We start from the raw sequence: 54,279 nt of genomic DNA, 5'->3' as shown, positions 1-54,279 counted from the left end.
GTCGGCCGCGGCCGCCCAGGCGGCCGGTGACGCCTCCCGAGCCGCCAAGGCCGCCGCGGCCGACTCGCTGGCCGCCGGTGCGAACGCCAACGCCGCTGCGGACGCCGCGGACGAGGCCAACGCCGCCGCCGACGCGGCCGGGGTCCACTCCAACGAGGCAGCACAGGCGGCGGCGGAGACCCGCCGGCACGCCGCCGAGGCCAACCGCGCGGCCAACGCGGCACAGTCTTTGGCCCAGGAGTCCGCGGACGCCGCCTACGCCGCGCGGGATGCGGCCAACGCCGCCGCCGATCACGCCAACAAGGCAGCCGACGCAGCCGAGGACGCGGCCAAGCACGCCGGGCAGGCGGCGGACGCGGCCAAGCAGGCCGACCGGCAGGCGGATGCCGCCAAGAAGTCCGCCGACACCGCCGCCCTGGCGGTGACGACCGGCAAGAAGGTCTTCGACATCGCCCGCAAAACCGAGGCCGAAGACCTCACCAGCCGTACCAACGCCGCCATCGAACGCGCCCGCAGCCGCAAGGACCAGGCCGACACTCTCACCTCCCAGACGGCCGCCGGGGTGCTGGAGGCACGCGGCCTGGACGACACCGCACAGGCCCTGGCCGCCGAAGCCGCCAAGCCCGACGCGGACACCACGGCACTGGCCGCCAAGGGACGCCGACTCGCCCTGCAGGCACTCAAGGACCTCGGCCCGATAACCCAGCAGGCGGCCACCCAGGCCCTGTCCGGCACCGACGCCGACGTCATCACCTACCTACGCACAGGCTGGCAGACCGCCAAGGCCCAGGAGACGCGCGAGAAGGTCTTCGAACTCACCACCGACAGCCCCTACCAGACGGTGCGCACCGCCGCCGCGGACGCGCTCAAGGGCAGCGACCAGCAGGTCGCCGACTTCTACACCAGCGGCCAGTACGCGGCGGCCAACGACGACCTGCGGGTGAAGGTCTCCCAGATCAACAACGCCGGCGGACCCGGCGTCAAGGAAGCCTCCAAGGCCGCCCTGGCCACCAACGACCCCAAGACACTGGCCGCCTTCATCGCCACCGGCCAGTACTCCGCCCGCAGCGACGACGAACGCGTCACCGCCTCCAAACTCGTCAACGACGGCGGCCCGGAGGTCAGGGCAGCCGCCAAGATCGCCCTGGCCGGCCCCGCCGACCAGCTCGAAGCCTTCCTCAACGTCGGCCAGTACATGGCCGACCGCAAGGACAAGCTCGCCGCCACCCACAACGCCCAGATGCAGCGCCTGATCGCCGAAGCCTCCGGCATCGCGGCCACGGCGCGCAAGAACAGCTGGCTCGCCGCCAAGGCTGCCGCCGACGCCCACCGGTCGTCCACAGACGCCCAGAAGGCAGCCAACCAGGCGGCCAACTCCGCCCACGAGGCCCAGGGCTACGCCCACGACGCTGACGTGGCCGCCACCAGCGCCGAGGACTCCGCCGCCCAGGCCCGCAAGTCCGTGGCCACCGCACGTGCCGCCGCCGACGCCGCCGACCGTGACGCCTCCGACGCCACCGAATCGGCCGCCCAGGCCGAGTTCAACGCCGACTACGCGCGGACCTCCGCGGCACAGGCCGATCAGTCGGCCGCCGACGCCCACGACTCCGCGACCGCGGCCGGCAAGAGCGCCAAGGAAGCCCAGGAACAGGCTTCACAGGCATGGCAGATCACAATGGACAAGCGCCGGGCCGAGGAAGCCGAAGCCCGACGCCAGGCCGAAGCGGCACGCAAGGCACAGGCCGAGGCCAAGAAGAAGACCAAGCACTGCCATTACATCCCCCGCCTCGGCTACTACCCGGACTGCGTCAAGGACGGCGGTGTCATGGATCCGCCGATCAACGTGGATCCGCAAGAGGCCGCCATGATCTACGGCGGACTGTGGACGCTCTCCGGTGGCAAGGACATCCAGGACTGCATCGAGAATCCCGCCCTCGGCAAATGCGCCTTCGCCGCCATGGTCGTCATCCCCGGCGTCGGCGAACTCAAGGCAGCCAAGAAGGTCGAAGAAGGCGTCGAAGGCGTCGCCGAGGCCTCCCGCGCCACAAAGGCAGCAGAGAGCTCAAAATACGAGGACATCACTAGACCCGGCGCTCGCATGCTGAACAAATCGACGGACGTCGGTCCCGTGGAATTCGGAAAGAACCTTGAGGCCAATGGGTGGACTCGCATAGACAAGGGCCCGAACATCATGTACGAGAAGGACGGGGCAAGGTATTTCCTTCGTGGGAAGGCCAACACGCACGAGGGGTGGACGGCGGACTACTACAATCCAGGGTCCAAGAAGGCCGACATCAAGATCAGGTTGGGTGAGGACTGATGGCAGAGGCGGATTCGATTGTGATCGATCGCGACGGCTACCTGGATGTTCGCTCCCGTGGCGCAGTCACCTTCGACCTTGACGCCAGGTTGCCCGACCAGGTCTTCAAGGAGGATGCGGGGGACTCGCTGTTCTGTGAGTTCGATGCGGTCCTCACTCCGGAGTTCTGGCCGGCGCTCTGCGCGATGGCCCGGTGGCATGGTGACAGGCGCGTCGAACTGCTGGTTCTTGAGCCGGATTGCGATGCGTTCTACCTTCCGGAGTATCGGATGTACCCGGCAGTGTCGTTGTCCGTCGAGGCTGACGTGGACGACTATTGGGCCGCGATCGGTTATGAGCCGGACGGCGACATCATGGGGTCGATCGCGATCTCGGCGAACGTCATCGCTGTGACCGGACCTTCCGGAAGATGGGGGTGCTGGGGTGAAAGGGACCCCGAGGTTGCAGTTTTCCGGGGTTTCCCGAACGCAGCTGCACGGAATGATTGGTGCGCGCAGTTCGGGCCCTTCCTGGAGGTGTCGGGCGCGTTGGAGAGTTATCTTCCGCTGACCTTCGCGGGTCGGACCGTCCCGGACGAGTACGCCGCAGCCCTGACCGCCAACTATGGACCTACAGGCGGTCAAGGCTCCTTGCCGGGTTCGACGATCTGACCCAGATGCCGAGAACCACACCGTAGAATTTCTCCGCACATTTGAAGCCCCGTCAGGTACGTCCTGGCGGGGATTCTGCATGGGTTGACGGCAGTAGTTGACGGCAACGTCAGCGGACGAGGGTGGTGGAAGGCGCTGGTTCGTCGCCACCGGCGCCGACTGCCTCAACGCTCGCCGAGATGTCGAGCGCCGCCGCACCGAGGGTGTCCATGGCCTGACGCTGGAGTCGGAGTCGTACGTGGGCGCAAACGCCGGCGGCGACGCCGAGGTGGTCGAGGTCGCCGCGCCAGATGGCGAAGGCGACAACGTTGGCGCGGTCGCGTGCACCAAGGGTGCGGTAGTTGTTGAGTGCCACCGAAGATGAGCATGGGCTTGCCACTCACGATGAGCATGGAGAGATGGGCGTTTCGGGCACTCATGGTGGGTTTGATCTTCATCGTGTCACTGAGCTCTTTCAGTGTGGCCACTGATCGGGTGACCGGCCGGCGTCCCGCAACGGACGAGGCTCCGATGCCGTTGAGAGAGGTGTTCGACGTCTCAACTCATCAGCGCAGGAGCCTCGTTGGTTCCCTATCCTGCCGCACTCGACCTGCCTCACGCCCCGGTCGAGTGGGTAACCATGCTCATCGTCACCCGTGAGGGTGACCGCCGCTGCAAGCTCCCGCCCCACCAGCGTGCTCTCGTCGCCCTGATCTACCTCCGCCGACACGACCCGCTCACGCAGATCGCCGCGGGCTTCGGCATATCCGTCGGCACCGCCCACGCCTACATCACCGCCATCGTCGGCCACCTCGCCCGCCGGGCGCCCGGCCTACTGCGGGTCCTGCGGGAGGCCGATCCCGATCACGTCCTGCTCGACGGAACGCTTGCCGAGTGCGACCGGGTCGGCGACAGCCGGGCCGACTTCTCCCAGAAGCACCGCCGCCACGGCGTGAACGTGCAGGTCATCGTCGATCCCGCGGGCAACCTGCTGTGGATCTCGCCCGCCCTGCCCGGCCGAACCCACGACCTGACCGCAGCCCGCACCCACCGCATCATCCGGATCTGCGAACGCCAAGGCGTGCCCGTCCTCGCCGACCGCGCCTACATCGGCGCCGGCTCCTGGGTGACCGCCCCAATCAGACGCCTTCCGCACCAGGACCTCACCGCGACCCAGCGAACGATCAACCGGGCCTTGTCGGCGGCACGAACACCCGTCGAACGAGGCGTCGCGCGACTGAAGTCCTGGCACATCTTCCGCAGAGCTCGCTGCAGTCCCAACCGGATGACCGCCATCGCCGCCGCCGTCCTCACCCTGGAGAGGCAACGCTGAAAGAGCTCACTGGGATGCTCACCGCGCCGAGCACGGTGGCGGGCAACGGCGCGTAGCGTGCCGTTCTGTTCAAGCCGGAGAAACCCGAATTCCTCGGCCCGGTTGGGGATGTGGCCACGAGAGCCCTCGACCTGTATACCTACGAATCGAACAAGGAGCACGTTGCCGAAACGAACCTCGAAGGCCACGGAACAGAACACTAACGGGCCTGGGGGAAATTGAGCTTCGGGCGTGCTGGGCTGGTGGGTGATCAGCGGGTGGTGTCGCGGACGAGGAGAGTTCGGTGCTCGTCCGGCGATGGGTGGCCCGCTGCATGGATCGGGTCGGAGACGAGTGAGGCGATCGCGAGATGGGTCTCGGCGTGGGTGTCGCGGCATCCGTGTGGCCGTCTCCATGTCCGCCAAGGCCGTAAACCGGTGGACAGCTCTCCGGCTCTGGGTGAGCATCACCGCGATGAACAACGAACCTCTCTCCGCCCCCAAACGCGTCCGTTTCGTCGAGCTCAGCGCAAAGGCACTGCGGGCGCTTGCCGACGGTGACCTCGCTGGCGGCAGCGCCGAGGCCGGGGTCGCCCTTGACGAACACTTCGTCGGTGAGCGAGCCCGCTGGATCTTCGGCTACCGCGCCGACCAACTCGCCAAGCACCCCTCTGCCGCGCCCTGGATCACGCGTGCCGCGGTGTCCGAACCGGACGGTGTCGTCGTTGGCGACGCCGGTTTCCACGGGCCGCCGGATGAGGCCGGCATGGTCGAGGTTGGCTATACCGTCGTGCCCGGGTACCGCCGCCAGGGCTATGCCCGCGCCATGCTGAGGGCGTTGCTCGTCAGGGCCGCGGCCGACCCCGACGTCAGGACCGTGCGCGCCAGGATCGGATCCGACAACACCGCCTCCCTGGCGTGCATCGAGGGCTTCGGCTTCACGCGCATCGGCGAGCAGGGGGACGGGCGCGACGGACTCACGATCATCTTCGAGGTCCCGGCAGACGCCATTCAGGCCGGGTAGCTTTACGGTCTCGGCGGACATGGTGATCGTCCCGGTCGGGCCGTGACATGAGAAGGGCCGCACGGGTTGGGTGAGTTGTGAAGCTGACCTGGGCCCGTACGGCCTGTTCCCATCCTGCCCTGTCCGGCGTCTCACGCGCACATTCCGGCGAGTTGTTCGCCGAACTGGCCACGGCATGGGAGGCTGGGCGGCAGTCCGCGCTCCGCGAGGCCCGGGGCGGGGAGCGTCGGAGGGCGGCGGGTGCCGGCAGAAAGCCCAAGCTGGTCTTCCTCGATCGGCTGCTGGTCACCCTGGTCCATCTGCGCCATCAGTTGCCGCATGTGGTGCTCGCCGAGGTCTTCGAGGTGGATCGCTCCACCGTCTCCGCGGCCATCCGCCAGGTCCGCCCGCTGCCGGCAGCCCGTGGTTGCGCTGTGCCCGACCGGTCCGGCCTGCGGCTGAAGACGCTGGAGGACGTCTTCGCCTATGCCGAGGCGGGGGGCGTTGAGCTGCGGCTCGACGGGGCCGAGACCCAGGTCCGCCGCCCGCAGGCCGACCGTCCTGGGCGCCGGGCGTTCGTCTCCGGCAAACGCAAGCAGAACACCATCAAGACCACCACGTTCAGCGACGGTCAAGGCCGCTTGCTGCTGTCCGGCTTGGTCCGCCCGGCCGGATGCACGACCAGACCGCCGTGCGGACCGAGGGCATTGCCGAGCAGTTCCGCACCCGTCCCGGTGTGAAGGCGAAGGTCGATTCCGGCTACCTCGGGCTGGCCAAAGAGTTCCCCGGCCAGGCCAGCGCCCCACCGATGAAGCCCAAGGACGAGGCGTGCGACGGTGACAAGCATGCCTGGCGCGAGACACGGCGACGGCAGTCCTCGGCAAGGATCTGTGTGGAGCACACCAACGCCGAACTCCGCCAATGGGCACCCCTGCGCCGTTTCACCGGACGCCGCGATACCTACGCCGAGACCCATCTCGCGATCGCCTCACTCGTCTCCGACCGATCCGCGCAGCGGGCCACCCGCCGCCGGACGAGCACCGAACTCGTCCTCGTCCGCGACACCGTCCGCTGATCACCCACCAGCCGAACCGCCAGGCCAGCACGCCCGAAGCTCAGTTTCCCCCCAGACCGTAAGCTCTACGCAGCCGGACAGCATGACGTGGAGAACACGGTCAGGACGTGGGGCCAGAGCCGCGGCAACGACATCAACAGCGAGTGGACGAAGCAATATGTCCACGTCGGCCAGCAGGACTACAACTACGGCCGTGACCGGGCGCTCGACGTTCTCCGAGCTGACCGGTGACGCTGAAGGATGACACTGCCCGAACGGAAAGAGCGCGATGAAGATCTTTGCAAGCCGCAGGCGGCGTCTGTTCGGCTGGTCCGTGGGTGGCATCCTGCTGACGTTGTACATCGTGGCGCAGACGCTCTACAGCACTGGCGTCTACGCGTCCTGGCGGGATCAGCAGTCCCTGGACTCGGCATGCGGCGGCACCCTTGCTCAGGGTGGCCTCGAAGATGCGCTGAATTCCTCGCATGTGCGTGCCAGGGCCGCCGGCGACTCAGAGTATCTGGCGGCCTGCCTGATCAACAGGCCCGACACAGGTCGGCATGGCGGCGCTCTCCAGCTCATGCTCCGCTGGAGCGATCAGTCGGCCACATCAGAGGCTCTCGCGCCGTTCAGCAGGAACACCAACGGACTCCAGGGGCAGGCGGCGCCGCTCGGCAACGGCTGGCCGGGCTTTGTACGGTACGACGGGTCAGCGCAAGTCGTGGTCGCCCTTGACTGCCAGAACTACAAGAACAGGGCCCTGGTGGCATACGGCGACCTCATCCAGTGGCCGGAGGACGCCAAGACGAGGGAGCCCGTGCTCACCGGGCTGGGCAGCGTGACGACAGGAACGGCACAGAAGGCGGCTGCCAAGTACGGGTGCCATGCGCAGGGCGGCACACAACTGACCCATGTCTCGCTCCCGTCCCCAAGTGGGAAGACGGCCCCTCAGCGGCTTACGCAGGCCCGAGGCTCCTGTGTCGCGCTCCGAGGACTCGCTGGCCAGGCGTCCGACGCCGGAACGCCCGACTTCGTCGAGTACCCCGCGGACGCACATACACCGCAGGTCAACTGCTACCTGTTCACCCTGGCTGGGAAGCCGGGTTACGGGCTGTACGCGTACTACGGTGTCGTCGCCAAGGACTTTGAGTCGGTCAATTTGGCTAACCGCAGCGACGACTACGCCTTGGCCACCGCCAGGTGCCCTCAGTCGGATCAGGAGGCGGTATTCGCGCTCTACCACCTCTACGACCGGGACACCGACGGCTACCCCGTCCGCCATTACTCGGCGTCGTTTGCCACATCCGCTTTGAGGGCATTTGCCGAGCACGAGGCAAAGCAGCGCGGCTGTACCGACGTGAGGATCATGTCCCGATCATGAGGCGTTGCCAGGCCCTCATGAGGAGCGACGTACTCGCAGACCAAGGGGTGCTGGTCAAACGCCTGCCTGACGTCCCGATGCCCGAGCCCGTCCCGCTGGACCCGCCGCCACCGTCGGTGAGGTGCTGCGTGGTGGCATACGGCGACCTCAAGTTTGTGCGCCGCCGGGGCCGGCCAGCGGTGTGCTCCGGGTGCGGGGTGCGGCCGGTGGCGTTCACCGTCCCTCGGGTGGATGTCTGTTTCGTCTGCCTGCCTGCGGGGCCGCTCGTTCCGCCGCCCTGTTCTGGTGTGCGGCCGCAGCGGATTCTTCTACCACCAGGGTCTGTGCACGGGCTGCCATCCGTTCTCGTCCGGGCGGCCCGTACCTGTGGTGTCGCCGCCTGGGGGCTTGCAACCGTGATCGCGCGTGCCGGATGTGTCCCGTCCCAGAAAACTGCGGGGAGGGGTGAGGCTACTCGCGGTGCCTATGGTCGAGTGGGACAGCGTGGGTGGTCGGTGTCCCACTCGACCATGGGCAGCGGGGATGTTCACCCACGGAGCCAGGCCAGCAGGCGCCGTGGAGTCGGTCTCGTTGTACTGGCTGCCCTGGTTCTGGAAGTCGGCTTGGCTGTCCTGGCTTGTTGGGCGAGTCGGTAGGCGTCGGCTTCGCGGATGAGTTCTTGAGAGCGGATCTGGTGCAACTCGAAGTGCATGCCGCTCGCTCCTACTGCTGGAGCTCCGTGACGTCGGCGACCACGCAGCTGATGTTGTCGGGGCCGCCGGAGGCGTTGGCGAGGGCGATGAGTTCGCGGACAGCATGCTCGGGGTCGCTGATCTCGGCGAGCACTCGGCGGATGTCTTGGGTCGGCACGACGGTCGACAGACCGTCGGAGCAGAGCAGGTATCGGTCTTCCCGCTGGGCGTCGTGAAGGCGCATGTCAGGGCTGGAGTCAGCTCCTGGGCCCAGGGCCCGGACCAACAGGGACCGCTGAGGGTGGGAGGCGGCCTCTTCCGGGTCGAGGCGTCCTTCGTCGACCATCGACTGGACCATGGTGTGGTCGTGGGTGATCTGGAACAGCTCTCCGTCACGCAGGAGGTAGACGCGGGAGTCGCCGATGTGGACGAGAGCCAGTTGCGACCCGGTCCAGAGCATCGCGGTGAGGGTCGTGCCGGTGCCTTCGGGTGAAGAGCTGCTCCCGGCGATGTTGTGGACGGCCTGCTTGGCCTGTTCGATGACGTCCTCGAGGACGTTGAGGAGGTTGCCGGCCGGGATGTTGTCGGTTTCGAGGTGCTTGAGCGCGTCGATGGCGGCTGCGCTGGCAGGGGCTCCTTCGCTGCCGCAGCCGTCGGCGACGGCGAGCAGCCGGGGTCCGGCGTAGGCGGTGTCCTGGTTGCTCCCGCGGACGAGTCCGGTGTCGGACAGAGCGGCGTAACGGATCCCCAGGGGCTTGGTGGTCGGGGACATGGCGGGCTCCTTCCGGGACAGGTGGTCGATGAGGAAGGTGGCCAGGTCCCGCCGTGCGGTGGTGTCGGCCTCGACCTGGGCCCAGAACGCGCGGACCTCCTGGGCTGCCGCGGCTGCACTCAGAGTGCGGACGTGTTGAATGCGGGCCAGGGGCATTCCCAGGCGGCGGAGCCAGGCGACCAGTCGGGCCTGGTCCAGCTGTTCCGGTGCGTAGAGGCGGTAGCCGGTCACCGGGTCAACGCGTGCAGGGGTCAGCAGCCCGAGCTCGTCGTAAAGACGCAGTGCCTTCGGCGACAGCCGGGACGCCTTCGCGAACGCCCCGATGGTCAGCAACCCCACGCTCGTTCCTCCTCATGCCGAGCGCGCTGCCCGGCCCCACTGATGCTGTGGGCTCCCCCAAGGGGAAGGTCAACCAAGGTTTCTGCTTGGCCCCGTCTGATGGTCTCCCACTCAGCTGGCCTGGGCTTGTCCGGCCTGGGCCTTGATGTGGGCGAGGCGGTTCGACTGCCACGTCCACCTGGCTTTCGACGCCGGACCGGACCCGGTCACCACGCTGACCGCCAGCGACGATGCGACGCTTCTCCTGGGCATGGCAGGCCGAGCCCGGCAACTGCTCGACGCTGGCATCACCACCTCCCGTGACCTGGGTGACCGTGGACGCCTGTCCGTCCGGCTCCGGGATGCGATCAGCGCTCCGGCCTCGAATTCTTCGAGCACTTGGGCGTTCCAAGGCACCGCATCATCGACATGGCTACCACCAATGCCGCCTCGGCACTCAGGCTGAGCGATCAGACCGGCCGCCTCGCCGCAGGGTGCCGCGCCGACATCCTGGTCGTCGACGGCGATCCTCTGGCCGGCCTGTATGCCCTGCGGGCCGTGCGTCTCGTGCTGGCTGGTGGCCGTTTCCCTATCCCGGACTCTGCAGCTCTGCCATGGGCCCAGCAGCGGCCCGCCTCGGCGGAGCAGACTGATTGCCGTGGATGAGGCGATGAGCCCGGCAGACCCGATGGAGAGCGCTGCCGCTTGAAGTGAACGAAGCCTGGTGGCTCCGTTCACTGGTCCGGGAACGGAAGGCCCCCGGCTGCGGATCACCGTCCGCCGCGAGGTCGTGCACTCCAAGTACTGGCCAGTCCGCTTTCGTAGGCGGCGATGACGAGTTGGGCCCGATCCCTGGCCCCCAGCTTTGTCAGCAGACGGCTGACGTGGGTCTTGACCGTATCCACGGTCAGATACAGCTCGGCTGCGATTTCGTTGTTGGACAGGCCACGTGCGATCAGCCCCAGCACGTCACGCTCGCGGCCGGTCACCCCGTCCAGGGCATGGGTGACCGGGCCTGTGTAGCCGGGGCGGCGGACGTAGGTCTCGATGAGCCTGCGGGTGACGCCGGGTGACAGCAACGACTCCCCGGTGGCGATCACCCGCACGGCGTCGATCAGGCGTGCGGGTGGAGTGTCCTTGAGGAGGAAGCCCGCGGCGCCTGCGCGGAGCGCTTCGAAGACGTACTCGTCCAGGTCGAAGGTGGTGAGCACCAGGACGTGGACCGGCACCGGAGACGGGCTGCCGAACAGCGCGCGGATGGCCTCGATGCCATTGAGCCCGGGCATCCGGATGTCCATCAGGGCTGCATCGGGGCGCAGTTCGCGGATCACCCTGACCGCCTCGGCCCCGTCGGCCGCTTCGCCGACGACCTGGAGATCGTTTTCCGACTCGAGCAGCACACGGAAGCCGGCACGCACCAGCGTCTCGTCGTCCACCACGACGACCCGCACCGTCATGCGTCCTCCAGATCGGCGCCCACAGGGAACTGGGCTGTCCGCTCGTCCGTGGCGTACGGCAGGCGGGCGGTGACCGAAAGCCGTGCGGCGAGAGCGGGCCCGCGTGAACCTCGCCGCCGTAGAGGGCGGCGCGTTCCTTCATGCCGGTCAGGCCGTGGCCCTCGGTGATCGGGGTGGACGTGCGGCCGACTCCGGCATCGACGACCGTGAAGGTGACCTCGCCCGGCGCGTAGGCGACCGTCGCCCGGGCGTGGCTGGTTCGGGCGTGCTTGACGACGTGGGTCAGGGCTTCCTGCACGATGCGGTAGGCGGCGCGGTCCAGACCTCGCGGCAGGGCGCGCGGGTGACCGCTGATCGTCAACTCGACCTCGACGCCGGCCCGTCGGATCTGCGCGAGGAGCGTGTTGAGGTCGTCCAGGCCGCCGGGCAGCCATTCGGCACCGTCGTCATCGCGCAGGACGCCCAGCAGTGAACGCAGTTCTCCCAGGGCGGCCCTGCTCGTCGTCTCGATCGCGGAGAGGCATTTCGCGGCCTCGTCAGGTCGGCTGCTGATGACGTGGTGGCCGACGCCCGCCTGGACCGCGACGATGCTCAGGCTGTGCGCGACGACGTCGTGCAAGTCCCTGGCGATGCGCATGCGTTCCTCGACGAGGAGGAGCTGTGCTCGCTCTTCGGCCTGCTCGACCAGGCCTCGGGTGTAGGCGCGGCCCCGTGTTCCAGTGGGTGGTCGAAGGCTCCGGCAGGGGCAGGGCGGCCATGAAGTGGGCGATGTCGGTGAAGTAGGCGAAGTCGCCGGTCGTGGTGAGGTCACGGAGCCGGTCGATGGTGGCGGCCAGGTCCTGGTGCTCACTGCGGACAGCGTGGTGGAAATCGAGGGCGAATTCCACGAACCGGTGGAGGAAGGGCAGACCTGCGTTCTCGATATCGGCGGGCAGGTGCTGGGCGCGGTCGGTGGCGCCATCGGTTCCGGCGTCCTTGATCAGGGCGACGACCTGGGCCAGGAGGGTGTTGGAGCGCTGGTCGAGGCCGTCGAGGAACTGGTGCGCGAGGGCGAGTTCGTCGTCGGCGCGGACCGGGTCGGTGAAGGAGACGGCGAGGGCCAGGCGGACCTGCATCATGGCGCGCTCACCGGCGGCGCCGTGTTGCTCGGCCTCCGCGCGGCCGGCTTTGAAGGCGGCGACGGCGGCAGCGGTGTCGGCGTGGGACCAATGGCGGGAGCACGCGTCCGCGTGTGGACGACGAACGGGGTGTGCTTGGCCAGCCGCGCCCGCGCTGCGGTTCCGCACCGAGCCGTCCTCGCCCGGCGCCCGGGGTGATGACCTGAACCCTCGCCGTGGCGCGCCCCTGCTGGGCCACGCGGTCGACCGGGCCGTCGTCGGGGCCGGCCACCGCGAGGTCCGGGGTGATGGGTGGTCGGCCTTCCGGCACGGGACAGCTCGTCGTGCGGGCCGTTTCGCCGGCGACTGCCCGGGAACTCCGGAGCGGAAGACCAGTCGACGGAGGAGTGCCCATGTCCTCGCGCCGCGACAGCCCCGACGGCCGGGCCCGGCTGACCGATGCGCTGCGGAACAAGGGTGTGGCCTTCACCCGGCGGGAACGTGAGCGGTACGGCCTGATAGGAGCGCTCCCACCCGGTGTGCTCTCCCTCGACCAGCAGGCCCGCCGGGCCTGGGAGCAGGTACAGGCGCAGTCGGACGACCTGGCGAAGAACGTCTGCCTGGAGCAGTTGCACGACCGCAACGAGGTGCTCTACCACCGCTTGCTGACCGACCACCTGACGGAACTGCTGCCCATCGTCTACGACCCCACGGTGGGGCAGGCGATCAAGCGGTACAGCCACGAGTACCGGCGTCCGCGTGGTGTGTACCTGTCCATCGATCACCCGCAGGACGTACGGCCCGCGTTCGAGGCGCTCGGCCTCGGCCCGGACGATGTCGACCTGGTGGTGGCCACCGACGGCGAGCAGATCCTCGGCATCGGCGACTGGGGCGTGGGCGGCATGCAGATCTCGGTCGGCAAGCTGGCCGTCTACACGGCCGCCGCCGGCATCCACCCGGGCCGCGCGGTGCCCGTCCTGCTCGACGTCGGCACCGACAACCAGGCCCTGCTCAACGACCCACTGTACGTGGGCAACCGGCACAGCCGGACACGCGGCAAGGACTACGACACGTTCGTCGCCGCGTACGTGGACACCGTCCGGGACCTGTTCCCGCACGCACTGCTGCACTGGGAGGACTTCGGCCCCGGCAACGGCCGCAGGCTGCTGGAGACGTACGGCGAGCAGGTCTGCACGTTCAACGACGACATGCAGGGCACCGGTGCCATCACCCTGGCCTGCGTGCTGAACGCGGCGCGCCTGTCCGGCACGCCGATGCGCGAGCAGCGGGTGGTCGTCTTCGGCGCGGGCACCGCCGGCGTGGGCATCGCCGACCAGCTGCGCGACGCCATGGTCCGCGACGGCCTGGACCGCGAGGAGGCGGTGGCACGCATCTGGTGTGTGGACCGGCAGGGCCTGCTGTTGCGCTCCACCGACGGGCTGCGCGACTACCAGCGGCTCTACGCGCGCCCCGACGAGGAGTGGTCGGGCGGCGGCGAGCAGCCGATCGGACTGCGGGAGGTCGTGGACCGGGTCCAGCCGACCGTGCTGGTCGGCACCTCGACCGTGCACGGGGCCTTCGGCGAGGACGTCGTGCGGTCCATGGCCGCGCACGTGGAGCGCCCCGTGGTGCTGCCGCTGTCCAATCCCACCGACAGGATCGAGGCACTGCCGGAGGACGTGCTGAAGTGGACCGGCGGCAAGGCCCTCGTCGCGGCCGGTGTCCCGTTCCGCCCCGTGGAGCTGGACGGCACCTCGTACGTCATCGGCCAGGCCAACAACGCCCTGGTCTATCCGGGGATCGGCCTGGGGGCCGTCGTGGCGCGCGCTTCCCGGATCACGGACGGCATGCTCCAGGCGGCGGCCGAGGCGGTGGCGGGCCTGGCCGAACTGTCGGCTCCGGGTGCCCCGCTGCTGCCCCAGGTGGAGAACCTGCGGGCCTCGTCGGCCACGGTGGCCGTGTCCGTCGCCCGCCGCGCCGCCGAGGAGGGGGTGGCGCGCGCCGCGCTGGACGACGTCATCCAGCAGGTGCAGGACGCCATGTGGCAGCCGGAGTACGCATGACGCGGCACAGGCACCTTTCCCGCGGCCGGGCGCTCGGGGACGCCGACGCCGCCCACGGCTGTCCCGCCGTCCCCCGGGGCCGGGCCCGAGCGCGAGGCAGGTGCACCGGCCTCCCGGCGGGTCCCGCGACAGGCCCGCACGCGACAGCCGACCGTACCGGCGGGAAGAAGACGTGCTGAGCCGCAGGTCGGCGGCGGTGACGGCGAACCGGTGGCGGCTCGGCGAGGTGCTGGGGCGCGCCAGGGACACCGACTGGTCGCGGGCGCTGCCGGGTGCCGGGCTGGGGTACGCCGTCGGGGCCGGTGCGGTGCTCGCCGCCGCCACGGCTCTGTGGGGGCCGCGGCCAGGCATGATTGTCGCCGCGGGCGCGGTCAACGCGGGCACGGTGGGCACCACGCCGGGGCTCGCCCGGCCGCGCGCCGCCATGGGGGTGTCGCTCGCCGCGCTGGCCGCGGCGGCCTTCCTGGGCATGGTCACGGCGCGCCGGCCTGCCCTCTCCGTCGTCACACTGGTCCTGCTGGGGGCCGTCGCGGGGCTGCTCGCCCGCACCGGGCAGGCGGCCTCCACGACAGGAACGCAGGCCATGGTGGGCTTCGTCACGCTGGGCCGCTCGCCCCAGCCGCCGGACACCGCCGGCGTGCTGGCCGCCGGGATCGTGGTCGGAGGCCTCGCCCAGATCCTGCCGCAGCTGGTGCTGCGCGGCGCCACACGGGGCAGCGCGGTGCGGCACCGGGCGTCCGCCGTGCGTCCTGGCCCCGCGCCGGACGTCGGGCGTCCGCCGGTGGGGGAGGCGGTGCGGTCGACGGGCCGCGCGCTGGTGTCCACGGATCCGCAGGCCCGCTGGCACGCCGTCCGGCTCGCCCTGGGGCTGGCGCTCGCTCAGGCGGCTGCGGTGTGGCTGCTGCCGGCGCAGCGCGGGTACTGGATCACGCTGACCGTGCTGAACGTGCTCAAACCGGCCTGGGTCACGACCGCGAGCCGGGGCGTGGACCGCTGGGTGGGCACGCTGATCGGGGTGCTCGTGGTGGGAGGCGTGGCCGACGCCGTCGGCCTGCGGGGCGTCGCCCTGGTGGCAGCGGTGACGGCGCTGCTGTGGGGCGCCTTCGCGCTGCAACCGGTGAACTACGCGCTCTTCTGTGCCTGCATCGCCGGGTACGTCGTGCTCTTCCTCCAGGTCGTGGCCGCTCCCCCGGGCGATTCGGCCGTCTACCGCGCTGTCGACACGACGCTCGGCGGACTGCTGGCCCTGTTTCTGCACGCCTGGGTGCGTCGGCCGGGCAGTCGGCCGAGCAGTGACCGACCGGGCCCCGGGGCGACGAGGAACGGGTGATACGAGCGGTTTCTCCGCAGCCCGCGCAGCAGCAGCGACCCCCGGTACGGAAGCGGAGATGCCGCCCAGGCCCGATCACGGGGGCACAGCTACGAGGGGCCGGGCCGGCTGGCCGGCAAGGCCGCGGTGATCACGGGCGGTGACAGCGGCATCGGCAAGGCGGTGGCCATCGCCATCGCGCGGGAGGGCGCGGATGTGCTCGTCCCCTATCTGCCCGAGGAGGAAGAGGACGCCCGCGACACCGCGCGCTGGGTGGAGCAGGCCGGACGCGAGATCGTTCTCGTGCCGGGCGACTTGGCCGACCGGGCGCACTGCGGCGAGGCGATCGACCGGGCGGAGGAGGCGTTCGGCCGCATCGATGTCCTGGTCGGCAACGCGGCGTTCCGGCCAAGCTGCACGCCGACAAGGGTTACGACTTCGACCACCTGCGCAGATGGCTACGGCGCCGGCAGCTCGTGCCGCGCATCGCCCGGCGAGGCATCGAGCCATCCGGCCGCCTGGGCCGGCACCGCTGGGTGGTTGAGCGCACGATGTCCTGGCTGAACGGGTGCCGTCGCCTGCACCGACGCTACGAGCGCAAGGCCGAACACTTCCTGGCCCTCGTCGGCATCGCCAGCATGCTCATCTGCTACCGCCGATGCAGTACAGGCGCCTGGAGGTGGTTGGCTAGGCTCCGGATCATGTGGAGACAGGCAGCGACAGCGATCTTTCCCGGCGTGGGCTTCCGGGAACCGGTCCAGGCATCCGAGCTTGTCGTGGCGGAGACGCGACTCAGGCGAACGCTGCCGGCAGAGCTTCGGCAATTGCTCCTCGAAAGCAACGGGGTAATCGGGCACACTCACGTGGACACCGTCTGGCCCATCGATCAGATCGTCGAGAGGAACCTGCTCTTCTGGTCCGACCAGACGTTCGCGCAGCTCTACATGACGTTCGACGCCTTCCTCTTCTTCGGAGACAACGGAGGCGGCGACCAGTTCGCCTTCGTGCAGAAGCCCGAGCGTCCCGACATCTTCGTCTGGGAGCACGAGAGCGACAGTCGTCGATGGGTCGCCAACAACCTGCAGGACTACCTCGGCCGTTCACTCCAAGCCGGTGGCGACGACTGGTACCAGCCGTAACGCAGCCGGGCCCCCGATCATGAGCCGACACCAACCAGACATCGTCTAACACCAACAGGGGAGCCATGAAAAGTGGTGCCGGCCGTGCTGGTCCAGGACCAGTGCCCGTTCCCAACGTGCCTTGACAGCCCACAGACCTCTGTCAGGCACCGGCGCCGAGGGCTACTGCCTCACATGCCTGTCGCGTTCTCGGCACCGGAGACAACGCCCGCTCACGACAGGGCACAACGGGTGATCCGTGCGGCGTGGAACGCTGTACGGACCACCGCAAGCCGTTCACTGGAAGGTGTGATCAGGCTTACTACGGTGCTCGCAGGTCTCGGTGGAGCCCTTGGCGGAGGGTTCCTCGGAGCGACTGCCCACTACGCGGTCAGGACCGTGGGGCAACACCGCAGAGACGAGAAATCGGGGCTACTGGCTCAGCGACAAGCCGTCCGCCAGCAGTTCGACCATGCGTGCGCGGCCAGGGACTGGGTGGCCGGGCTGCCGCGGTCGAGCAGCACGCCGTGCTCGCCCGAGCGCCGGAGGCAGATCCAGGACGAGGCCGTCAGGCGCGGGGACGAGTGCCACACGGTCTGGGACATCGCCCGGACGGACATCGACAGTGACGAGGTGGGCGAGGCCATGGCCGGCCTCGACCAGGAACTCGCCGCCGTCCTGGGCCAGGTGGCGAAGGGGGACTTCGCCCCGGACCTGACCGCGCTCCAACGGCGTCTCGACGAGCTGACAGCCGCCGCGAAGCACCGGCTGACCACCCGTCTCGGCCCACGGTCCTGCGGCGTGCCCGAAGGCCAGGCTCCGCCCTGACTCCACGCTCCGCTCCCCGCCCTGTCCGGCCACCAAGGGGTTTCAGGGACACAGGGCGCGTCAGGGAGCGGCGGGTCATGGTGGTGACAGGGCTGTTCCGCCCCTCTCCGGGACCATCGGCCTCCGCCTGCCCGTGACCGTGCGGGAACACGCTGATGACCAGGGGGAACACCGACCGCGGTACGACGGTCGAGGTGGTGATCGGCATGGCCGTACTGGGCCTGAACGGAGCGCAGCCGACCGCGTTGCGTGCCGATCCCGGAGGGGATCCGTTTCTCCGCACACAGTTCGCCCTACCGGCGCGGTCCGTGACGTCCCTGCGGCGGGACCGGCTGGTCATCCATCTGGCCCAGGCCCTTCCGCCCCCCTTGGCGGTGGTCCACGGTGCCGCGGGAGCGGGCAAGACGCTGCTGGCCGCCGACTGGGCCTCGGCCCGGGACGGTCCCGTCGCCTGGCTGACTGCCCGGGTGGCCGACAGGGGCGGCGGCGTCTTCTGGGCGAACCTCCTCGAAGGCCCTGCGCCGCGCCGGTGTGGGACTGTCCGCAGACGCCGGCCTCCCCGCCGAAGCCGGCCGTACGGACGACGGGCTGCTCATGCGGCTCGCCGCCGAACTGAGTACCCGGAACGCTCCGGTGCTCCTGATCATCGACGAATACGACCGGGTGACCGACCCGGAGGTCGCGGACCAGCTGGACTTCGTCCTCCAGCACGCGGGTTACGGTATGCGTCTGGTCCTGGTCACACGAACCGAGCCGCTCCTCTCGCTGCACCGCTACCGCGCGGGCGGCACCATCACGGGGATCAGGAACGCCGAGCTGGCCTTCACTCCCGACGAGGCAGCCGCTCTCCTGACACTGCACGGCCTGCGCCTCCCGGCGGACGACGTGGCCCCACTCGTTGAGCGCACTCGGGGCTGGGCCGCCGGACTGCGGCTGTGCGCGCTGGCTGCGCAGGGAGAGCCGGATCCGGGGACGTACCTGAAGGAGTTCGAGGCCGACCGGACCACGATCGCCGAGTTCCTGCCGGCCGAGGTGCTCAGGCGGCAGACAGCCGAAACGCAGGATCTGCTGCTGCGGGTCAGCGCCCTCGAACGCTTCTGCTCCGCTCTTGCCGACGCTCTCACCGCACGCAGCGACGCCGAAGGCGTCCTGGCCGCTCTGCACCGCCAGAACGCCTTCGTGGAGTACCTCGGGCACGCCTGGTTCCGTCATGGAACGGTGCGGACGGCGTGTGATCGGCGCGAACGCCATGGCCTCCGAGCAGGATGCCACGGCGCTTCTGCTCGCAGCCGGCTATCGGCGTGTCTTCAGCCTGGTCGAGCTGGAGCCGGCCGATCTGCAGCAGTTGCCTGAGCCGGCCAGCGAACTGCCTGCGGGGATACGGACGGGGCCGATCGGGACCAACCACTACCGTGCAGCGTGGAGGTCGTCGATTCGCATGCGGACACCGGTTTCCCTCAGAAGTGGCTCTTCCAGGACTTCGTCGACACCGCCGACTCGGCCGACAAGATCCGCCGGGGCCTGAGCATCGACGCTGCCGAGCGCGACGCACGGGCCGGCCTGCTCGGCCAGTGCTCCAACAGGCCCGCCACCGTCGCCCTCGCCCGCTGGCTGAGCCGGCCCGGCCGGCGCCGTTCAGCTCGGTGCCTGGCGCATGTCCAGGTAGCAGCGCAGCCGTACGCCGGGCTGCCCGGCGTCGCGTGTCGTGCGTTCCACCGCGGTGATCGCCCACATCGACGCGAGTGCTGCCTGGAAGGCGAAGGCGGTCTGGTCGTCAGCGGCTGCCACGTCCACGACGACCAGACCGGGCTCCGACACGTGCACTTCGTTGATCGCATCCACGTCTTCCACGACGGGCTCGTACGGTCACGGGTTCTTGCTTGCGCAGGGGTTCACCCGCTCGGCGCAAGCAGCGTGTGCCTCAACTGGCGGCGCGGCGGCTGCGGGGCGCTGCAGAAGCTGACCGGTGATGGAGCTACGGGAGACGCTGCCGGTCCGGACGCGCAGGCGGACCCGAGGGAGTAGAGGCCAGGGCTGTACACCGGGGCCGCCGAACCTCGGACCCGCGGACCGGATTGAACCGGGCCCGTGGATTGGCTCGGGGTCGAATCCGGCCTGGCGGACCGCGGTCGGGCCGCCGCCGAACGCCGGTTGCGCCCGTCGGGTCTGCCGTCATCCCGTCGGGTCGATGCCAGGATGTCAGTCGGTCGACGTACGGCGGACTTACGGGGGTGGCGGTGGCGGGGACTTCGGTCGATGCGGTGGACGCGGTGGACTGGAGCCGGTTCCGGACGGGCGTGCCGGAGCACCATCCGGTCCAGGAGGTCCCGCGGGCGCTGCGCCGCCTGGTCAGGCGAGGTCCGGCGGCGACGGAGGAGGACTGCCACCCGCTGTACTCCTGCCTGTTCGTCCCGGGAGGCGGGCTGCCGTCGGCCGCGGCCGCGGCCCTGCCGTTTCTCACGGCGCTCGCATCCGACCCCGCCAACGGCGCACGAGTCACTCTCGTCGAACTGCTCGGCGCCCTCAACGGTGCGGCGCGCGAGGCCGGTGAACGGGGCACGCACGGAGCGTGGCGGGAGGAGTGGCGGCGTCAGGGCGAGAGGATCACGGCGCTCATCGCGGACCCCGCGCCGAGCGTCCGGCGGGCCGCCCTCCTCATCGCGGACGACGACGCGCTGCTGGAACGGTGGCACGCCGAGACGGACCCGGCCGTACGCCTGCCCCTCCTGCTGGCGCTGGGCACCCGCGCCGCGACGACCGCCGACGCGTCCGAGACCAGGTCTCCCGGCGGTCGGCACCGGTTCGCCGGCGCGGTGGAGACGGTGCTGAGCCGGGTGCTGCGCGACGACGAGCCGGTGATGAAGGTGGCGGCCGTGATCGCCCGGGCGTCCCTCGACCGCGACGCCCCACTCCGGCATGCCGACCTGCTGCTGGACGTCCTCGCCGATCCGGCCGTACGGCCCCGGTTCGAGCGGATCTGGTGGCTACCGGACGTCGAGATCCCCTTCACCCGGGACGACGTCGCCGCATGGGTGTCCGGTCTCCTCGACCACGTCCCCCAGGATGCCCTGTCGTTCGTGTCCCGGCTGGCTGAGGCGGCGGAACACACCGCGGACGACGGGCTGCGCCGGGTCGTCCTGGACGAGGCGTAGCGGCACCTGGTGCTGCGGCGTTCCGCGGCACCGACGGTGCTGCCCCTCGCGGCACGGCTGCTGGAGTGTGCCGACGACTGCGTGCGGCTCAAGGCCGCGCACCTCCTCGCGATGCTCGCCCCCGACTCCGGTCCCTACGCCGACCGCCTGGCGGCACTGCTCGACGATCCCGGGACCGACGAAATCTCCTGGATCGAGGGGACCGTCGGCGACTTCGCCCGCTGGGCCCTGGTCCGGCTGGGCGACCCCCGTTGCCTCCCCGGTCTGGTCGAGTCGCTCTGGGCGCCGTACCGGGAGCAGTTCGGGCGCAGCTGGGTGGCGGGCGATCCGCGCCGGCCGGAGATACACGAAGTCCTTGCGTCGCTGCGCGAGCACGCGGACGTCCTGCTGCCCGCGCTGCTGGAGGAGGTGCGGCAGGACCACGAGCGGCACGGCGACCATGGCGAGATCATGGGCACCTTGCTGGACGTTGCCGAGGAGTGGGGGCCGGACGCGCTGCCCGTGCTCCCGGTCATCCTGCCGCTCCTGAAGGACACCCGGTACTCGTTGCGGGTGGTCGACGTGCTGCTGGCGATGGGGCCCGGTGCGGCTTCGACGGCGCCCGCCGTGCGCGACGCGGTCGTTCTCGACCATCCGGGCAACCACGGCAGGATCGCCTGGGCCGCGTGGCGCATCGCGGGGGGTGACGACGGTACCGCACTGCGGCTCCTGGGCGAGGCGGTGCACGACGAGCAGGCGTCGCCGTACGGACCGGTCCTCCTCCTGTCCGACTTCGGTCCCGCCGCCGCGGCGCACGCCGGACGGGTGCGTGAGCTCATGGAGAACGCCGAGTACGGGAAGGCGACGGCGGCGGTCGCCCTGTGGAGGATCACCGGCGACCCGGGGCCCACCCTGTCGGTGCTGGAGCAGGTCGTCGTGCGCTTCACTGGGGACGACGACCGCTACGGCGCCCTGGCCGAGGCGCTCCGCGGGTTCCTGCGTATCGGCACGGTCACGCCGTCCGCACGGCGAGCACTGCGCCTCGTCGAGGCCCGCGACCTGCGGCTGTCCAACTACCGGGACTACCGGGCCGTCCTCGACGACCAGGAGCTGCGCGCCACCATCGCCGCGGTGCTCGCGCTCCCCTGACGTCCGGTGGCGTCAGCCCGGGGCCCGGCGTGTGCCCGGCGTGGTGGTCCGGGCCGCCGGCCCGCGCGGGGCGGGCGGGGTCCCGTCCGTTCGCCCCGGCTTCTGCCGGGACGGCGTGTGCGACATGGGTGAGGCCGGTCATGACGAGCGACCGTGTTATCTGCACTGGGCGTCGTCGATGTTCAATGATCGTTGTGTCGCGAGGGCCAGCGCGTAGGAAGGATGTGCATGCCAGGTGCGGGGAAGTGGCCGCGGTCGCGTGTATGGGTGACTACCGTTTCCTCTCCGGTGATCGACAGAGGAGCGGGAATGCGGACCGCGTCGTTGCGTAAGGGCGAGAACGTGTCGCTCTGAGTGTGGACCCGCTGCAGCCAGGTGCCGTCTTCACTCGAGCCCCGCAGCTGACGATCGCCCAGAGCGGTGGGCCGTCTGCGTTTTTCACCGCGCCGGATTTCACGGTGGGGGAGACCGTCGTGGTCCTGGTGGAGCTACCGGCGTGTGTGATGGCTGGAAGGTCCGCGCCGTGGGGCAGGGCTACGCCTCGGGGCTTGCGGGGCTGACAACCGACCACGGCGTCGATGTCGATCCCCAGCCCTCTGCCGCGCTGATTGCTGCACAGACTCGCACGACCACGGTCGCTGCGGTGGACCTGACGAAGGTGGAGCGACAGGCCCCGGGTCTGGTGGCTCCCGCGCGGCAGGCCGGCCAGGCTCTCGCAGACCAAGGAATTACGGGGCGGCGAGCTGCCGTCTGCCTGATCTTGGATCATGACGGGCACATGGAAGAGCTGTACGAGTCGTTTGCCGTGCAGGCTTTCGCCGAACGCGTCCTTGCCCTGTCGGCCAACCTCGACGACGACGGCACGGTGCCCGTGATTTTCTCCAGTGGGCGAGAGCCGTTCTTGGAGGAGATCCGGCTGGCCAACTACCGCGGCCGTATCGGGCAGCCGCATACCCAGGCCGACTGGGGTTGGGGCAACGTCGCCGACGCGATGCGCCGCGCGGTCAGCCACTATCAGGAGTCCGCGCTGCAGATCCCGCCTACATCGTGACCCAGGTGGGTGAGGAGCACTGGGACAAAGCAGAGGTCCGCTCCATGCTCCAGAACACCGCCTCACGGGGAGTCTTCTGACTGTTTGTCGGATTCGGCTACGGCAAACTCGCCTGCTACGAAAACCTCAACGCCTCCGCCTCTGCCGCGCGGCGGGCCGACCTGCGGCCTGTACCTCATCGCCCGGCTCACCTTCTGCTGGGGCAGCGGCTACGGCTGGCGTGGCGAGACCATCCGGGCCGAGCAGCCCCTGAACGCACCGGTCGCCTGAACGCCACGGGTGTCGGCTATCGGACGAACCCGTTCTCCAGGACGCGGCTCGGCCGCCGTGCGGTCGGCGGCAGTTGCCGGACGGTATGAGCCCCTCGCCGGTCCACGGTTCGCGCAATGGGCGACTGGGAGCGTGCGGCATGCGGGCCGGTCGTCCCAGCGGTGCTGAGCTCGTCAGGTGCCGAGCTGGGCGGCGGTGCGGGTGAGTCGTTCCTCGATGTCCTCCAGGGCGCGCAGGATGGTGGCCTGCTCGTCGTCAGTGCTGTCGCCGACGGTGGCGTCCTCGAGCTGGCGCCACAGCTGCTCGACTTCTTTGCGCAGCGCGTGGCTGGCGGTGGTGGCCTCGATGAGGGAGGCGCGTTTGTCGTCGGGGCACGGCGAGCGGCGCACGAAGCCGGCGTGCTCCAGGCGCCGGATGGTGCGGGTCATGGTGGCGGCGTCGGAGTCGAGCAGGCGGACGAGGTCGACCTGTCGCTGCGGGCCGAGTTCCCACAGCTGCATCATCACCAATTCCTGGCCGGGGTGCAGGCCCACGCGGCGCAGGAGCTGTCCGGCGATCATGCGGTGGATGCGGGCCACCCGGAAGATCGCGTGGCTGATCGGTCCTCCGCTGGCGGCTGAGGGCAGGGGGATGGCCCCGTCCACCGAGGCCGGGCTGCGGCCTTCGGCGCTGGCTGCGGACTCCGCCATGGTGTGACTCTCCTCTGCCCTCCGCGAATGTTGCTCGAACAGGATACCTCCTCCTTGCCTTGCGTGATCCGCGCTCCCTTGGCCACTCCTGAGCGGCTGACTTCCAGGCCACATAGGCAGCCTCCCGGTTTCTGTGGCGGGCGTCACATGTTTGCTGGAATGCCCTCACGCCATTTACTGTTCGAACAGGTAATCCGGTTGAGGTTGCGGCGGATCCCGTCCGACAGGGGACAACTCCGCCCCATCAACCAACCCGTTTCGAAGGGCTTGAGCACGTGACCACTGCGTTCGATCCGATCACCCTGGGCGGCAAGCGCCTGGCCAGCCGCATCGCCATGGCGCCGATGACCCGCAGCCGCGCCTACGGGCCCGGCGCGGAGCCGACCGAGCTGATGGCGACCTACTACGCGCAGCGCGCCGGCGCCGGGCTGATCGTCACCGAGGGCATCCAGCCCTCGCCGGTCGGCCAGGGCTACCCGGACACCCCGGGCCTGCACACGTCCGGGCAGGTCGCGGCCTGGCGGAACGTGACCGGCGCCGTGCACCGGGAGGGCGGCGTGATCTTCGCGCAGCTGATGCACACCGGCCGGATCGGCCACCCCAGCCTGCTCCCCGACGGCTTGGTGCCGGTGGCACCGTCGGCGGTGGCCGCCCAGGGCCAGGTCTTCACCCATGACGGGCCGAAGGACTACGTGAGGCCGAAGGAGCTGAGCGAGGCGGAGATCCGCCAGACGATCGCGGACTTCGTCAACGCGGCACACAACGCGATCGAGGCCGGGTTCGACGGCGTGGAGATCCACGGCGCCAACGGCTACCTGGTCCACCAGTTCCTCGCGCCGAACACCAACCTGCGCACCGACGCCTGGGGCGGCGATGTCGAGGGCCGGATCCGCTTCGCCGCCGAGGTGGTCACCGCGGTGGCCGAGGCGATCGGCGGTCACCGGGTGGGGCTGCGGATCTCGCCCGGCAACCGGTACAACGACATCGCCGAGACCGATCCGGCCACGACGTACGAGACGTACGAGGCGCTGCTGCAGCGGCTCGCCGGCCTGGACCTGGCCTACCTGCACCTGATGGAGGGCCCGGACCGCGACCTGACCGCCCGGCTGCGCAAGGCCTGGCCGGGCACGTTCGTCCTCAACCCGTTCACCTACCCGGAGGTCACCGGGCCCGAGGCGCTTGCCCTGGTCGAGGACGGAGCTGCGGACATGGTCGCCTACGGGGCGCTGTTCCTGGCCAACCCCGACCTGCCGGCCCGCCTGGCCGCCGGCGGTCCGTTCAACACCCCGGATCCGGCCACCTTCTACGGCGGCGACCACCGCGGCTACACCGACTACCCCCCTCTCGACGCCTGACCGGCGCCGTCACCGGCGTGGTCACCGGTGTGACTGCTGTCGTGACCGCACAGTGAGTTCAGAGTCAGCCCGTCCGATGTCTTCCGTACCCGTATCCACCTGGGAGTTCCCGATGTCCACTGCGATCACCTTCTCCGAGTACGGCGCGCCCGAGGTGCTGCGGCCGACCGAGGTCGCCCCGCCTCAGCCGGGCCCGGGCCAGGTCCGGATCAAGGTGCGGGCCGCCTCAGTGAACCCGCTCGACATGAAGATCCGCTCCGGCCTGATGGCCAAGATCGTCCCCGCGCGCTTCCCGGTGACCCCGGGCCTGGACGCGGCCGGTGTCGTCGACGCCGTCGGCGAGGGAGCCGATGCGGCCGTGGGCGATGAGGTCCTCGGCGCCACCGTCGGCGGCAGCTACGCCGAGTACGCCTTGCTGGAGCGGCCGGTGGCCAAGCCCGAAGGGTTGTCGTGGGAGGTCGCCGCCTCGCTGGTCACGGTCGGTCTGACCGCGCACCGGGTCCTCGGCCAGCTGGGGGTCGAGGCGGGCCAGACCCTGCTCGTCCACGGCGCGGCCGGCAGCGTGGGTTTTCTCGCGGTGCAGCTGGCCGTCGCCCGCGGCATCACCGTCATCGGCACGGTCGGCGAGAAGGACATCGAGCGTGTCACCGCGCTCGGCGCCACCGCGGTCCGCTACGGCGACGGCTGGGCGGAGCGGGTGAAGGTCGCCGCTCCGGGCGGAGTGGACTTCGTCTTCGACGCCTCCGGCGCCGGCGTCCTCGCCGACTCCGTCGCCCTGACCGGCGACGTGGACAAGGTGATCACCATCGCCGACATGTCCGCCCAGCAGCACGGCGTCCGCTTCAGCGCCGGCAGCGCCGACCAGAGCGGCCAGGTGCTGCCGGAGCTGGTGCAGCTGGCCGCCGCCGGAAAGCTCACCGTGCCGATCTGGCGCACCTACCCCCTCGCGCAGGCCGCTCAGGCCCACGCCGACCTGGAAGCCCACCGCAACCAGGGCAAGGCCGTCCTGCTGCCCTGACCCACTAGCGCCGCCTCGTGTCGCCGGAACGGGTGAGGCGGCTCCCGGGGCCGCAGCCGGCCCCGCACCCAGCCGGCTGCGGCCCCTCCCGCCCCTCCACCTGCTCCCCGTCCGCCCTGGTGTCAGCACGCAGGTGCCTGAGAGCCGTCACCCCCGGTTCTCGCGGGAACGAGCCGGTCTGTCCGTGGCAGGCCCGGCGCGTCTCGAAGGTGGTGGGTGCCGCGGCCAGACTCGGGGATCGGCTGCGGCACCCAGCCCGGGCGGGTGCCCGTCGACGGCATGTGTATACGGAGCTGAACGGGTGATGTGATCACGGCGTCCGGGCAGCGGTCGGGACCGGTTCGCCCTTTCTCGCCTCATGGACACCATGACCGTCGAGGATCAGGTCCTTGCCACCGTGCACCAGGTCGAAGACCACGTAGTGCGCCGTCCACTGGCGCGCTGCCTTCGAGGAGGCGGGTTGGGGAGTGCCGTTCGGCTCTCCTCACCGGCGCTGGACGGGCTGGACGCCGTTCACGTACCCGTTCAACCTGACCCGGCAGCCGGCGGCGACGGTCTCGTTGGGCACGGACGAGGCCGGGTTGTCCGTGGGCGTGCAGCTCATGGCCGCCCGCCGCCGCGACGATCTGCTGCTGCGGACGGCACATGCGTTTACGAGGCTGGGGTGGCCCAGAGCCTTGGCTCTGCATCATCCCCTGGGCCGTGCAGAACGACCCGCTGGAGCAGCGGTTTCCGGCGCCACTGGTGACAGGAGGCACGGGCGGCCTGGTGCCGCGGCGTCAGGCCGCCGGACGCCGATGCCCGGCCCTCAAGGCGAGGTGGACTCTCCGGTGATCTCGGCGGGGGGCATGGCGGCCAGTGCCTGCAGAGCGCGCAGAAAGCCGCGCCGGTCCTCCTCCGGGAGCCGCGCCAGCAGCCGCTCTTCCTGCTCCTGGATCGCCGACTGCACCGCGTCGCGCATCCGGCGCCCGTCCGCGGTGAGCGAGAGCAGACGAGCGCGCCGGTCGCTCGGATCGGGCTGTCGATGGATGAGCCCGCGCTCCTCCAGGTCGTCGAGGACGCCGATGATCCGTGTCTTGTCCGCACCGATGTCCCGGGCCAACGCGGCCTGGGTGCGTACGGGTTCGTCGTCGAGCCGCAGCAGCACCCCGTAAGCCCACATCGCCAGCCTGTGCTCGCGCAGTACCGGCAGTTCCGCGGCCACCAGCGCGCGACCCAGCGGAACGACCATGGCCGCGAGGTCAGGGCGTCTTTCCGATCCGGTGTTCCCAGCCATGAGGAGACCATACTCGTTGACACATCATAAACGACTGCTTATCGTAAGCGAATGCTTACTAAATTATCCTCTGTCAGGGCCTTGGACGCCCGCGCGGTACGCGACAGTGTCGCCGCGGTCCGCCACGCGACCGTGGACGACCTCACGCGCCCCACCCCTTGCGCGGCGTGGAACCTGGGCGAGCTGGTCGAGCACATGACGGCTCAGCACCGTGGTTTCGCGGCAGCCGCACGAGGGGAAGGCCGTGACCTCGCGCAGTGGAAGGCCGAGCATCCGGGGCCAGGGACCATCAGGCGATACACGACCGCTGCGGAAGCGGTCATCGAGGCCTTTGCCGAAGTGTGCTCCGGGGACCAGGACTTCACCCTGCCGGAATTCGGCACTGGATCCGTCTTCCCCGCGGTCCGGGCCATCGGCTTCCACTTCCTTGACTACGTGGTACACGCCTGGGATGCGGCCCGCGCTCTCGGCGTCCCCTTCACCCCGGCCCCCGGCCTCCTGGACGCGGCCCTCCCCATCGCGCTCGCCGTCCCGGACGGCGCTCACCGCGTACTACCGGGAGCCGCGTTCGCCACGCCCCTCCGCCAGTCCGTCGTCCGGGACCCCCTGTCCCGCATCCTGCTCCACCTCGGCCGATCCCCCTTCTGGACTCCTCCACCGGAGCACGCTTCCGCCGGCCGGTGAGCCGGGGGATGTCCCGGCGTGGCCGCTCGGCCCTCACGCCTGCCGGAAACTGACTGCCGGCGGGCCAGTCGGGGACGGCGGACGTCCAGGTGCACAGGCCTGAGTCGACGATGTTCGGGGGGCCGCGAGGACGGGGAGCCGGGTGCGGGGCGGTGCGGCTGTCGGAACCATGGGCGCGGACCGTAGGCACGGCCGGGGCTGGCGTCGCGGGCCAATCAGCAGCCTGCGCCCCTATGCCCCGGCCGATCAGACGGCGGTCCTGGACCTGATCAACGCCGACCGCTGCCCGGCCAGCCCACCGCAACCCCCGCCAACCCAGATCATCGAGGCGAAGCGGGAGCAGAAGCCCCTGGCCGAGGCGCCGGAGCCCGAGCAGTCGGCCCAGGTGCTCGACCTCGTGGCCGCACTGCAGGAGTCCGTGTCGAAGGCCAAAGCCGCCCGCGGCGAGGACACCGGGCCGGGCGAGGTGCACGAACTGCCGAAGCCGAAGTAGAAACCAGCTGCGAAGAGGCAGCCCGCCAAGAAGGCCGCGGCGAAGAAGACGACCGCGAGGAAGGCGACGGGCCGTCCGCCGCGTAGCGCCTGAAGGCGTGTCCGGTCAATCGGTTCCTTGCCCACCGGACACGCCCCCGCACCGCGGAGCCGGACGGCGGCCCGGCTTGGCCGCCCGTGTGTCCGGCCTGTGTCCTGCATCATCCGGCGGGCGGCCCCAGCCACGCCGCGAGCGCCCGCCGCGAGGCCATTCCGGGCGGTTGCGCGTCAGTCGTTGACGCAGACGTTGCCGAACGTCGGGTTCAGCAGGCCGACGATGTCGATGCTGTTGCCGCATGCGTTGATCGGCACATGGACCGGCGCCTGGATCACATTGCCGGAAACGACGCCGGGCGAGCCCACCGCTGCGCCTTCGGCGCCGGAGTCGGCGAAGGCGGCACCGGAGCACCCGAGGATGGCTGCCGCAGCCAGGGTGCAGGCGGCGACGGTGGTACGGATACGCATGGTCCCTCCCATGGATAGTGGTCTCGAACCGGCGGTGCCAGTCGCCAGGACTGCCAAGAAGTGCCGGTCGCAGGGAAGAAGATCTCCGGCTCCGTCCCGGACAAACGATTCAGGCACCTGGTTCCATCGAACCGGTGATGACGTTGATTCATGCCCTACAAAGGCCAGTTGACTAGTCACCCCACCGGACACCCTCTAGTCGAGGACGCCCCACTCGGTGTCCGGCCGGCAGTGCGGGCAGGCCGCGACGCCCTCGCTCAGCGCCCTCAGTGAGTCAGTCGGGCGCGGGCGGCCGCGCCCGCTCACCGCGATGCTGTTCCGCCTGGCGCTGTTCAGCCGCCGCAATCTGCTGCCGGACCCGGTAGAGGGACAGCACCAGCCAGGTCTCTAAGGTGGGGAGACGTGGCAGGTCGGGCGGCAGATCGTTCACAAATTCGATTCTGAAGAATAGGCTGCCCACCTCTGGAAGGTAGGCTGCCCGCCAGCACTACACAGGGGGTTCCACCTCACGTCGACTTGAAGTCAAGCCTCCAGGTAGGTGTCGACCTCGCGGTGTACCACCGGGCAGTCCTCCGCCGGATGAGTACGCGGGCAGTCCAGGTAGTGCACGAGGCAGGCCCGGGCCCGCGCAAGGCGGTCGATCTGCTCGTCGATGGCCTCCAGACGCCCGTGCACCGTCTCTCGCCAGTGACCGGTCTCCGTGCGCCCGGCCAGCACGATCGTGATCTCGTCCAGGCTCAGCATGCCGCTCTCTTGTCAGATCCGGATCAACGCGATCCGGCGCACCTCCGTCACCCCGTAGAGCCGCCGCTCCGACTGCCGAGCCGCGAGTTTGCAAGAGCCCCTGTTCCTCCCAGTAGCGCAGCGTCGGCGCAGAGCTCCCCAGCCGGTCGGCGACCTAGCCGATCGTCTGATGGTTCTTCCCCTCATACATGGTCGACATCATGCGCCGGCATGACCGCCCTGTAGGCGCCAGTGCGATCCGCTGCATGGATCCCGAGCTTGGCTCTATCGATGAGTCCTGGGTGCCGGCACAGATCTTGGGGAGCTGTTACGTCGAGCGATGTGCCGTTCGATTCGGAGGAGTCGCAGAGCTGTCGGCCCCGGGAGCCAGCCCTGCGCGGGGGTGCACCGGTGCGGGTGTGTGATCGGCTCCGTGTTGCTGGAAGGTGGAGGACGACTTCCAGGACTCGAAGTCCACCGTCTCACACACAGGTTGTAGCCGCGTCCGGTTTGCCGGGTATTTGCTTGCCGCTCCGCCCAGTTGATATCACTGTGACAGGCGACACAGGGACGCACGCGGATTTCGGGGAGGGAGCCGATGCGGCAGTGGGACGACCTGGTCGGCAGAGCGGGCGCCGCACTGAGCGACACCTCAGTGGTCCGAATCCTGGACGCGTCCGGACGCCCGGCGGGCGCGGGCTTCCTGACCGGGGAGCAGGACGTCGTCACATGTGCGCACGTGGTGGCCTCGGTGTCGGGGCCGGGCGACCCGGTGGTCCCCGGCAGCGCGCCTGATGCGGAGGCGCACGGCGAGCGGGGCCGGCCGCCCGAAGGACGTGTGGTCCTGGACTTCCCGCTCACCGCTCCGGGGCACCTCGTGCAGGCGACCGTGGTGGCCTGGGTTCCCGTGCAGGCCGACGGGACGGGTGACATCGCGGTCCTGCGGCTCGTGGACCCCCCGCCGTCCGGCGCCGCCCAGGCCCGGCTGGTGGAGGACGGTGCGGAAGCCGGGTTACGGGTGCGCACCGTCGGATTCCCGGAGGACAACGACGCGGGCGCGCACAGCGCAGGCGTGCTGCGCGGGCTGCAGGCCACCGGCTGGTACCAGTACGACACCGACCCGGCAAGCCAGTTCGCGGTGCAGCGCGGGTTCTCCGGGGCACCGGTGTGGGACCGGGGCCTGGGCGGAGTGGTCGGTATGGTGGTCAGCACCGACACCGCCCCGGACCGGCGCACCGCCTATGTGATCCCCACCGCGGCTCTGTGCGCCGCCTGGCCACCGTTGCGCCAGGCCGCGAAGGCACGCAGCCCGTTCCGGGACCTACGCCCCTTCCAGGAGAGCGACGCCGCGGTCTTCCACGGCCGTGAGGACGCCGCCCGCCGGATCGCCGACCGGATGACGGTGGGTTCCGGCCTCACCCTGGTGGGGTCGTCCGGCAGCGGAAAGTCTTCCCTGGTCAACGCCGGTGTGCTTCCCCTGCTGCGGCAGCACGGCGACCTGGCCATCGGGACGCTGCGCCCTGGCCGCACCCCGCTGGAGGCTGTGTCGCTCACCCTCTTGCCGCTGCTCCGCCCCGATGCGACGCAGACCGAGTTACTGGCGGAGGAACCGCAGGTGAGCACGGTGCTGCGGGAGGGACGGATCGCCACGCTGGTGAACCAGGTGCTGGCCGCGCAGGGCAGGAGCAGGCTGCTGCTGGTGGTCGACCAGTTCGAGGAGGCGCTCGCTGGTTCTTCCGAGACCGAACTGCAACTCTTCGCCTCCGTGTTGGGTCACTGCACGCAGCCCGGCGCAAGGATGCAGGTCCTCATGGCCCTGCGCGCCGACTTCCTCGACGCCGCACTCGGCCACCCCGCGGTGGCGCCCCTGGTCGACGACAGCCGGCTGTTCCCGCTGATCCCGATGTCCGAGCGCGAGGTGCGGGCCGCGGTGGAGCGGCCGTTGAGCGGCCTCGGGGTGCGCTACGAACACGGTTTGGTCAACAGGCTGCTGGCCGACCTCGGTCCCGACCCCGCCCGGTTGCCGTTGCTCCAGTTCACCCTGACCCGGCTGTGGGACATGCAGGGCGTCAGGAACGGGGTGATCAGTCACGCCCACTACGACGCCCTCGGCGGGGTGAGCAGGACCCTCGCCAACCACGCCGACCTGGTCTGGAAGGCACTGCCGAGCGAGGACCATGAGCACGCGCGGCGTCTGCTGTTGCAACTGGTCCACCCCGGCGGCCCCCACACCTCGCCGACCCGGCGTACCGTCGCCCGTACGGACCTGCCGAACGAGCAGTGGCGGGTCGCCGAGCGGCTGATGACCACCCGGCTGCTGATGCCGACCGAGGAGTACCGTCCCGGCGGGAGACCGGTGGAAGGCGTCGAGCTGGCCCACGAGACCTTGCTGACGCAGTGGCACCTGCTGCGCGAACTCGTCGCCGCTAACCAGGGGTTCCGCTCCTGGCAGGAGGGCCTGCGGCAGCGCATCGCCCATTGGGAGGCGGAAGGACGCTCTGCCGGACGTCGGCTGGCCGGCTCCGAACTGCGCGAAGCCTGGGGCTGGCAGAAGGAGCGCCCTGACGAACTCACGGACGTGGAGAGGCAGTTCATCGCGTTCAGCAGGTCACGGACGCACCGCAGACGGCTGCTCCTGGCCGCCGTTTCCGCGGCGATGGCCCTGCTCGCTGCTACCGTCACCTTTGTGTGGCGGCACGGAGCGGAGTCCGAGAAGGAGGACAGTGCACGGGCCACCGCGGCCGCCGTCCTGGCACAGCAGTCCCGCGACGCGGCCGACGGCACCACTCAGGGCGACCCCTACAACGCGCTGCTCCTGGCCATGCGCGCGTACCGCACCCGGGACACCACCACGACGCGCCGGCTCCTTGCCGAGAACTACGGGCGTTACGGGTTCGCCGACCTGATCGTACCGTCCTACGCCTCCCCGACATCCGCCTCCCTGACCGGCGGCAACGACCCGTCGATCAGTGCCGACGGGCGAACCGTGGTCTCCAGGTCCGTCACCGGCGAGGAGTTGGTCTGGCGCCTCGGCGGCGGCCCGGAGCCCCGGCGTACCGGACGGCGGGAGGATCTCAAGGCCGTCTCCCCGAACGGCTCACTGATCGTCATGGCCATGTCCCAGCAGCTCTCTTCGGCACAGTCACGTCCCGTCGGCGGACCACCGGTCGTCCTCTACGACGTGCGGTCCGGCAGGGTCGTACGGCAGCTTCAGGCGCCCGCCGAAGGCGACCGGCCACCGAAGCTGTCCGAGCCGTTCTCGGGCTTGCCGTCGTTGGGTGGGCTCCCGAGCGGCATGATGGTGCCCACGGAGTATGCGGCGCTCGCCTACGATCCCACCGGCCGGCGTATCGCCGCGATCACCGGCGTCGGCGGCATGAGCGGGCGGATCATCGTCTGGGATGCCGCGACAGGGCGGATCGAACGGACGCTGAAGGGCCCCGACGAGATGCTGTCCTGGTTCTCGTTCACGGCGGGCGGACAAGGCCTGGTCGCCGCCGGCCAGGACATCGGCGGCGCGACGAGCGGCTCCCTGACCACCTTGGTGAGGACCTGGGACCTGGCCCCGGGCGAGTCCGCCGAGGGCAGGAAGCTGCTCACCCTGCCCTGGAAGGACGATGGGCGGCTCGGGAACCAGCTCGTGGACGTCAGCCCCGACGGCGGCGTGCTGGCGGTGGGCACCGTCAGGACGTCGGGACTGTCCGTGGACGCCGACGTCGTCCTTCACCGACTGCCCGACGGCCGCACCATCGGGTCCACCCGCCGCCTGCCGCACAATGCGGCCGTCACCGGCATCACCGTCACGGCCGGCGGCGGCCGGGTGATCGCCTACGACACCGCCACGGGTCTTCCCGGCGTCCAGATGAAGCCCGTTCCGGGTGTGCAGCCGGTGTTCGGCCCGTGGCAGGTGGTGGACACCTACGGCATCGTCGACGGCACCACCGCCGCGCTGACCGGGCGGGGACTCAACGCCCTGGTTCGGGCTGAGGGCCACGGTGATCCGATGCGTCGCCTCCCTGCCGCCGCCGCGGCGGCATCGTCGCCCCCGGGCGGTCTGCCGCAGCAGTGGTTCCAATCCCTGTGCCGAAAGCTCGGTGACACCGCGCTGCCCGACGCGGTGGAACAGAAGATGCCGCCGGGCGCGTACCGAGGACCGCTGTGCCCGTGAGCGGAGCCGGATCGCCCGCCGCACGGGCCCGCCGTGGGATCGACCGAGCCGAACGCACCGCGCCGGCCGGACATGCCGGAACCGGTAGAACGAGCCCGGACATACCGCAGAGAGGGAACAACAACATGCCGAATCCGCAACTGCTTCGGGTCCCGCTGAGTGACGCGGCGGATGACGCCGAACCGGCCTCCGTGCTGGTCGAGGTGGAGACGGCGACCTCCGGGATCGTGCGCGCGGCCCGGCCCGGTGAGGTCGCGGCCACCGCCGTCCGTTCCTTGAGCGAGACGTTCGACCAGGTCCGCGCCGCGGCGGAAGCGGCGCTCGGCCGGGTCACCGCGCTCACCACCCGGCCGAAGAAAGTCGAGCTGGAGCTCGGGGTCAAGTTCAGCGCCGAGGCCGGCGCGGTCATCGCCAGGACAGCCGCCGAGGGGAACGTCGTGCTGCGGCTCGTCTGGGAAAACCCCGGCACCGAGCCGGGCCGGCCCGCGCCGGAAGCGTCCGCCGATGCGGGCGCGGCGCCGCCGGACGCGGGATGACACGCCACCAGGTGGCCGGGCTGGCTTGCGGGACAGGAGACGGACGTCCACGGCGACGCGGGTGCGGGTGAGCGCATCGGCGAGCTGGGCGACCACGTCAGGCGCGTCGAGAAATGCGCTGCACGTAGCGTGGTGCCGTCCTCAGTCCCGCCAGAGTGCGGACCCGATCCAGGCGTGTACGGGGTAGCGGCGTGGCGCGCTCGGCGGTCGGCTCAGCGGGCGAAGTCGCTATCGGAGCCCGGCGGCGGATGGAGGAAAGTCGGTGTCGTGGGTGCCGCGGCGGAACCGCGCCCGGCCCGCATCTTGCGATACGCCGGCATCGTTGGCGGCTCGTCATCGCTGATCAGATCGTTGTACATCAGCATGACTGAGTTCCCCTCAGGTCGTTCGATAGCCCTGTCGCCTACGCGTTGATGCGTTGGCCCGGCCAAGACGGGTGACTACCACCCGCTGCCAGGACTCGGAGGTCTCTCCCTCGTAGCTGCCCGCTAGCTTTCCCACGAGCGACACCATGTCGCCGAGTTCGCCCTCCAAAGCCGCGCCGTGCCTTGGACGTTCTGCGTCGTGTGATCGACAGGGGCGGCCTGGGCCGGGGCGGAGAGGGCGAGGCTCGTGAGAGCGAGTGCCGTTGTAGTGATGATCTTCTTCATGTCGTGCCGAACGACAAGCGCCACCTTCAGGACACGCATCGCCAGCGAGGTCCCCCACGGGTGGGGCCCTGCGGTCCGCGCAGTCGCAGCGCTGACTAGTGCTGCTCCGCGGAAGTTCGTGGAGGGGTGTCGGAAGGCAGGTCTGGACACGTCGGTTGTGTCAGGCGAAGGAGAAGTGCGCGGCAGCCTCGGCGGGCGTGGTCGCTTGGCGACGTCCGGGGACATCGTGGACGGCGGTTGCGCCCTCGGAGCGAAGCTGGTCGGCACCGGCCTCCCGGGCCATGATGGCGGCGTACGCACGGACGTCCGCGGTGGTGAGGTCCCTGCGGCCTCGCTCGGTGTACTGCTGAAGGAGGTCGGTGACGTCCGGGTTGAATCGCAGCAGGGTCACTGGGGCGTTGAAGCGCCTGGCGATGGCGATGAGTCGTGCGCGTGCCTGCGGCGTGACGTTCGTTGACTCGGCGATTGCACTGTGTCCGGCGGCGAGCCTGGCGACGATCCTGCGGTCACGTTCCTCGAAGATCCGTGCGTCCGCCGCGTCGGATTCCGCTTGTGCGGGTGAGGTGCCGAAAAGCTCCGCGCGGATCTCGTCGCTGGACACCACGGCTTCCGCGTCGATCTGCCCGCGTGCGATCAGTGCCCGAACGAAGCTGGTCTTGCCCGAGGCTGGTGGGCCGACGAGGACGACGAGTCCTGTCGGCACCCGGATGGCCGACGCGAGAGCGTTGAGGTAGAGGGCGCCTGCGCAGTCGAGGGCTTCCTCCGGGGAGCCGGCCGGCAGTCCGCTGGGCAGGAGGTTGTCCCGGTAGCTGTCGTTGCTGGCCAGATAGAGGGCGAAGCCCCAGGTGTGCAGTACGCCGGTGAAACGCAGTCGGCACAGCGGCAGGCTCATTTTGCCGGGCAACTCGGCTGCTACGTAGGCGAATCCGGTGCGGAAGCGGACCGTGATGGCGTCCACGTGGGGCCAGCGTGCACGGGCGTGGCGGTTCAGGCGCTGGCGCAGGTGGTGTTGCATCGATTCCGGGGGGTTCTTCGGCACGGGCCCATCCTGCCGGGTGACTCGGCAATGGCGCGATCGCCAGAGAGCTTGGGCGGTTCGCCGCACTGGGCCCGGACGGCTTGCGGGACGCCGAACGGTCGGGGCGGCCGAAGATCTACGGGCCCGAGGTCCGCATGGTGATCGTGGCCACAGCAACCAGATCCCGCCGTATAGATCCGGAGGCGACCTGGTCACACCGTGCCTCGCTCAGCACGTGGCCGGCGCCTGCTTCGTGTCGGTCTCCGCGTCCCAGGTCGGCCGGATCCTGGCCGGTCTGGACCTGAAGCCGCACAAGGTCCGTGGCTGGCTCACCCGCCGGGACACCCTCGACTTCTGGCAGCGAGCCTCCGCGGTGTGCGCCCTCTACCTTGATCCGCCGGGGGAGCGGTGGTGCTCTCCATCGACGAGAAGACCGCGATCGCCGCCCGTTCACGCCGCCATCCCGGTCGTCCCGCACGCCCCGGTGAACCCGCCCGGCAGGAGTTCGAGTACCGGCGTCACGGCACCGCCTCCCTCGTCGCCGCTCTCGACGTGCGCACCGGTGAGGTCCTCACAGAGGTGATCGCCCGCAACAACGCGGCGATCTTCACCGCCTTCCTGGGCCAGCTCGACCAGGCGATCGCTCCGGGCAAGGCGATCCAACCCACGTCGTGCTCGACAACGGCTCCTCCCACATTGCCGAGCACACCAAGGCCTGGCTGGTCGCGCACCCGCGCTGGCACGTCCGCTGGACCCCGCCGCACGCCTCCTGGCTCAACCAGATCGAACTGTTCTTCTCCGCCCTGACCCGCCGGGTCGTGCGGCACGGCGACTTCACTAGCCGCCACGACCTGATCGAGAAGCTGGAGGCATACGTCATCGGGCACAACGAGACCGCCAAGCCCTACCGATGGACTTACGAAGGCACCCCGCTCAAGGCTGCCTGATCAACGCCCCTCCACGCACTTCTGCGGAGCAGCACCAGGGTGCCCGGACAACGCTCAACTCGCGGCACTCACCGACCGCGGTGTACCGACTGGCGTCCGGATCCCCTTGGAACAGGTATCCGTCCGAGCAAAAATCAGGATGCTCAGCCATTGCCTGAGAAGCAGCGCCGGAGTTCTCGGCCGTCCGCCATGTGGGAGTGCCGGCCGTTAGCCCTGCGGTGACCGCAGCGCTCACCATGGAGATCGCAAGGGCTCGACGCACCCCCTTACGGCGCGTATCGAGGATCGGCAACCAGCGCAGCAGGGCCGCCACGCTGTCGCCAGAGCGGGTGGAGCAGCTCTCCGCGATCGGCATGCGCTGGGCGTTAGTCCCGCCGCGCCCATCGCAACCGCCACAGGGTCGTCGGTGAACCTCTGGTTCAAGGGGACAGATGGAAGGGCCCGGAGACTGTTCCGTACCGAAGCATTGCCGCGCCGTGTGCACGCTCTGCGTGCCGCGCCTGGTCAGCAGGTCTGCCGGTAGGAAAGGTCCGGAATGAATGTCTTCCAGGCGGCGGGGCCCAGGGCGGATCCCGCGCGGGCGCATACGGATGCAGCGACCAGCTCGGGTGATATCGGGTAGGCGCGTGGCGGTGTATGGGCGCCGTGAACGATGAGGGTTGTCCCGGCATGGTTGAAGGCCAAGGAGATCACGTCGTCCCCGGCTGCGAGCAGACTGGTTCCCAGTGCACGGGAGGTCGCGGCGTCCCACAGCCGGACGCTGCTGCCACCGGCGACAGCCAGGATGCGGCCGTCCGGTGAGTAGGCGAGAGCGGAGATCGCGTGGGGTTTGCCGTCCTCCGCGTCTGCGGGCACGGCGTCGAACAAGCCGAACCGGTGCTTGAGTGCCCGGTCCCACAGGGTCACCCACCCCGCGCCGTCGCCGGTCGCCACCCGGCCGCCGTCACCTGGGGCCGCGTCCATAGCCGTGATCTGGCGCTCCGTCGGATCGTCAGGATCAGTGGCCGGCGGCGGCTTCTGGACTCCCTCGGTCGTCCACGCAGGGTCCAGGGCGTCCCCGACGTAGAGGGATCGGATGACGGGAGCGGCGGTCCAGGCGGTCTCTTCGATGTACCGGATCAGCTTTCGGCTCGGGTCGAGGCTCACTGCGCCAACCGGGCGGCCCTGTAGGGGATACCTGAAGACGGGCCCGGCGGGGCTGTCAATCCGCCACAGTGTGAGGACCCTGGTGTCTGCAACAGCAAGAAACCGGCCGTTGGGGGTCATGGCCACGCCGGTCGGAGCCGAGGCGGGGATGAAGCGGCCTTCCCTTCCCGTACGCAGGCTGCAGATGTGTATCCCGTTGTCGGCAACGATGAGCAGGTGGTCCTCGTCCAAGCGCAGCGGGTACGGCCTGACCGTGTTGCCGTGCGGGCCGCAGGCCAGTTGCACGGCGGAGGCCAGTGTCCCGCTGCCTCCCAGTCGACGTTCGCTGCTGCCGTCCCACACCAGCAGGTCACCGGTCCGGGTGCACTCCGTGTCTCCCTGCCGCTTCGCGCGCTCGGGAACGACCGGAACCCGGTGGTGACCCGGCAGATGCCACAGCTTGGCGAAGTGGCCGTCTTCATCGGAGACAAGAAACGTGTCTTGGGTCGGGCCGAAGGACACTATTCCGGCGGAAGGGAGCGGTAACGGGGTTGGCGCGCCGGAGGCGGCGTCGCGCACCTCCCACCTGTCCGAGGCACGGAACAGCAGCCGCCGCGCGTCGGGGGACGCCTCCATCAAGCGGTCGTCCTTGCTGACGGGCACTGCACGCAGGAGGCGGTGGGTGGTCAGGTCCCATAGCTGTGCGTATCCCGTGCCACCGGTCACCAGCGTGCTGCCGTCGGCGGTCAGGAAGACAGGGTGATAGCCGTCTTTGCCAGACGTGCCTGGTGCGGTGAAGGCATCTTGCTCGGGCTGGGTGGAAGCGCCCCAGAGTGCAGCCCTGGCTTCCAGTGTGGGGCTGATGCGCCATGCGGCCACGCTGAGGCGTAGAGCGGTGAGCGGGTCGGCGTACCGCATGCTTTCCGCGAGCGCTGCGACTCGCCGGGATGCCGCGTCAGCCAGACGCTGGTGCCCCATCTGGTCCCGCTGCCACGCCACCAGACCGGCCATCATCGCCAAGACCGCGACTACGGAGACGGCCACGCGCAGACGCCAGAGCCGTCGGGCCGTCCGCCACGCCACGCGCTGCTCCTGCTCGCGTGCGGCGATGCTGGCGTCGAGGAAAGCACACTCGACCGGAATCAGATCCGCGCGACGCCCGGCGAAGCACTTCTCGGCCGCGGCCAGTCGTGAGCCGCGATACAAGGCCCCCGGGTCGCGATCGAGATCGTTCCAGGCTCGGGCGGCTTCGGTGAGCTGACGGTGAAAGGGCAGCCGCTCGCGGGCATCGTCGATCCACTGCCGCAGCCGCGGCCAGGCGGTGATCAGCGCTTCGTGGGCGAGATCGACGGTGTCGTGGTCGAGCGTGATCAGGCGGGCGCTGGCGAGACGGTCGAGGACGACGACCGTGTCGGTGGAGTTGCTGAAGTCGAGCTCCGTGCGAGGAGCAGGCCGCCGGGTGTCGGGGGTTCCTTCGCCAGGGGTGATCAGGCGCAGCAGGATACGGCGCGTGAGGTCGGCCTGGGCGGGGGTGAGGCGGGCATAGGCGTGCTCTGCGGTGCGGGCGATCGCTCCGTGCAGGCCGCCCGCCGCCTCGTAGGCCTCGAGCGTCAGGGCGCGGCCCTTGCGGCGCCGCCACGTCTCCAGCAAAGCGTGCGACATCAACGGCAACGCGCCAGGCTGGTCCTCTACCTCATCGAGGATGAGGGAGGTCAGGGAGCGCTCGACGATCAGCCCGCGGGCCTGAGCGGGTTTGATGATGGCATCGCGCAGTTCCTTCCGGCTCATCGGGCCGGCCAGCACCGTCGCGTCCTGCAACGCGGCGGTCAGCCGGGAATGTGCGGCGCAGCGACCGAGGAAGTCGGCGCGTACCGCGATCACAACACGCAGCCGGTTCTCGGGGTCGGTCGCGGCCAGCAGGTGGTCGAGGAAGCGGTCCCGTTCACCGGAGTCCGTGCACAGGGTGTACAGCTCTTCGAACTGGTCCACGATCAGCCACGTGTCGCCCTCTCCCTCGGCGGGCACCAAGCGCTGCACGTGGGTGCGCAGCGGGTGCCCGCCAGGGGTGAGGACACGAAGGGCGGCTGGTCTGAACTCCGTCGTATCAGGGTTGCGCAAGCGGGGGATGAGGCCGGCCCGCAACAGGGACGACTTGCCGCTGCCCGACGGGCCGAACACCGCGGCAAAGCGGGACAAGCAGGCCTGACGGAACAGACGCTCGATGAGTTCGTCGCGGCCGAAGAACAGATGTGCGTCGGCGGGTTCGAAACGGGCCAGGCCCCGGTAGGGCGGCTCAGCGTCCTGGTCATCAGCCTGCGGTTCAGCCGCTGCCTCGGCAGCCGTCTGATGCCACCGCTCCTCCCACTCCTGCGGGTCTCCACCGCAAGCGCGGACGTAGGCCAGAACTACCGGCAGGGTCGGCAGCCGCTCGCCCCCAGCCGCCTGCGACAGCGTGCTCGCCCCCTGCCCCGCGCGCAGCGCCATCACCCGATACGTCGGGCTCCCCGCCTCTGCACGGAGTTTGCGTAACTCGCACGCGAACCGCGCAACCGGCCCCGCGCTCGGATCCAGCGGGCTTTCCGGACGCCCCGCCATCAACAGCTCCCCCCGGGTCTCGCCTCCCCACGCCGTGGCTCGCGAAGCTACGGCGCCTGCGGCGGAAGGGCAAACCACAGGCGCGCTCTTTGGTCAGCGCCCCGCCGCCCTGTGACCTGCGGATCGGCCATTGATCAGAGTGGCAGTACCGGCTGCCCATTCAATCCCCAGCCCGCTGAACTCGGTGATGCGCCGCCCCGCTGCGGTGCAGGTGCGGGGAATCCGCCGTCGCCCTCACGGGGGTGGGCGACGGCGCCCCTCACTGGAAGGAACACCAACCCGGGTGGCCATCCGTGCTCGGTGTCCAGACACCTACGACGGAGGACTCGCATGAAGGGACGCAGGATGACCATGCGGCGCGGCGTGGCAGCCGCCGCCATGGAACCCGCCTCGCCGATCAGCCTGGCAAGCGCTGGCTAACTGACTGATTTGTTGCATGCGGCGCCACGTAGGTGCGCAACAACGAACAGCCACCCGAACCTCGATCGTGGTCGGCACCGCATCACATATCCGACGGGCGGCGCCGGCCGTGACTGCCACCCGCACTCAGAGAGGAAGCAAGCAATGTCCATACGTACGAAGGCTGTGCTCGCGATCACAGCAGTGGCGCTCACCGGCGGCCTCGCGGGAGCGCCCGCCGCGTCCGCGGCAACGAGCCCCACCGTGGCCACATCCGCCGGCGCCGCCACGACCTACAGCTGCAATGTCTACTGGCGCGAGACCGCGAACTACGCGGGCTACACAGCCGGCTACAGCTGGGCCTGGAACGACGCCGTCTACCCCGGCCACGTCGGTGACCGGACGGTCGAAATCCAATGCCAGCTGAAGTTCTGGGGGTACAACCCCGGCCCGGTCGACGGTGACTACGGCACACAGACCACGGATGCGGTGAAAAGCTTCCAGTCCGCTAACGGCCTGACCGGGGACGGAATCGTGGGCCAGCGGACCTGGCCGCTGCTCCGCGGTGGGTACGCGAAGTAGCACAAACACCCCCACGGCTGGCGAGGCCGAAGCCAGCAAAGGCTACGGCCTCGCCATTCGGCTGCACAACGGCCGGATCAAGCAGAACGGTTGGCAAGGCGGCCCAGCGCAGCGGCCGCGCCCTCGGTCAGGGTGTCCGCGTGGCGGGTGATCAGGTGCAGGCGCTCGATGGGTTCGTCGCGGTCGAAGAAGACGTCCGCGTCGGCTGGCTCGTGGCGGGCTAGCGCGTGTCTCTTTGGTGGGCTGATCAGTTGATCGGATGTGTCCGTCCGATTAGTGATCACCGATGCGATGTGGGACCGGATCAAGCCGCTGATGCCGGCGGATCCGGGCCGTCGACGGCGCGTGGGAGAGGATCCTCGCGGCGGTCGTGGCGGTGGCGGACGCCGACGACGACCTCGACTGGACGGTTTCGGTGGACTCCACCGTCGTCCGTGCCCACCAGCACGCTGCCCTGAGCACTCAATAAGGGGCGGCTCACTGCGGCGAGCCCTCCGACCACGCGCTCGGACGCTCCCGCGGCGGGCTGAGCACCAAGGTCTACCTGGCCCCAGACGGGCGTGCACGGCCCCTCGCCTTCACTGTCACCGCGGGTCAGGCAGGTGATGCACCCGCTTTCGAGACGGTGATGTCCCGCATCCGCGGGCCCGCGGATGGCTCGGGCAGGCCCCGGACCCGGCCCCTGGCGGTTTTGGCCGACCGCGCGTATTCCTCACGTGCCATCCGCAGTCACCTGCGGCGCCGGGGCATCCTCGTCATCCTCAGCCCGGAGTTCGGCTGCTGCCTCGACGCATACCTGCCGCCAGCGACTCTCAATCACACCTGTCACAGCCAGGGTCCCGGGCGGTCATGTGCGCCTGGGGGCCCCGCAATCCCAGCCACGGGTGACGATCTCAAAGGTGATCACCACGTTCCGCGGTGTTCACCCGTCGCCGGAGCCCCCTGTACCCCGTTTCCTCTTCCTCTGACCGCGAGCGGACCCGTCATCCCACCAACGTGCAGTCCGCACACCACTGCACCCAAGACAGGAATCGGATCATGTCCTCACAGCGACACCCCCTGCTGCTCCTGGCCGTGCTGCTTTTCGTCGGCGGAATTGCTGGCGCAGAACCTTCCGCAGCCGCACCGGCCCCCACACCCGCCACAGCGGCAACGAGCCCCGCCACCTGTACCTACTACTCCGGCACTGGGATTGTGGAGCCCGGAAAGCCATACCCGGACAGGCGGACAATCGAAGTGCAGTGCCTGATCAACACCAACACCAGCTACCGCCCGAAACTCTCCATCGACGGCATCTACGGCCCCCACACCGTTTACGCGGTCACCGTGATCCAACAGGAGGCTGGTCTCACCCCTAACGGGATCGTAGACCCAGCCACATGGGCGGCCCTGCGAGCCGGCGTCTGGTGGTAGGCGCCCCGAGCCGGCGGCGTTCCCAGCTGGGCAACGTGCGGCATCCTCAAACAGCGCAAAAGACGTGGTTGTGTCGGTTCCATGAGCCGCTGCAGATGGTGCCGCATCCGGTGCAGTGGGCGAGGAAGACGCCAGAGACCAGGGTGTGGGCGGGCGCGGGCGTGACCGGGTAGGCGATGCGGACGTTGGTTACGCCTGCGCGTAGTCGCCGGGCCGGTGGTTGGCCTCCAGCTGCACCGTGGGGCCGGTGGTAGTTGTAGTGGATGTTCCAGACGTCAAGGGCATCTCGGCGCTGCTCCTCCGAGGCCCAGCGACGGGCGTAGAGGAACTCTTCGGCGATGATTCGGTTGTAGCGCTCCACCTTGCCGTTGTGGCGAGGCGTGTACGGCGTGATGCGCTGCTGTCGCGCCCCGAGGATGGGCCGGGCGAATGTGCCAGCGCGGTAGCAGGCGCCGTTGTGCGCGACGATGCGTTCGATACGGACGATGCCGGAGGCAGCGAACCAGGCCCTGGTGCAGAAACGCGATGGCGGTGAGGGCCTTCTCGTCGGGCAGCGCTTCGGTGTAGGCAAGCCGACTGAATCCGTCGACGGCGGAATGCAGGTAGACGTAGCCGCCGCGTGCGCCCTTGTTCTTGCGCCGCTCGACAGTCTTGGCCTGGCGGCTGCCGCGCCGATGGCCCCGCCAGCCACCGCCAGCCGGATCCGGCCGACCATCAACACGTCGAGCGAACCATGTGCCCAGGACGGCGAGCAGATGCCGCGACACGGTGCGGCGACTGAGCGAGATCCCTTCGGTCTGGAGCTCGAATGCGATCCGGGAGGCGGACCACTTCTCGGCACGGCGGAGTGCCTCGATCCTGGCGACGACGTCAGAGCTCGTCGCCGTTGGCTGACGCCGAGGTGCGGAGGAGCCGTCCAGCAGCCCGATTTCACCGTGCTGACGGTAGCGGTTGACCCCTTTCGACGCGCAGGCACGGGAGATCCCCATCTCGGCTGCCACGTGGGCGATCGGGCGGTGCTGACAACGCTGCACGAGCCGAAGTCGTCCCTCGGGGGACAGCGGAGCATTGCGGTGAAGCACAGGGCGTTCCTAGCGCCAGGGATCGAGGGCCAGCTTGCCCCGGGTCTGGCCCGCTTCGAGTTGCTGGAGCACTGCCGGTCCTTCGGCCAGGGGATGCACGTGGGGGGTGCCGGGCTGGTAGACGCCGTGGGCGATGAGAGCCTCGATCTCGACGAGCAACGACTGGTAGAGGGAGGGGGCCGTGACCGCCAGCGCGCCGATGTGCAGGCCCTTGATCTGAACCTGGTGGTTGAAGACCAGGTCGTGCGTGGTCAAAGTGGCGTCACCGGAAGCGGCTCCGAACACGACGACGCGTCCGGTGAAGGGCTTGGTAACCGACAGGCTGGTCTCGAACGTGGCCTGGCCCACCGATTCCAGGACCAGGTCGACCCCGCCGGTCAGGCGGATGATCTCCTCAGCCAGCTCGGGGTGTCGACGGTCCAGCACCTCGTCGGCGCCGAAGGCTTTGACGGTGTCGTGCTTCTCCGGTGAGGCCGTGGCGATCACCCGCGCACCGTAGTGGCGGGCGAGGCGAACGGCAGCCTGCCCGACGCCGCCGGCCGCGGCATGAACGAGCACCACCTCACCCGTCTTGATCTCGCCCAACGGCTTCAGTGCCGCCAACGCGGTGACCCAGTTCAGCACCAGACCGAGAGCCTGGGCATCGTTCCAGCCGGACGGCACGGGAAGCACACCCGCGGCCGGCATCGTCATGTACTGCGCGAAGGCGCCCGGTCCGGCTCCGACGACATGGGTGCCGAGCGGCAGCGGCTTCTCGACGTCCGGGCCGACCCCCACGATCTCACCGGCCGCCTCAAAGCCCGCCACGTAGGGTGCCTGCGGACCTCCTCCGTAGGTGCCATGGCTCTGCATGACATCGGCGAAGTTGACCCCGGCCGCGCCGACGCGGATCAGGTACTCGCCGGGCCCCGGGGCAGGGCGGCGGTGATCCGTCGCAAGAGTCAGGTCCTTCGGCCCGCGGTACGACCGCTGGACCAGTGCTCGAACGGTCTGCTCGGCGGCGTTCTGCTGCTCGTTGATCTCCATGAACCGACCGTAGGAACCTCGCATATACGTCAAGGTCAAGCGGCCGTCAGAGATCAGTACGGCGGGCCTCTCTCAGGTAGGTGTCGAGTGCCGCCTGCTGATCGCTGAGAACGGCAATGCGAGCAGCGAGCCGATCGCGATAGCCCTGCACCTCGTGCAGGAACTCCGCACACACCACCTCGGTGCCGGCATCGGATCCGTCAGTGAGGCTGGGCAGGACTTCCCTGATCAACCTCACGGGCAACCCGGACTCCAGCAGCGACCGGATGACGAGCACCCGATCGATCGTGGACTGGCAGTAGTCACGGAACCCATTGCTGAAACGCCCAGGGACGATCAAGCCCTCGTCCTCGTAGTGCCGCAACGACCGCGCACTCACACCGCTGACTCTGGAAGCCTCGCCGATCTTCATACCTGCGGCCAACGTCCAGCCGCACCACAATCTTCCGGCACTCGCTGTGACGAGTTGAAGACTTGCTCAGGCGTCAACAACCTCATGTCCCGCAACAACTGGGTTCTGTCTCTTTGGTCAGCTTCGGGTCCAGATGAGGATGCCCGCGAGGTGGAGTGCGGCTTGGGGGGCGATTGCGAGCTTGTCGGTTCGTGTGGCCAGGCCGCGCCACTGCTTGAGGCGGTTGACACACCGCGCGACGGTATTCCGTTGCCTGTACGTCTCGCTGTCGGAACTGGGCGGACGGCCACCGAGCCGGCCTCGTCTCAGACGGTTGCCGACTTGGTCGGACGGCTGCGGGATGACCGCGCGGATGCCCCGGCGCCGCAGGTGACTGCGGATGGCACGTGAGGAATACGCGCGGTCGGCCAAAACCGCCAAGGGCCGGGTCCGGGGCCTGCCCGAGCCGGCGCGGGGCATGCGGATGCGGGACATCACCGTCTCGAAAGCGGGTGCATCACCTGCCTGACCCGCGATGCCGCGGGAGCGTCCGAGCGGGTGGTCGGAGGGCTCTAATCGGTTCGCGATGGTCTACGAATACGAAGAGGAGAACGGCACTCCGGCCCGGGCGAAGGCGTCGCCGACGCAGCACCGGGCCGTGGCGTTGGCAGCCGAGCGGCAGGACGGACACCGAGCTCGATCATCGATCGACCGCAGCCAGCGTGTCAGCCCGGTGCTGTCGGCGGTGCCGCGTGGACAGGCCCGGCACCTGCTCGGCGTATGTGGTGCGCGGGTCCTATGGCGCAGCGCGGGGCCACTGCTATGTAGTGCGTAGTATCGTATTACGTAGTAGTCGGCAGGGGAGATGAAGGAGGTGCCTGATGCCGCGTCAACGGGACCGTGTCGGATGGGCCGAGCCGGCGCTGCTGATCCTGGCCAGCCTGGCCGACGGACCAAAGCATGGCTACGCGATCATCAAGGACGTCGAGGAACAGACATCCATCAGGCTGGGGCCGGGCACGCTGTATGCCGCCATCGCGCGGCTGGAGGAACGGGGCCTGGTGGCGCCGCTGGATGAGGACGAGCGTCGGCGGCCCTACCGGCTCACGGCGGAAGGCCAGACCGTGCTCGACGACAAACTGCGGGCGATGGCCCGCTTCGCACGTACCGGGTTGACCCGGCTGGGGGTGGCAAACGCGTGATCGACATGGCGGCCCGGTTGGCCTTGCGGGCATACCCTCCCTCGTTCCGGGAGCGCTACGGTTGCGAGCTCGAAGCACTGGTCGAGGACACCGGCGCAGGCCCAAGCGTCGTCGCAGACCTCCTTGTCGGCGCGCTGCGGGCATGGCTTCGCCCGGTGATGCCCGATGAGTCCGCCGAACGGCGCCGCCGCCGCATGCAGGCAAGCGTCGCCACCACCTGGGTCTCCTGGTGCGCGGCACTGTATGCCCTGCCGGTGCTGCGCTTCATCCTGTCCGAGGAGCCCTGGCCGACTCCGGATGTGGTACGTCGACTGCTCAACGTTGCGCAGTACGCCATGTACGGGGCTGGCCTGATCCTGTTGGTCGGCGCCCTCGCACTCCTTGCGGAATCCTCCAGAACCGGCAGCTGGGCCGCGTGGCGCCCGCTGGTGGCTCTTGTCCCGACGCTGCCCACGTGGCTGATCGCGCCGTTCCTCCTGGCATTCGCCTCCATCGACCCGGTCTCCTACTGGGTCGGGGCCTTGGGGGTGCTTGGGCCGGCAGCGTTCCTCATTACCGCGGCGGTGACGCCGGCGGTCGTCGTCACCCGGTGCCGACCGTCTGCGAAGGTGTTGCGGCTGCTTGCCCTGTGCGGGGTTGCGGTGGCGTTCGCCGTGACGACGACAGGCATCGCCTGTGTCGCGGCGTTGACCGTGAATACCGCTGACGCAGCCCAGCTGGTCACGATGCCGATACTCACCGTCACCGTTGCCGCTTCTGCAGCAGCCCTGGTCAGCGCCGGGCGGGGGGCCAAGGCCGCGCTCCGAGGGAAGGATCCAGTGGTTCTCGATGGTGACGTGTGAGTGACGTGGGGCGACCTGACTTCTCAAATCCCGGAGGGGCATGGCGCTCAACGACTCACCGGCTGGCTCCTTCGGGGGCATAGCACGCTGGCTGAGGGCCTGTGGCTACTTCGACACGGGTTCTCAGCGCTCTCCGGGCGGCTGCCCTGGGCCGCTGTTCCAGCAGGGTCTGCCTTGCCGCAGGTGTGTCTGGTCGGGCTTTGCCGCTGGGTTTGTGCCACTGCCTTACGCCACCACCTATCGGTAGCTAGTCTGCAACCATGTCTGTGACCACCATGACCCTGCGCATCCCCGATGACCTCGCTCCCTCGATCAAGGCGGCTGCCGCCGAGGCCGGTATGAGCGTGAACGCGTACGTGGTGCGCGCGGCCCGTCGCGCCGCCACCCTCGACGCCGCGCAGCAGCTTGCCGCGCTCGGCCTCGGCGACGACCTGGCGGGCGAGGGCGACACTCTGTGAACCGTGGTGACATCTGGGCCCTGCCCGACGGCCGGAACGTCCTGGTCATCAGCCTCACTGGCCTGGAAGAGTCCTACGGCGCCGTTCTCGTGATCGTGCTGCACGAGAGCGGCCGGTACCCGGACACCGCCATGTCGGTGGTGATCGGCGACCCGGTCCCGTGCACCGCCGTCGCCGTCAACATCACACAATTGCGGGTCAACCGGTTCGAGGGAGCAAAGCTGCTCGGCCCTGTGGATCCTGCCACCATGGCCCGCGTGGACCAGGCCCTGCGCGCCGTCCAAGACCTCTAGCCCGACGCTGGCCGGCCACTGGTGACCCGAACCAGCCTGGCCTGACGACGCCGACACAAAGCGGCGGGCACGCCGGGCTGATGACGTGGACGACCTCAATCAGATCTTTGCCCGCCATTGTCTGGAGCCGCCGCGCATGCGGCCCTCCCGAGACGGCGAGACGCTGCTGGTCGGCGGGTACACCGCCCCTGTGGACACGCGCCGGAAGACCGTGCGGCAGCGCCTGCTCCCCGGCCAGGGCACCGAAACCGTCACGTCCCGGGCCTGGCCGACAGCCGGGTTCGAAGAACCGCCGCCCGGCCACCCGCCATGACCTGGGCAGAGTCCTCGCCACCGGCAAGACGTACAGCCGCCCCGCCCACCACGTGAAGGGCACCAAACCCCGTCGCACCAAGGAGCGGCAAACTTGACGGCCTGGGCCATGTGCAGCGGGCACGAGGCCGATGGATTTCACGGGGTACGTCGGTCAGGGCGACGTCGTTCTGTCGAGCTGTCCGGTTTGATCACATGATGTCGAGGGTGGTGAGCGGGGCGACGGGGATCGCGGGCGCGAAGTGCGGCGGCGATGTTGTTGTGGCCGGCGTGGCGGAGGGCGCCGAGGGCGAGGTTGCGCAGGCTGGCCATCGTGCGGGTTGTGGTGCCGGTGTGCACGTGGGAGGCGTCCTCGGCGTAGGTGGTGTCGCGCACGTGGTGGACCTTGTTCTCGATGCCCCAGTGGCCGCGGACTCATAAGGCGAGATCGGCCGGTGCGGCCTGGTGGGGTGCAGGCTGGTGACTCCGTAGATGCGTTCGAGGGTGATCTTGCCCGTGGTGATGGTCCGGCGGCGGCGTACGACCTGGACGGCGTAGGGGAAGTCGAGGCCGCGGGCGACGGAGCAGGTCTTGACGCATCTCCTTGATCATCAGATCCGCCGTCTATTGGACACTCCCGTGTCGGGGAGGAACCGTTCGAGCGCCTGCAGTAGGACGTCGGGGTGTTCCAGATGGAGGTCGTGTCCAGCCCCGGGGACGCTCATGGCGACCGTCTCGGGCCGCTGTTGGAGCATCCTGCCGTATTCCTCCTGAGCGAGGATGCCGAATTGGCCGAGGAGGGCCAGCGTCGGGCAGGTGATGGTTGTCCACTCGTCCCAGTAGGAACGCTGGGCGATCTCGGCAAGGGAGTCGACCATCACGTCACGGTCGAAACGCGGCCACCATGCGCCGTCACGTTCCTCCAGCCCAGCGGCCCAGCCCTCGCCGACCGGGCCACCGCCGAGGAACGCCGCGGCGGCCTCTCTCGACGGGAACGGGACCGGCCACGAGTCGAGCCATCTGCCGACCACAGCGGGAACATCCGGACCTGCCCCGCTGGGTCCGGCCTCCACGAGTACGAGCCCGCGCACGAGGTCGGGATGCGCGGCGGCGGTCAGCATGGCGGTGTGGCCGCCGAGCGACTGGCCGATCAGGACGGGCTGCCGAAGGTCCAGTTGATCGATGACCGCGACGACATCGGCGACGTAGGCGGCGCGCGAACGGTCATGGGGGTGCCGCTCACTGGCGCCGTGGCCGCGCTGGTCGACTGCGACGACACGATGCCGGGGGGTCAGGTGTTGGGCGATCACGTCCCATTCGCCCGCGTGGCCGGCCAGTCCGTGCAGCAGGACGACAGGTGATTCCACTCCGCCCCAGTTGCGACAGGAGATGCGTACGCCGTCGCGCACAACGGTGCGCTCCGACCAGGTCATGCGGCCCCCTCAAGAGTGTGTCGGCTGCGAGTGTGTCGGCGCGGTCAGCGGCAGGCGGCGAGGAAGGCCCGGACGCCGGCGGTGGCGGAGTGGTCGAGCTCGGCCTCGGTGTGCTGCGGGCTGCCGTGGAACATGGGGGAGGTTCACTTGCCGCTTGCCTCGGCGAGGGTGTGGGCGACCAGGGCGTTGGCGTGGCCGTGGCCCAGGCCGTGTTCGGCCTTGAGCCAGCTGACGAGTTCCATGTGCTTGGTCAGGGGGGAGGTGCGGATGAGGTCCTTCCATTCGGTGATCGGGCGGCCGTACTTCTTCTCGATGGAGGGGAAGTAGCTGGCAGGGCCTTTGACTGCGGTGGTCATGTCGGGGTTCTGTTCCTTCCGTGTACTGCCGGTGACGTAACTCGGGTGCGGGAGTGTTGTCAGCGGATGACGTCGAAGACGTTTTTCTGCAGGCCGTTGGCGTACGCCTCGTGCTCGACCAGCTTCAGCTTCTGGGTGTCCTTGTCGGTGGCGCTGAACAGCCGCTTGCCCGCGCCGAGCAGCAGCGGGAAGACGAGCAGGTGGTAGCGGTCGATCAGGCCGGCGTCCGAGAGGCTCTGGTTCAGGGCGGCGCTGCCGTGGACGATGATCGGGCCGCCCTCGGTCTCCTTCAGCGCGGCGACCTCGTCGAGGGAGCGCAGGATGATCGTCTCGCCCCAGTTGGACACCAGGTCGCCCTCGGTGAGCGTGGTGGAGACGACGTACTTCGGCATTACCTTGTAGTCGGCGAAGTCCGCCATGTCCGGCCACACCGGGCTGAACGCCTCGTAGCTGGTCCGACCCATCAGCATGGCGGTGGCTTCCTGCTGCTCCCGGCCCTTGATGTCGAACGCCTCGGGGAGGAACTCGACGTCCTTGAAGGTCCAACCGGAGTTCCGGTAACCGGGCTCACCGCCCGGCGCCTCCACGACGCCGTCGAGCGAGATGAACGCGGTGCTGATCAGGGTACGCATCTTAAGGTTCCTTGGTGTCTCGTGCCTGGGTACGTCATGGGTTCAGTCGCTGCACGCCTCGATCACGCTCCCGGTGCCCCAACTGTGTCCTCTGACTGCTGAGCGCGGGGAAAATCACCGGTCGTCGCCCGCCCACCGGGCTGCTTGCACGAAACGACCTAGCTGATCCGTTCGTGACGGAGGAGGACCACCTGTGAGTCGAACGTCCTGGTCTCGGTCAGCGTTAGGTAGAACCGCTGCTGCGGGGTGGTGAAGACGGGCTTGCCGCCGCCGAGCACGACGGGGTGGACGAAGATCTGGTACTCATCGATCAGCTGGTGCTCGGTGAGGAAGCCGGCCAGCGCGGAGCCACCGAACGGCAGCAGGTGCGCTCCGCTGTCCTTGAGGGCGGTCAGCTGCTCGACGACGTCGGTGTTGATGACGCGGGTGTTCCAGTCCGCTTCGGTCAGTGTCGAGGAGACGACCACCTTGGACGCCTTGCGCCAGACAGGCGCGAAGGCGAGGTCGTGCGCGTGGGTGGAGAACTCCTCGGCGCGGGGCCAGAAGCCGGACATCATGTCCCACACCACCCGGCCGTACAGAAAGATGTCGGCACTGTCGGTGAGGGCCTGCGAATAGGCGGACAGTTCGCCGTCCATCCGGGGCCAGTCGAACTCCCCGTTCGGGCCCTCGATGAAGCCGTCCAGCGACTGGTGCACGAAGTACGTGATCTTGCCCATGAGTAGTGGGTCCCCCGTGGTGACAGGTGTCCGGACGGTTGTCGGCCAGCCCTTGTGTACGATGTCCACATTCGGAGGGTGCGGCGATCCGTGCCCCCCGAGGGATCATGCGAGAGCCTAGACGACCTAAGTGGATGCTGTCCACATTGGAGGCGGCGGCCATGGCGGCAACCAGGAACGAAAAGACCAAACGGGACACCTACCGCCACGGCGACCTGCGCAACGCACTGATCGAGGCCGCCCTCGAACTCGCCCGGCAGGGCGGCCCGGAGGCCGTCGTGCTGCGCGCCGCCACCCGGCAGGCCGGGGTCGTCCCCAACGCCGCCTACCGCCACTTCGCCGACCGCGACGCCCTCCTGCACGCCGTCTCCCAGGCCGCCATGGCCCAGGTCGCCCGCACCATGGAGGCCGAGCAGGCCGCCGTGCCGCCGACCGAAGACCCGGTAGCCGCTGCCAGGGCCCGCTTCCGCGCCGTCGGCACCGGCTACCTCCGCTACGCCCAAGAGGAACCCGGCCTCTTCCGCACGGCCTTCCACGTCCCCGGCGACATGACCCATGCCGCCGCCGACACCGCCGCAGGCGCCACCGGCAAGACCCCCTTCGAACTGCTTGGTGAGGCCCTCGACGGCCTCGTGAACGCCGGCCTCCTGGCCGAGGACCGGCGCCCCGGCGCCGAGTTCCTCGCCTGGTCCGCCGTCCACGGGCTCGCCGTCCTCCTCATCGAAGGCCCCCTGCGCGGCCTCCACCCCTCCCAGGCCCAAGACGTGGGCCAGCACCTCATCGACATGATCGAACGCGGCATCTGACGCCACCAGGCGCGGCAGAAACCCTCAACACCCCGACCCGCCAGCGTGTACGAGGTCGGACTCGAAACATCGGTGTTAGGAGGTGACGCGGAGCGTCAATTCGCGAAGCTGGCGGCCAGTGGTAGTGATGTCGTGTCGGCGCGCGATATGGAGAGCTGCCTTGGCCAGGGTCTTGCGCTGGCCGAAGCCCCGGTCCATCTCGTGCAGGGCTGCGTCGTTCAGGTGACGTGTCCTGGTTGATCACATGATGCCGAGGGTGATCAGTGGACGGTTGGCGTCGCGGGCGTGGTGGCGGAGTCCAGCGGCGATGTTCGTCTGGTCGATGAGTCGGAGAGCGCCGATGGCGAGGTTGCGCAGGGATGCCATGGCACGTGGAGCGGTGCCGGTGTGTATGCGGGAGGCGTCTTCGGCGTACGTGGTGTCCCTGACGTGGTGGATCTTGTTCTCGATGCCCCAGTGGTCGCGGACGCGGCGGGCGATCTCGGTTGCGTTGGCCTGCTCCACGGTCAGGTCGGTCACCCCGTAGACGCGTTCCAGGGTGACCTTGCCGGTGGTGACGATCCGTCGGCGGTGCACGAACTGGACGGCCTGCACCGCGTGTGGGAACGCGATCCCGGCGACGGCGGCGGTCTTGATCCGGCGGATCTCGTCGCGGCCGTGCGCGGTGGCCCGCGTCTTGTCCAGGAGTGGCACTTCCCGCCATGGCAGGGCCTTCAGCCCCTGGTGCAGGGTGGGCTTATTGCCCTTGATCAGCGCGATGTAGTGGGCGTGCTTGTCCTCGACGAGGAAGCGCGCGTGGGCGGTCTGCGAGTGGAGGGCGTCGAAGGTGACCACCGTGCCGTGCAGTTGAGCGTGGGCAAGCAGGGGATGGAAGACGGTGATCTCGTTGGTCGTGGCGTCCACCTCGCGCTGGGCGGTGACCAGGCCGGTCCCCGTCATCGCGGCGAGCAGGTGGACCTGGGTGCCGTCGGTGCGGCGGGCACCGCGCACGGTCTTGCCGTCCACGGCGAGGGAGGGCAGGGGCCGCCGGTCGCTGTCGTTCTCCGCCTGGCCGGAGGCGCGTTCGCGCCCGGCGAGCCAACTTCCGACGGCTGTATCCAGCGCGTCGCCGTCGATGCGTTGGAGGACACGACGCACGGTGGCCTCGGCCGGGGCGACGGGGCCGCGGCCCGGCTCCCGGCATGGGCCACCGAGCCGGGCCAGGACGTTGGGCGGGGCGTCGGCGGCCCACTCCGCGATCGCGGCCAGGGACTTCGCTCCGGCCGGGACCGCGCACGCGGCCAGGGAGAGGACGAAGGCGAGCGGGTGGCGTCGGCCCTGGTCCCGGCGGGGATCGGGCACCTGAGCCAGGCAGGTCAGCAGGCCGGGGAGGTCATCGGGGACGGTCGGCGCGGTGTCGGCGAGTTGGCCCAGAGGGCGCGGGATGAGCGAGGATGAGCGGGCAGGCACGGTCTTCCGTGGTGGTGATCAGGGACTCGACACCTCGTGATCACCGGAAGTCGTGCTTGCCTCCGCGTCAGCCTTCGGTGACCAACTCGCGGTTCTGCCCTAGGTTCTGTCTCCTTGGTCAGTGCCGGGTCCAGATGAGAATGCCTGCGAGGTGCAGTGCGGCTTGGTAGGCGATCGCGAGCTTGTCGGTTCG

53 protein-coding genes and 11 pseudogenes are annotated in these 54,279 nt (G+C 69.6%); 39 read left to right on the top strand and 25 right to left on the bottom strand.

Annotated elements, in window-relative coordinates; translation table 11 throughout:
* Together ABT171_RS39580 and ABT171_RS39575 are read left to right on the top strand one after the other, a co-directional pair.
* Positions 1–2,320, top strand: a 2,320-nt coding sequence (locus ABT171_RS39580) for an ALF repeat-containing protein (protein ID WP_351251497.1), incomplete at its 5' end; no start/stop codon positions are given.
* The gene (locus ABT171_RS39575; RefSeq protein ID WP_351251495.1) at positions 2,320–2,970 is read left to right on the top strand and encodes a hypothetical protein; all 651 of its coding nucleotides are present in this window, start codon (positions 2,320–2,322) and stop codon (positions 2,968–2,970) included. The genes ABT171_RS39580 and ABT171_RS39575, both read left to right, overlap by 1 nt.
* Before the next feature lie 109 nt (positions 2,971–3,079).
* Here ABT171_RS39575 and ABT171_RS39570 read toward each other — a convergent pair whose 3' ends face one another.
* The gene (locus ABT171_RS39570) at positions 3,080–3,325 is read right to left on the bottom strand and encodes a hypothetical protein (RefSeq protein ID WP_351251493.1); all 246 of its coding nucleotides are present in this window, start codon (positions 3,323–3,325) and stop codon (positions 3,080–3,082) included.
* 207 nt (positions 3,326–3,532) lie between these two features.
* Between ABT171_RS39570 and ABT171_RS39565 the strand changes: the two genes are divergently transcribed.
* The 6 genes from ABT171_RS39565 (at position 3,533) to ABT171_RS39540 (ending at position 7,698) form a co-directional block, all read left to right on the top strand.
* On the top strand, positions 3,533–4,282 hold the full coding sequence (locus ABT171_RS39565; protein WP_351251491.1) for a transposase family protein: 750 nt from the start codon (positions 3,533–3,535) through the stop codon (positions 4,280–4,282).
* Positions 4,283–4,720: 438 nt separating this feature from the next.
* The gene (locus tag ABT171_RS39560; RefSeq protein WP_351251489.1) at positions 4,721–5,284 is read left to right on the top strand and encodes a GNAT family N-acetyltransferase; all 564 of its coding nucleotides are present in this window, start codon (positions 4,721–4,723) and stop codon (positions 5,282–5,284) included.
* A gap of 152 nt (positions 5,285–5,436) precedes the next feature.
* Positions 5,437–6,003, top strand: coding sequence for a helix-turn-helix domain-containing protein (locus tag ABT171_RS39555; RefSeq protein WP_351251487.1), 567 nt, complete (start codon positions 5,437–5,439; stop codon positions 6,001–6,003).
* A complete protein-coding gene (locus ABT171_RS39550) occupies positions 5,937–6,338 on the top strand; it encodes a transposase (RefSeq protein WP_351251485.1) in 402 nt (133 codons plus the stop codon). Before ABT171_RS39555 ends, ABT171_RS39550 begins: the two co-directional genes overlap by 67 nt.
* An 87-nt stretch (positions 6,339–6,425) precedes the next feature.
* Positions 6,426–6,569 carry a hypothetical protein gene (locus ABT171_RS39545; RefSeq protein WP_351251483.1) on the top strand — a complete coding sequence of 48 codons (144 nt, stop codon included), beginning with the start codon at positions 6,426–6,428 and terminating at the stop codon, positions 6,567–6,569.
* A 37-nt stretch (positions 6,570–6,606) separates the two neighbouring features.
* On the top strand, positions 6,607–7,698 hold the full coding sequence (locus ABT171_RS39540; RefSeq protein ID WP_351251481.1) for a hypothetical protein: 1,092 nt from the start codon (positions 6,607–6,609) through the stop codon (positions 7,696–7,698).
* A 702-nt stretch (positions 7,699–8,400) separates the two neighbouring features.
* On the opposite strand, the gene ABT171_RS39535 is transcribed toward ABT171_RS39540, so the two are convergent.
* Positions 8,401–9,480, bottom strand: a complete 1,080-nt coding sequence (locus tag ABT171_RS39535) for a MerR family transcriptional regulator (RefSeq protein WP_351251480.1) — start codon at positions 9,478–9,480, stop codon at positions 8,401–8,403.
* Positions 9,481–9,858: 378 nt separating this feature from the next.
* On the opposite strand from ABT171_RS39535, the gene ABT171_RS39530 reads away from it, so the two are divergent.
* Positions 9,859–10,125, top strand: coding sequence for an amidohydrolase family protein (locus ABT171_RS39530; protein WP_351251478.1), 267 nt, complete (start codon positions 9,859–9,861; stop codon positions 10,123–10,125).
* Positions 10,126–10,229: 104 nt separating this feature from the next.
* On the opposite strand, the gene ABT171_RS39525 is transcribed toward ABT171_RS39530, so the two are convergent.
* Positions 10,230–10,916: a response regulator gene (locus ABT171_RS39525; protein ID WP_351251476.1), complete on the bottom strand. Its 687-nt coding sequence runs from the start codon at positions 10,914–10,916 to the stop codon at positions 10,230–10,232.
* Positions 10,917–11,073: 157 nt separating this feature from the next.
* Positions 11,074–11,553, bottom strand: a pseudogene (locus tag ABT171_RS39520) (sensor histidine kinase); the annotation flags it as partial.
* A 124-nt stretch (positions 11,554–11,677) separates the two neighbouring features.
* On the opposite strand from ABT171_RS39520, the gene ABT171_RS39515 reads away from it, so the two are divergent.
* The 9 genes and pseudogenes from ABT171_RS39515 to ABT171_RS39475 all read left to right on the top strand — a co-directional run.
* The gene (locus tag ABT171_RS39515) at positions 11,678–12,232 is read left to right on the top strand and encodes a hypothetical protein (protein WP_351251474.1); all 555 of its coding nucleotides are present in this window, start codon (positions 11,678–11,680) and stop codon (positions 12,230–12,232) included.
* A 194-nt stretch (positions 12,233–12,426) separates the two neighbouring features.
* On the top strand, positions 12,427–14,076 hold the full coding sequence (locus ABT171_RS39510; RefSeq protein ID WP_351251472.1) for an NAD-dependent malic enzyme: 1,650 nt from the start codon (positions 12,427–12,429) through the stop codon (positions 14,074–14,076).
* 172 nt (positions 14,077–14,248) lie between these two features.
* Positions 14,249–15,406: an FUSC family protein gene (locus ABT171_RS39505; protein WP_351251470.1), complete on the top strand. Its 1,158-nt coding sequence runs from the start codon at positions 14,249–14,251 to the stop codon at positions 15,404–15,406.
* Between the two features lie 126 nt (positions 15,407–15,532).
* A pseudogene (locus ABT171_RS42065) lies at positions 15,533–15,748 on the top strand (SDR family NAD(P)-dependent oxidoreductase); the annotation flags it as partial.
* Between the two features lie 14 nt (positions 15,749–15,762).
* Positions 15,763–16,041, top strand: a pseudogene (locus ABT171_RS39495) (transposase); the annotation flags it as partial.
* Positions 16,024–16,524 (top strand): SMI1/KNR4 family protein, encoded by a 501-nt coding sequence (locus tag ABT171_RS39490; protein ID WP_351251501.1) that lies wholly within the window; start codon positions 16,024–16,026, stop codon positions 16,522–16,524. The pseudogene ABT171_RS39495 and the gene ABT171_RS39490, both read left to right, overlap by 18 nt.
* Positions 16,525–16,998: 474 nt before the next feature.
* Positions 16,999–17,331, top strand: a complete 333-nt coding sequence (locus ABT171_RS39485; RefSeq protein ID WP_351251468.1) for a hypothetical protein — start codon at positions 16,999–17,001, stop codon at positions 17,329–17,331.
* A gap of 206 nt (positions 17,332–17,537) precedes the next feature.
* Positions 17,538–18,540: pseudogene (locus ABT171_RS39480) on the top strand (winged helix-turn-helix domain-containing protein); the annotation flags it as partial.
* Positions 18,538–18,834 (top strand): annotated as a pseudogene (locus ABT171_RS39475) (GNAT family N-acetyltransferase); the annotation flags it as partial. The pseudogenes ABT171_RS39480 and ABT171_RS39475, both read left to right, overlap by 3 nt.
* 132 nt (positions 18,835–18,966) lie before the next feature.
* Here the strand turns inward: ABT171_RS39475 and ABT171_RS39470 are convergent.
* Positions 18,967–19,182: a DUF6207 family protein gene (locus ABT171_RS39470; protein ID WP_351251499.1), complete on the bottom strand. Its 216-nt coding sequence runs from the start codon at positions 19,180–19,182 to the stop codon at positions 18,967–18,969.
* A 386-nt stretch (positions 19,183–19,568) separates the two neighbouring features.
* On the opposite strand from ABT171_RS39470, the gene ABT171_RS39465 reads away from it, so the two are divergent.
* From ABT171_RS39465 to ABT171_RS39455, 3 genes are all read left to right on the top strand, one after another.
* A complete protein-coding gene (locus tag ABT171_RS39465; protein ID WP_351251466.1) occupies positions 19,569–20,483 on the top strand; it encodes a hypothetical protein in 915 nt (304 codons plus the stop codon).
* Positions 20,484–20,492: 9 nt separating this feature from the next.
* Positions 20,493–21,611, top strand: coding sequence for a hypothetical protein (locus ABT171_RS39460; protein WP_351251464.1), 1,119 nt, complete (start codon positions 20,493–20,495; stop codon positions 21,609–21,611).
* A gap of 523 nt (positions 21,612–22,134) precedes the next feature.
* On the top strand, positions 22,135–22,662 hold the full coding sequence (locus tag ABT171_RS39455; RefSeq protein ID WP_351251462.1) for a VWA domain-containing protein: 528 nt from the start codon (positions 22,135–22,137) through the stop codon (positions 22,660–22,662).
* A gap of 443 nt (positions 22,663–23,105) precedes the next feature.
* On the opposite strand, the gene ABT171_RS39450 is transcribed toward ABT171_RS39455, so the two are convergent.
* A complete protein-coding gene (locus tag ABT171_RS39450) occupies positions 23,106–23,621 on the bottom strand; it encodes a MarR family winged helix-turn-helix transcriptional regulator (RefSeq protein WP_351251460.1) in 516 nt (171 codons plus the stop codon).
* Between the two features lie 275 nt (positions 23,622–23,896).
* Between ABT171_RS39450 and ABT171_RS39445 the strand changes: the two genes are divergently transcribed.
* The 3 genes and pseudogenes from ABT171_RS39445 to ABT171_RS39435 all read left to right on the top strand — a co-directional run.
* Positions 23,897–24,976 (top strand): alkene reductase, encoded by a 1,080-nt coding sequence (locus ABT171_RS39445; RefSeq protein WP_351251458.1) that lies wholly within the window; start codon positions 23,897–23,899, stop codon positions 24,974–24,976.
* A gap of 112 nt (positions 24,977–25,088) precedes the next feature.
* Positions 25,089–25,994, top strand: a complete 906-nt coding sequence (locus ABT171_RS39440) for an NADP-dependent oxidoreductase (protein WP_351251456.1) — start codon at positions 25,089–25,091, stop codon at positions 25,992–25,994.
* A 452-nt stretch (positions 25,995–26,446) separates the two neighbouring features.
* Positions 26,447–26,742, top strand: a pseudogene (locus tag ABT171_RS39435) (amidase family protein); the annotation flags it as partial.
* A 60-nt stretch (positions 26,743–26,802) separates the two neighbouring features.
* On the opposite strand, the gene ABT171_RS39430 reads toward ABT171_RS39435, so the two are convergent.
* The gene (locus ABT171_RS39430) at positions 26,803–27,270 is read right to left on the bottom strand and encodes a MarR family winged helix-turn-helix transcriptional regulator (protein ID WP_351251454.1); all 468 of its coding nucleotides are present in this window, start codon (positions 27,268–27,270) and stop codon (positions 26,803–26,805) included.
* Between the two features lie 81 nt (positions 27,271–27,351).
* Here ABT171_RS39430 and ABT171_RS39425 point away from each other — a divergent pair, with 81 nt between their 5' ends.
* Together ABT171_RS39425 and ABT171_RS39420 are read left to right on the top strand one after the other, a co-directional pair.
* Positions 27,352–27,954, top strand: coding sequence for a TIGR03086 family metal-binding protein (locus ABT171_RS39425; protein WP_351251452.1), 603 nt, complete (start codon positions 27,352–27,354; stop codon positions 27,952–27,954).
* Positions 27,955–28,123: 169 nt separating this feature from the next.
* Positions 28,124–28,447 carry a hypothetical protein gene (locus tag ABT171_RS39420; protein ID WP_351251450.1) on the top strand — a complete coding sequence of 108 codons (324 nt, stop codon included), beginning with the start codon at positions 28,124–28,126 and terminating at the stop codon, positions 28,445–28,447.
* Between the two features lie 266 nt (positions 28,448–28,713).
* On the opposite strand, the gene ABT171_RS39415 is transcribed toward ABT171_RS39420, so the two are convergent.
* From ABT171_RS39415 to ABT171_RS39400, 4 genes are all read right to left on the bottom strand, one after another.
* Positions 28,714–28,950, bottom strand: coding sequence for a chaplin (locus ABT171_RS39415; RefSeq protein WP_351251448.1), 237 nt, complete (start codon positions 28,948–28,950; stop codon positions 28,714–28,716).
* 195 nt (positions 28,951–29,145) lie between these two features.
* Positions 29,146–29,256: a DUF6233 domain-containing protein gene (locus tag ABT171_RS39410; RefSeq protein WP_351251446.1), complete on the bottom strand. Its 111-nt coding sequence runs from the start codon at positions 29,254–29,256 to the stop codon at positions 29,146–29,148.
* The gene (locus ABT171_RS39405; RefSeq protein ID WP_351251506.1) at positions 29,225–29,410 is read right to left on the bottom strand and encodes a hypothetical protein; all 186 of its coding nucleotides are present in this window, start codon (positions 29,408–29,410) and stop codon (positions 29,225–29,227) included. Before ABT171_RS39405 ends, ABT171_RS39410 begins: the two co-directional genes overlap by 32 nt.
* 62 nt (positions 29,411–29,472) lie before the next feature.
* The gene (locus ABT171_RS39400; RefSeq protein WP_351251444.1) at positions 29,473–29,694 is read right to left on the bottom strand and encodes a hypothetical protein; all 222 of its coding nucleotides are present in this window, start codon (positions 29,692–29,694) and stop codon (positions 29,473–29,475) included.
* A gap of 577 nt (positions 29,695–30,271) precedes the next feature.
* Here ABT171_RS39400 and ABT171_RS39395 point away from each other — a divergent pair.
* Together ABT171_RS39395 and ABT171_RS39390 are read left to right on the top strand one after the other, a co-directional pair.
* Positions 30,272–33,841 (top strand): nSTAND1 domain-containing NTPase, encoded by a 3,570-nt coding sequence (locus tag ABT171_RS39395; protein WP_351251442.1) that lies wholly within the window; start codon positions 30,272–30,274, stop codon positions 33,839–33,841.
* A 125-nt stretch (positions 33,842–33,966) separates the two neighbouring features.
* A complete protein-coding gene (locus ABT171_RS39390; protein WP_351251441.1) occupies positions 33,967–34,377 on the top strand; it encodes a CU044_2847 family protein in 411 nt (136 codons plus the stop codon).
* A gap of 212 nt (positions 34,378–34,589) precedes the next feature.
* Here ABT171_RS39390 and ABT171_RS39385 read toward each other — a convergent pair whose 3' ends face one another.
* Positions 34,590–34,742, bottom strand: a complete 153-nt coding sequence (locus ABT171_RS39385) for a hypothetical protein (protein WP_351251439.1) — start codon at positions 34,740–34,742, stop codon at positions 34,590–34,592.
* Positions 34,743–35,187: 445 nt separating this feature from the next.
* A complete protein-coding gene (locus ABT171_RS39380; protein WP_351251437.1) occupies positions 35,188–35,985 on the bottom strand; it encodes an AAA family ATPase in 798 nt (265 codons plus the stop codon).
* A 728-nt stretch (positions 35,986–36,713) separates the two neighbouring features.
* Between ABT171_RS39380 and ABT171_RS39375 the strand changes: the two are divergent.
* A pseudogene (locus ABT171_RS39375) lies at positions 36,714–36,992 on the top strand (transposase); the annotation flags it as partial.
* Between the two features lie 504 nt (positions 36,993–37,496).
* Here ABT171_RS39375 and ABT171_RS39370 read toward each other — a convergent pair.
* Positions 37,497–40,712: an nSTAND1 domain-containing NTPase gene (locus ABT171_RS39370; RefSeq protein ID WP_351251435.1), complete on the bottom strand. Its 3,216-nt coding sequence runs from the start codon at positions 40,710–40,712 to the stop codon at positions 37,497–37,499.
* 564 nt (positions 40,713–41,276) lie between these two features.
* On the opposite strand from ABT171_RS39370, the gene ABT171_RS39365 reads away from it, so the two are divergent.
* Positions 41,277–41,693 (top strand): peptidoglycan-binding domain-containing protein, encoded by a 417-nt coding sequence (locus ABT171_RS39365; protein WP_351251433.1) that lies wholly within the window; start codon positions 41,277–41,279, stop codon positions 41,691–41,693.
* A 77-nt stretch (positions 41,694–41,770) separates the two neighbouring features.
* On the opposite strand, the gene ABT171_RS39360 is transcribed toward ABT171_RS39365, so the two are convergent.
* A complete protein-coding gene (locus ABT171_RS39360) occupies positions 41,771–42,001 on the bottom strand; it encodes a hypothetical protein (RefSeq protein WP_351251504.1) in 231 nt (76 codons plus the stop codon).
* On the opposite strand from ABT171_RS39360, the pseudogene ABT171_RS39355 reads away from it, so the two are divergent.
* Together ABT171_RS39355 and ABT171_RS39350 are read left to right on the top strand one after the other, a co-directional pair.
* Positions 41,955–42,456: pseudogene (locus ABT171_RS39355) on the top strand (transposase); the annotation flags it as partial. The gene ABT171_RS39360 and the pseudogene ABT171_RS39355 overlap by 47 nt on opposite strands.
* 275 nt (positions 42,457–42,731) lie before the next feature.
* Positions 42,732–43,106, top strand: a complete 375-nt coding sequence (locus tag ABT171_RS39350) for a peptidoglycan-binding domain-containing protein (RefSeq protein WP_351251431.1) — start codon at positions 42,732–42,734, stop codon at positions 43,104–43,106.
* A gap of 46 nt (positions 43,107–43,152) precedes the next feature.
* On the opposite strand, the pseudogene ABT171_RS39345 reads toward ABT171_RS39350, so the two are convergent.
* The 4 genes and pseudogenes from ABT171_RS39345 to ABT171_RS39330 form a co-directional block, all read right to left on the bottom strand.
* Positions 43,153–44,188, bottom strand: a pseudogene (locus ABT171_RS39345) (integrase core domain-containing protein).
* A 9-nt stretch (positions 44,189–44,197) separates the two neighbouring features.
* Positions 44,198–45,214 (bottom strand): NADPH:quinone oxidoreductase family protein, encoded by a 1,017-nt coding sequence (locus tag ABT171_RS39340; protein WP_351251429.1) that lies wholly within the window; start codon positions 45,212–45,214, stop codon positions 44,198–44,200.
* 46 nt (positions 45,215–45,260) lie between these two features.
* Positions 45,261–45,626 carry a MerR family transcriptional regulator gene (locus tag ABT171_RS39335; RefSeq protein WP_351251427.1) on the bottom strand — a complete coding sequence of 122 codons (366 nt, stop codon included), beginning with the start codon at positions 45,624–45,626 and terminating at the stop codon, positions 45,261–45,263.
* A 117-nt stretch (positions 45,627–45,743) separates the two neighbouring features.
* Positions 45,744–46,136, bottom strand: a pseudogene (locus ABT171_RS39330) (transposase); the annotation flags it as partial.
* A gap of 350 nt (positions 46,137–46,486) precedes the next feature.
* Between ABT171_RS39330 and ABT171_RS39325 the strand changes: the two are divergent.
* From ABT171_RS39325 to ABT171_RS39300, 6 genes and pseudogenes are all read left to right on the top strand, one after another.
* The gene (locus ABT171_RS39325) at positions 46,487–46,807 is read left to right on the top strand and encodes a PadR family transcriptional regulator (protein ID WP_351251425.1); all 321 of its coding nucleotides are present in this window, start codon (positions 46,487–46,489) and stop codon (positions 46,805–46,807) included.
* Entirely contained in the window at positions 46,804–47,649 is an 846-nt protein-coding gene (locus tag ABT171_RS39320; protein WP_351251423.1) for a hypothetical protein, read from the top strand. The genes ABT171_RS39325 and ABT171_RS39320 overlap by 4 nt, the downstream gene beginning before the upstream one ends.
* Positions 47,650–47,909: 260 nt before the next feature.
* A complete protein-coding gene (locus ABT171_RS39315) occupies positions 47,910–48,107 on the top strand; it encodes a toxin-antitoxin system HicB family antitoxin (protein ID WP_351251421.1) in 198 nt (65 codons plus the stop codon).
* Positions 48,104–48,400: a hypothetical protein gene (locus tag ABT171_RS39310; RefSeq protein ID WP_351251419.1), complete on the top strand. Its 297-nt coding sequence runs from the start codon at positions 48,104–48,106 to the stop codon at positions 48,398–48,400. Before ABT171_RS39315 ends, ABT171_RS39310 begins: the two co-directional genes overlap by 4 nt.
* Before the next feature lie 85 nt (positions 48,401–48,485).
* The gene (locus ABT171_RS39305; protein WP_351251503.1) at positions 48,486–48,713 is read left to right on the top strand and encodes a hypothetical protein; all 228 of its coding nucleotides are present in this window, start codon (positions 48,486–48,488) and stop codon (positions 48,711–48,713) included.
* Positions 48,631–48,810 (top strand): annotated as a pseudogene (locus ABT171_RS39300) (NF041680 family putative transposase); the annotation flags it as partial. The gene ABT171_RS39305 and the pseudogene ABT171_RS39300, both read left to right, overlap by 83 nt.
* Before the next feature lie 40 nt (positions 48,811–48,850).
* Here ABT171_RS39300 and ABT171_RS39295 read toward each other — a convergent pair.
* The 5 genes from ABT171_RS39295 to ABT171_RS39275 all read right to left on the bottom strand — a co-directional run bounded on the left by ABT171_RS39295 (position 48,851) and on the right by ABT171_RS39275 (position 51,831).
* On the bottom strand, positions 48,851–49,087 hold the full coding sequence (locus ABT171_RS39295) for a hypothetical protein (RefSeq protein WP_351251417.1): 237 nt from the start codon (positions 49,085–49,087) through the stop codon (positions 48,851–48,853).
* Between the two features lie 215 nt (positions 49,088–49,302).
* Entirely contained in the window at positions 49,303–50,124 is an 822-nt protein-coding gene (locus ABT171_RS39290) for an alpha/beta fold hydrolase (RefSeq protein WP_351251416.1), read from the bottom strand.
* A gap of 143 nt (positions 50,125–50,267) precedes the next feature.
* On the bottom strand, positions 50,268–50,480 hold the full coding sequence (locus tag ABT171_RS39285; protein ID WP_351251414.1) for a DUF4287 domain-containing protein: 213 nt from the start codon (positions 50,478–50,480) through the stop codon (positions 50,268–50,270).
* A 59-nt stretch (positions 50,481–50,539) separates the two neighbouring features.
* Positions 50,540–51,112, bottom strand: coding sequence for a dihydrofolate reductase family protein (locus ABT171_RS39280; RefSeq protein WP_351251412.1), 573 nt, complete (start codon positions 51,110–51,112; stop codon positions 50,540–50,542).
* Positions 51,113–51,270: 158 nt separating this feature from the next.
* A complete protein-coding gene (locus tag ABT171_RS39275; RefSeq protein ID WP_351251410.1) occupies positions 51,271–51,831 on the bottom strand; it encodes a dihydrofolate reductase family protein in 561 nt (186 codons plus the stop codon).
* Positions 51,832–51,965: 134 nt separating this feature from the next.
* Between ABT171_RS39275 and ABT171_RS39270 the strand changes: the two genes are divergently transcribed.
* Complete coding sequence (locus tag ABT171_RS39270; RefSeq protein WP_351251408.1) at positions 51,966–52,637, top strand: TetR/AcrR family transcriptional regulator; 672 nt, start codon at positions 51,966–51,968, stop codon at positions 52,635–52,637.
* Between the two features lie 240 nt (positions 52,638–52,877).
* On the opposite strand, the gene ABT171_RS39265 is transcribed toward ABT171_RS39270, so the two are convergent.
* Positions 52,878–54,086 carry an ISAs1 family transposase gene (locus tag ABT171_RS39265; protein ID WP_351251406.1) on the bottom strand — a complete coding sequence of 403 codons (1,209 nt, stop codon included), beginning with the start codon at positions 54,084–54,086 and terminating at the stop codon, positions 52,878–52,880.
* Positions 54,087–54,279: the final 193 nt, after the last annotated feature.

It is taken from the genome of Streptomyces sp. NPDC001851 (assembly GCF_040297165.1).
GTDB lineage: Bacteria > Actinomycetota > Actinomycetes > Streptomycetales > Streptomycetaceae > Streptomyces.
Note: the sequence above shows the minus strand (reverse complement) of the source record. Positions and strands in the feature narration are given on the sequence as shown.

What these genes read in the sequence shown, in the direction of transcription:
- ABT171_RS39575 (WP_351251495.1), top strand. Translation starts at nt 2,320, where the DNA reads ATGGCAGAGGCGGATTCGATTGTGATCGATCGCGACGGCTACCTGGAT.
- ABT171_RS39550 (WP_351251485.1), top strand. Translation starts at nt 5,937, where the DNA reads ATGCACGACCAGACCGCCGTGCGGACCGAGGGCATTGCCGAGCAGTTC.
- ABT171_RS39540 (WP_351251481.1), top strand. Translation starts at nt 6,607, where the DNA reads ATGAAGATCTTTGCAAGCCGCAGGCGGCGTCTGTTCGGCTGGTCCGTG.
- ABT171_RS39525 (WP_351251476.1), bottom strand. Translation starts at nt 10,916, where the DNA reads ATGACGGTGCGGGTCGTCGTGGTGGACGACGAGACGCTGGTGCGTGCC.
- ABT171_RS39510 (WP_351251472.1), top strand. Translation starts at nt 12,427, where the DNA reads ATGTCCTCGCGCCGCGACAGCCCCGACGGCCGGGCCCGGCTGACCGAT.
- ABT171_RS39490 (WP_351251501.1), top strand. Translation starts at nt 16,024, where the DNA reads ATGCTCATCTGCTACCGCCGATGCAGTACAGGCGCCTGGAGGTGGTTG.
- ABT171_RS39450 (WP_351251460.1), bottom strand. Translation starts at nt 23,621, where the DNA reads ATGGCGGAGTCCGCAGCCAGCGCCGAAGGCCGCAGCCCGGCCTCGGTG.
- ABT171_RS39440 (WP_351251456.1), top strand. Translation starts at nt 25,089, where the DNA reads ATGTCCACTGCGATCACCTTCTCCGAGTACGGCGCGCCCGAGGTGCTG.
- ABT171_RS39430 (WP_351251454.1), bottom strand. Translation starts at nt 27,270, where the DNA reads ATGGCTGGGAACACCGGATCGGAAAGACGCCCTGACCTCGCGGCCATG.
- ABT171_RS39420 (WP_351251450.1), top strand. Translation starts at nt 28,124, where the DNA reads ATGGGCGCGGACCGTAGGCACGGCCGGGGCTGGCGTCGCGGGCCAATC.
- ABT171_RS39415 (WP_351251448.1), bottom strand. Translation starts at nt 28,950, where the DNA reads ATGCGTATCCGTACCACCGTCGCCGCCTGCACCCTGGCTGCGGCAGCC.
- ABT171_RS39400 (WP_351251444.1), bottom strand. Translation starts at nt 29,694, where the DNA reads ATGCTGAGCCTGGACGAGATCACGATCGTGCTGGCCGGGCGCACGGAG.
- ABT171_RS39395 (WP_351251442.1), top strand. Translation starts at nt 30,272, where the DNA reads ATGCGGCAGTGGGACGACCTGGTCGGCAGAGCGGGCGCCGCACTGAGC.
- ABT171_RS39390 (WP_351251441.1), top strand. Translation starts at nt 33,967, where the DNA reads ATGCCGAATCCGCAACTGCTTCGGGTCCCGCTGAGTGACGCGGCGGAT.
- ABT171_RS39385 (WP_351251439.1), bottom strand. Translation starts at nt 34,742, where the DNA reads ATGCTGATGTACAACGATCTGATCAGCGATGACGAGCCGCCAACGATG.
- ABT171_RS39370 (WP_351251435.1), bottom strand. Translation starts at nt 40,712, where the DNA reads ATGGCGGGGCGTCCGGAAAGCCCGCTGGATCCGAGCGCGGGGCCGGTT.
- ABT171_RS39365 (WP_351251433.1), top strand. Translation starts at nt 41,277, where the DNA reads ATGTCCATACGTACGAAGGCTGTGCTCGCGATCACAGCAGTGGCGCTC.
- ABT171_RS39350 (WP_351251431.1), top strand. Translation starts at nt 42,732, where the DNA reads ATGTCCTCACAGCGACACCCCCTGCTGCTCCTGGCCGTGCTGCTTTTC.
- ABT171_RS39340 (WP_351251429.1), bottom strand. Translation starts at nt 45,214, where the DNA reads ATGGAGATCAACGAGCAGCAGAACGCCGCCGAGCAGACCGTTCGAGCA.
- ABT171_RS39335 (WP_351251427.1), bottom strand. Translation starts at nt 45,626, where the DNA reads ATGAAGATCGGCGAGGCTTCCAGAGTCAGCGGTGTGAGTGCGCGGTCG.
- ABT171_RS39325 (WP_351251425.1), top strand. Translation starts at nt 46,487, where the DNA reads ATGCCGCGTCAACGGGACCGTGTCGGATGGGCCGAGCCGGCGCTGCTG.
- ABT171_RS39315 (WP_351251421.1), top strand. Translation starts at nt 47,910, where the DNA reads ATGTCTGTGACCACCATGACCCTGCGCATCCCCGATGACCTCGCTCCC.
- ABT171_RS39290 (WP_351251416.1), bottom strand. Translation starts at nt 50,124, where the DNA reads ATGACCTGGTCGGAGCGCACCGTTGTGCGCGACGGCGTACGCATCTCC.
- ABT171_RS39285 (WP_351251414.1), bottom strand. Translation starts at nt 50,480, where the DNA reads ATGACCACCGCAGTCAAAGGCCCTGCCAGCTACTTCCCCTCCATCGAG.
- ABT171_RS39280 (WP_351251412.1), bottom strand. Translation starts at nt 51,112, where the DNA reads ATGCGTACCCTGATCAGCACCGCGTTCATCTCGCTCGACGGCGTCGTG.
- ABT171_RS39275 (WP_351251410.1), bottom strand. Translation starts at nt 51,831, where the DNA reads ATGGGCAAGATCACGTACTTCGTGCACCAGTCGCTGGACGGCTTCATC.
- ABT171_RS39270 (WP_351251408.1), top strand. Translation starts at nt 51,966, where the DNA reads ATGCTGTCCACATTGGAGGCGGCGGCCATGGCGGCAACCAGGAACGAA.